The organism is Burkholderia cepacia, from assembly GCF_029962485.1.
GTDB lineage: Bacteria > Pseudomonadota > Gammaproteobacteria > Burkholderiales > Burkholderiaceae > Burkholderia.
Genome location: NZ_CP073638.1, coordinates 1140505 through 1198175 on the forward strand (window position 1 = coordinate 1140505; position 57671 = coordinate 1198175).

At 66.9% G+C, this 57671-nt stretch carries 47 protein-coding genes and 1 pseudogene (1 of these 48 running past the window's edge); 19 read left to right on the plus strand and 29 right to left on the minus strand.

Translation table 11 applies throughout. The annotated features are described in order from the left end of the window. Nucleotides 1–59 precede the first annotated feature (59 nt). Nucleotides 60–623, plus strand: a complete 564-nt coding sequence (ahpC, locus tag KEC55_RS21500) for an alkyl hydroperoxide reductase subunit C (protein ID WP_006488685.1) — start codon at nt 60–62, stop codon at nt 621–623. Between the two features lie 119 nt (nt 624–742). After that, on the plus strand, nt 743–2341 hold the full coding sequence (gene ahpF, locus KEC55_RS21505) for an alkyl hydroperoxide reductase subunit F (protein ID WP_282510541.1): 1599 nt from the start codon (nt 743–745) through the stop codon (nt 2339–2341). 155 nt (nt 2342–2496) lie between these two features. Here the strand turns inward: ahpF and KEC55_RS21510 are convergent, their stop codons facing one another. Then, nucleotides 2497–3411 carry a LysR family transcriptional regulator gene (locus KEC55_RS21510; protein WP_282510544.1) on the minus strand — a complete coding sequence of 305 codons (915 nt, stop codon included), beginning with the start codon at nt 3409–3411 and terminating at the stop codon, nt 2497–2499. A gap of 101 nt (nt 3412–3512) precedes the next feature. Here KEC55_RS21510 and KEC55_RS21515 point away from each other — a divergent pair, with 101 nt between their 5' ends. From KEC55_RS21515 to KEC55_RS21525, 3 genes are all read left to right on the plus strand, one after another. Next, entirely contained in the window at nt 3513–5018 is a 1506-nt protein-coding gene (locus KEC55_RS21515; protein WP_282510546.1) for a YfcC family protein, read from the plus strand. A gap of 25 nt (nt 5019–5043) precedes the next feature. Then, a complete protein-coding gene (locus KEC55_RS21520; RefSeq protein WP_282510548.1) occupies nt 5044–6234 on the plus strand; it encodes a M20 aminoacylase family protein in 1191 nt (396 codons plus the stop codon). 133 nt (nt 6235–6367) lie between these two features. Continuing rightward, complete coding sequence (locus KEC55_RS21525; protein WP_282510550.1) at nt 6368–7591, plus strand: lipase family protein; 1224 nt, start codon at nt 6368–6370, stop codon at nt 7589–7591. Nucleotides 7592–7710: 119 nt separating this feature from the next. On the opposite strand, the gene KEC55_RS21530 is transcribed toward KEC55_RS21525, so the two are convergent. The 5 genes from KEC55_RS21530 to glnQ form a co-directional block, all read right to left on the minus strand. Then, nucleotides 7711–8445: an extensin gene (locus tag KEC55_RS21530; protein WP_282510553.1), complete on the minus strand. Its 735-nt coding sequence runs from the start codon at nt 8443–8445 to the stop codon at nt 7711–7713. Nucleotides 8446–8605: 160 nt separating this feature from the next. Beyond that, nucleotides 8606–9160 carry a carboxymuconolactone decarboxylase family protein gene (locus KEC55_RS21535; RefSeq protein WP_282510557.1) on the minus strand — a complete coding sequence of 185 codons (555 nt, stop codon included), beginning with the start codon at nt 9158–9160 and terminating at the stop codon, nt 8606–8608. Between the two features lie 29 nt (nt 9161–9189). Further along, nucleotides 9190–10524 (minus strand): aspartate aminotransferase family protein, encoded by a 1335-nt coding sequence (locus KEC55_RS21540; RefSeq protein WP_282510559.1) that lies wholly within the window; start codon nt 10522–10524, stop codon nt 9190–9192. Between the two features lie 15 nt (nt 10525–10539). After that, nucleotides 10540–11589, minus strand: a complete 1050-nt coding sequence (locus KEC55_RS21545; RefSeq protein ID WP_282510561.1) for a C45 family autoproteolytic acyltransferase/hydolase — start codon at nt 11587–11589, stop codon at nt 10540–10542. 20 nt (nt 11590–11609) lie between these two features. Continuing rightward, the gene (gene glnQ, locus KEC55_RS21550; RefSeq protein WP_282510563.1) at nt 11610–12338 is read right to left on the minus strand and encodes a glutamine ABC transporter ATP-binding protein GlnQ; all 729 of its coding nucleotides are present in this window, start codon (nt 12336–12338) and stop codon (nt 11610–11612) included. A gap of 56 nt (nt 12339–12394) precedes the next feature. Between glnQ and KEC55_RS21555 the strand changes: the two are divergent. Beyond that, a pseudogene (locus tag KEC55_RS21555) lies at nt 12395–12547 on the plus strand (zinc ribbon domain-containing protein); the annotation flags it as partial. A gap of 20 nt (nt 12548–12567) precedes the next feature. Here KEC55_RS21555 and glnP read toward each other — a convergent pair. The 3 genes from glnP to KEC55_RS21570 all read right to left on the minus strand — a co-directional run bounded on the left by glnP (nt 12568) and on the right by KEC55_RS21570 (nt 17978). After that, nucleotides 12568–13275 carry a glutamine ABC transporter permease GlnP gene (gene glnP, locus KEC55_RS21560; RefSeq protein ID WP_282510565.1) on the minus strand — a complete coding sequence of 236 codons (708 nt, stop codon included), beginning with the start codon at nt 13273–13275 and terminating at the stop codon, nt 12568–12570. Between the two features lie 15 nt (nt 13276–13290). After that, the gene (glnH, locus tag KEC55_RS21565; protein WP_176045086.1) at nt 13291–14043 is read right to left on the minus strand and encodes a glutamine ABC transporter substrate-binding protein GlnH; all 753 of its coding nucleotides are present in this window, start codon (nt 14041–14043) and stop codon (nt 13291–13293) included. 395 nt (nt 14044–14438) lie between these two features. Next, on the minus strand, nt 14439–17978 hold the full coding sequence (locus KEC55_RS21570) for an ABC transporter ATP-binding protein/permease (protein WP_282510569.1): 3540 nt from the start codon (nt 17976–17978) through the stop codon (nt 14439–14441). A 119-nt stretch (nt 17979–18097) separates the two neighbouring features. Here KEC55_RS21570 and KEC55_RS21575 point away from each other — a divergent pair, with 119 nt between their 5' ends. Continuing rightward, complete coding sequence (locus KEC55_RS21575) at nt 18098–19045, plus strand: LysR family transcriptional regulator (RefSeq protein ID WP_282510572.1); 948 nt, start codon at nt 18098–18100, stop codon at nt 19043–19045. A 43-nt stretch (nt 19046–19088) separates the two neighbouring features. On the opposite strand, the gene KEC55_RS21580 is transcribed toward KEC55_RS21575, so the two are convergent. Next, the gene (locus KEC55_RS21580) at nt 19089–19460 is read right to left on the minus strand and encodes an MAPEG family protein (RefSeq protein ID WP_176045083.1); all 372 of its coding nucleotides are present in this window, start codon (nt 19458–19460) and stop codon (nt 19089–19091) included. A gap of 301 nt (nt 19461–19761) precedes the next feature. Between KEC55_RS21580 and alr the strand changes: the two genes are divergently transcribed. Further along, complete coding sequence (alr, locus tag KEC55_RS21585; RefSeq protein WP_282510576.1) at nt 19762–20883, plus strand: alanine racemase; 1122 nt, start codon at nt 19762–19764, stop codon at nt 20881–20883. A gap of 93 nt (nt 20884–20976) precedes the next feature. On the opposite strand, the gene KEC55_RS21590 is transcribed toward alr, so the two are convergent. Continuing rightward, nucleotides 20977–21771, minus strand: a complete 795-nt coding sequence (locus tag KEC55_RS21590; protein ID WP_282510579.1) for an enoyl-CoA hydratase — start codon at nt 21769–21771, stop codon at nt 20977–20979. Nucleotides 21772–21887: 116 nt separating this feature from the next. Continuing rightward, nucleotides 21888–23297 (minus strand): MFS transporter, encoded by a 1410-nt coding sequence (locus KEC55_RS21595; protein ID WP_282510581.1) that lies wholly within the window; start codon nt 23295–23297, stop codon nt 21888–21890. Between the two features lie 135 nt (nt 23298–23432). Between KEC55_RS21595 and KEC55_RS21600 the strand changes: the two genes are divergently transcribed. Next, nucleotides 23433–24314 carry a LysR family transcriptional regulator gene (locus KEC55_RS21600; RefSeq protein WP_282511379.1) on the plus strand — a complete coding sequence of 294 codons (882 nt, stop codon included), beginning with the start codon at nt 23433–23435 and terminating at the stop codon, nt 24312–24314. 12 nt (nt 24315–24326) lie between these two features. Here KEC55_RS21600 and KEC55_RS21605 read toward each other — a convergent pair whose 3' ends face one another. From KEC55_RS21605 to KEC55_RS21615, 3 genes are all read right to left on the minus strand, one after another. Continuing rightward, nucleotides 24327–24785, minus strand: a complete 459-nt coding sequence (locus KEC55_RS21605) for a DUF3592 domain-containing protein (RefSeq protein WP_282510583.1) — start codon at nt 24783–24785, stop codon at nt 24327–24329. 10 nt (nt 24786–24795) lie between these two features. Next, nucleotides 24796–25380, minus strand: coding sequence for a hypothetical protein (locus KEC55_RS21610; protein ID WP_282510585.1), 585 nt, complete (start codon nt 25378–25380; stop codon nt 24796–24798). A gap of 140 nt (nt 25381–25520) precedes the next feature. After that, complete coding sequence (locus KEC55_RS21615; RefSeq protein WP_282510587.1) at nt 25521–26426, minus strand: LysR family transcriptional regulator; 906 nt, start codon at nt 26424–26426, stop codon at nt 25521–25523. 90 nt (nt 26427–26516) lie between these two features. Here KEC55_RS21615 and KEC55_RS21620 point away from each other — a divergent pair, with 90 nt between their 5' ends. Next, entirely contained in the window at nt 26517–27038 is a 522-nt protein-coding gene (locus tag KEC55_RS21620) for a DMT family transporter (RefSeq protein WP_282510590.1), read from the plus strand. Nucleotides 27039–27075: 37 nt separating this feature from the next. Here the strand turns inward: KEC55_RS21620 and KEC55_RS21625 are convergent, their stop codons facing one another. The 7 genes from KEC55_RS21625 to KEC55_RS21655 all read right to left on the minus strand — a co-directional run bounded on the left by KEC55_RS21625 (nt 27076) and on the right by KEC55_RS21655 (nt 34660). Next, complete coding sequence (locus KEC55_RS21625) at nt 27076–27441, minus strand: response regulator (RefSeq protein ID WP_006765703.1); 366 nt, start codon at nt 27439–27441, stop codon at nt 27076–27078. Between the two features lie 35 nt (nt 27442–27476). Beyond that, complete coding sequence (locus tag KEC55_RS21630; protein WP_282510592.1) at nt 27477–28436, minus strand: chemotaxis protein CheX; 960 nt, start codon at nt 28434–28436, stop codon at nt 27477–27479. Between the two features lie 32 nt (nt 28437–28468). After that, nucleotides 28469–29050, minus strand: a complete 582-nt coding sequence (locus KEC55_RS21635; protein ID WP_282510594.1) for a hypothetical protein — start codon at nt 29048–29050, stop codon at nt 28469–28471. Then, nucleotides 29047–29775 (minus strand): methyl-accepting chemotaxis protein, encoded by a 729-nt coding sequence (locus tag KEC55_RS21640; protein WP_282511381.1) that lies wholly within the window; start codon nt 29773–29775, stop codon nt 29047–29049. The genes KEC55_RS21635 and KEC55_RS21640 overlap by 4 nt, the downstream gene beginning before the upstream one ends. A 22-nt stretch (nt 29776–29797) precedes the next feature. Further along, nucleotides 29798–32173, minus strand: a complete 2376-nt coding sequence (locus KEC55_RS21645) for an MCP four helix bundle domain-containing protein (protein ID WP_282510596.1) — start codon at nt 32171–32173, stop codon at nt 29798–29800. A gap of 451 nt (nt 32174–32624) precedes the next feature. Beyond that, nucleotides 32625–34355 carry a cation acetate symporter gene (locus KEC55_RS21650; protein ID WP_282510598.1) on the minus strand — a complete coding sequence of 577 codons (1731 nt, stop codon included), beginning with the start codon at nt 34353–34355 and terminating at the stop codon, nt 32625–32627. Further along, nucleotides 34352–34660, minus strand: a complete 309-nt coding sequence (locus tag KEC55_RS21655; RefSeq protein ID WP_166953354.1) for a DUF485 domain-containing protein — start codon at nt 34658–34660, stop codon at nt 34352–34354. The genes KEC55_RS21650 and KEC55_RS21655 overlap by 4 nt, the downstream gene beginning before the upstream one ends. A gap of 273 nt (nt 34661–34933) precedes the next feature. On the opposite strand from KEC55_RS21655, the gene KEC55_RS21660 reads away from it, so the two are divergent. Further along, nucleotides 34934–35617 (plus strand): alpha/beta hydrolase, encoded by a 684-nt coding sequence (locus tag KEC55_RS21660; RefSeq protein ID WP_282510606.1) that lies wholly within the window; start codon nt 34934–34936, stop codon nt 35615–35617. A gap of 52 nt (nt 35618–35669) precedes the next feature. Here KEC55_RS21660 and KEC55_RS21665 read toward each other — a convergent pair whose 3' ends face one another. Together KEC55_RS21665 and aspA are read right to left on the minus strand one after the other, a co-directional pair. Next, the gene (locus KEC55_RS21665) at nt 35670–37175 is read right to left on the minus strand and encodes an amino acid permease (protein ID WP_282510608.1); all 1506 of its coding nucleotides are present in this window, start codon (nt 37173–37175) and stop codon (nt 35670–35672) included. A gap of 106 nt (nt 37176–37281) precedes the next feature. After that, nucleotides 37282–38688 (minus strand): aspartate ammonia-lyase, encoded by a 1407-nt coding sequence (gene aspA / locus KEC55_RS21670; RefSeq protein WP_282510610.1) that lies wholly within the window; start codon nt 38686–38688, stop codon nt 37282–37284. A gap of 141 nt (nt 38689–38829) precedes the next feature. Here aspA and KEC55_RS21675 point away from each other — a divergent pair, with 141 nt between their 5' ends. Beyond that, a complete protein-coding gene (locus tag KEC55_RS21675) occupies nt 38830–39804 on the plus strand; it encodes a LysR family transcriptional regulator (protein ID WP_282510612.1) in 975 nt (324 codons plus the stop codon). Nucleotides 39805–39850: 46 nt separating this feature from the next. Here KEC55_RS21675 and KEC55_RS21680 read toward each other — a convergent pair whose 3' ends face one another. Beyond that, complete coding sequence (locus tag KEC55_RS21680; RefSeq protein WP_282510614.1) at nt 39851–40915, minus strand: asparaginase; 1065 nt, start codon at nt 40913–40915, stop codon at nt 39851–39853. 323 nt (nt 40916–41238) lie between these two features. Here KEC55_RS21680 and KEC55_RS21685 point away from each other — a divergent pair, with 323 nt between their 5' ends. Next, nucleotides 41239–43479: a TonB-dependent receptor gene (locus tag KEC55_RS21685; RefSeq protein ID WP_282510616.1), complete on the plus strand. Its 2241-nt coding sequence runs from the start codon at nt 41239–41241 to the stop codon at nt 43477–43479. Nucleotides 43480–43524: 45 nt separating this feature from the next. Here KEC55_RS21685 and phnY read toward each other — a convergent pair whose 3' ends face one another. Beyond that, nucleotides 43525–44979, minus strand: a complete 1455-nt coding sequence (gene phnY, locus KEC55_RS21690) for a phosphonoacetaldehyde dehydrogenase (protein ID WP_282510618.1) — start codon at nt 44977–44979, stop codon at nt 43525–43527. Between the two features lie 59 nt (nt 44980–45038). After that, on the minus strand, nt 45039–45380 hold the full coding sequence (locus KEC55_RS21695; protein WP_282510620.1) for a GNAT family N-acetyltransferase: 342 nt from the start codon (nt 45378–45380) through the stop codon (nt 45039–45041). Nucleotides 45381–45650: 270 nt separating this feature from the next. On the opposite strand from KEC55_RS21695, the gene KEC55_RS21700 reads away from it, so the two are divergent. The 6 genes from KEC55_RS21700 (at nt 45651) to KEC55_RS21725 (ending at nt 55298) form a co-directional block, all read left to right on the plus strand. Then, nucleotides 45651–47174 (plus strand): PLP-dependent aminotransferase family protein, encoded by a 1524-nt coding sequence (locus KEC55_RS21700; RefSeq protein ID WP_282510622.1) that lies wholly within the window; start codon nt 45651–45653, stop codon nt 47172–47174. A gap of 528 nt (nt 47175–47702) precedes the next feature. Continuing rightward, nucleotides 47703–50597, plus strand: a complete 2895-nt coding sequence (locus tag KEC55_RS21705) for a GH92 family glycosyl hydrolase (RefSeq protein ID WP_282510624.1) — start codon at nt 47703–47705, stop codon at nt 50595–50597. Nucleotides 50598–50994: 397 nt separating this feature from the next. Next, on the plus strand, nt 50995–51393 hold the full coding sequence (locus KEC55_RS21710) for a nuclear transport factor 2 family protein (RefSeq protein WP_282510626.1): 399 nt from the start codon (nt 50995–50997) through the stop codon (nt 51391–51393). 171 nt (nt 51394–51564) lie between these two features. Further along, the gene (gene xsc, locus KEC55_RS21715; RefSeq protein WP_282510628.1) at nt 51565–53382 is read left to right on the plus strand and encodes a sulfoacetaldehyde acetyltransferase; all 1818 of its coding nucleotides are present in this window, start codon (nt 51565–51567) and stop codon (nt 53380–53382) included. A gap of 117 nt (nt 53383–53499) precedes the next feature. Then, entirely contained in the window at nt 53500–54534 is a 1035-nt protein-coding gene (gene pta, locus KEC55_RS21720) for a phosphate acetyltransferase (RefSeq protein WP_282510630.1), read from the plus strand. Beyond that, the gene (locus KEC55_RS21725) at nt 54531–55298 is read left to right on the plus strand and encodes a sulfite exporter TauE/SafE family protein (protein WP_282510632.1); all 768 of its coding nucleotides are present in this window, start codon (nt 54531–54533) and stop codon (nt 55296–55298) included. The genes pta and KEC55_RS21725 overlap by 4 nt, the downstream gene beginning before the upstream one ends. A gap of 13 nt (nt 55299–55311) precedes the next feature. Here the strand turns inward: KEC55_RS21725 and KEC55_RS21730 are convergent, their stop codons facing one another. Both KEC55_RS21730 and KEC55_RS21735 read right to left on the minus strand, forming a co-directional pair. Then, nucleotides 55312–57033: a cobaltochelatase CobT-related protein gene (locus KEC55_RS21730; RefSeq protein ID WP_282510633.1), complete on the minus strand. Its 1722-nt coding sequence runs from the start codon at nt 57031–57033 to the stop codon at nt 55312–55314. Continuing rightward, nucleotides 57030–57671, minus strand: partial view of an AAA family ATPase gene (locus tag KEC55_RS21735; protein ID WP_282510635.1) — the 3' portion only. Its footprint extends 345 nt past the window's final position; the window shows 642 of its 987 coding nt (coding positions 346–987); its start codon lies beyond the right edge, outside the window; the stop codon is at nt 57030–57032. The genes KEC55_RS21730 and KEC55_RS21735 overlap by 4 nt, the downstream gene beginning before the upstream one ends.

Here is a 57671-nt window from a genome sequence, read left to right on the forward strand (position 1 = left end):
AGGGTGAACCCGGATACTGGCAACACTCCACTCACCACTGAAGACAAGGAATTCTCCAGATGCCGATCATCAACACCCAAATCAAGCCGTTCAAGGCAACCGCTTACCACAACGGCGATTTCGTGCCCGTCTCGGAAGAGAACTTCAAGGGCAAGTGGTCCGTCGTCGTGTTCTACCCGGCCGACTTCACGTTCGTCTGCCCGACCGAGCTGGGCGACCTCGCCGACCGTTACGCGGAATTCCAGAAGCTGGGTGTCGAAATCTACGGCGTGTCGACCGACACGCACTTCACGCACAAGGCATGGCACGACACGTCGGACACGATCGGCAAGATCAAGTACCCGATGATCGGCGACCCGACGCTCACGCTGTCGCGCAACTTCGACGTGCTGATCGAGGAAGAAGGGATGGCCCTGCGCGGCACGTTCGTGATCAACCCGGAAGGCGAGATCAAGCTGTGCGAAATCCACGACAACGGCATCGGCCGCGACGCAGGCGAACTGCTGCGCAAGGTGCAGGCTGCGCAATACATCGCGGCGCACCCGGGTGAAGTGTGCCCGGCCAAGTGGACGCCGGGTGCGGAAACGCTGACCCCGTCGCTCGACCTGATCGGCAAGATCTGACGATCGCTCCGCGCGCCTCGCACGAGGCGCTCGATGGCGGGCCGCCGCAGCATGCGGCCCGCGCCCTCCTCCGGCACGACGTGCCCGACCATAATCATTAATACGGAATCCGAAACGCCATGCTCGACGCCAATCTCAAGAACCAACTCAAAGCGTACCTCGAAAAAATCACGCGCCCGATCGAACTCGTCGCCTCGCTCGACGACAGCGCGAAATCGCAGGAACTGTTGGCGCTGCTGAACGAGATTGCGTCGTTGACGGATCGCGTGACCGTGACCGAACGCCGCGACGACGCCGAGCGCAAGCCGTCGTTCTCGATCGGCGAGCCCGGCAAGCCGGCCGGCATCCGCTTCGCCGGTATCCCGATGGGCCATGAATTCACGTCGCTCGTGCTCGCCTTGCTGCAGACGGGCGGCCACCCGATCAAGCTCGACGACGACGTCATCGAACAAATCCGCGCGCTCGACGGCGACTATGCGTTCGAAACGTTTTTCTCGCTGTCGTGCCAGAACTGCCCGGAAGTCGTGCAGGCGCTGAACGTGATGTCGCTGATCAACCCGCGTATCCGCCACGTCGCGATCGACGGCGCGCTGTTCCAGGATGAAGTCGAGGCGCGCCAGATCATGGCCGTGCCGACGATGTTCCTGAACGGCGCCTCGTTCGGCCAGGGCCGCAGCAGCGTGAAGGAAATCCTCGCGAAGCTCGACACGGGTGCCGGCGAGCGCGCCGCGAAGTCGCTCGAAAACAAGCCGGTGTTCGACACGCTGATCGTCGGCGGCGGCCCGGCAGGCGCGGCAGCCGCCATCTACTCGGCCCGCAAGGGCATCGCGACGGGCGTCGTCGCCGAGCGTTTCGGCGGCCAGGTGCTCGACACGATGGCGATCGAGAACTTCGTGTCGGTGCAGGAAACCGAAGGGCCGAAGTTCGCGACGGCACTCGAGCAGCACGTGAAGCAGTACGACGTCGACATCATGGACGTGCAGCGCGCCGATGCGCTGATTCCGGGCGACGTGCACCAGATCCGCCTCGCGAACGGCACGGTGCTGAAGGCGAAGACGATCATTCTCGCGACCGGCGCGCGCTGGCGCGAAATCAACGTGCCGGGCGAGCGCGAATACCGCAACCGCGGTGTCGCGTACTGCCCGCACTGCGACGGCCCGCTGTTCAAGGGCAAGCGCGTCGCGGTGGTCGGCGGCGGCAACTCGGGCGTCGAGGCCGCGATCGACCTGGCCGGCATCGTGAAGGCCGTCACGCTGATCGAATACGGTGCGCAACTGCGCGCGGACGAAGTCCTGCAGCGCAAGCTGCGCAGCCTGCCGAACGTGACGATCGTCACGCAGGCGCAAACGATCGAGTTGACCGGCGACGGCAGCAAGCTGAACGGGCTCGTCTACAAGGACCTGCGCTCGGGCGACACGCAGCGCATCGATCTCGAAGGCGTGTTCGTGCAGATCGGTCTCGTGCCGAACACCGAATGGCTGAAAGGCACGGTCGAACTGTCGAAGCACGGCGAGATCGTCGTCGATGCCCGCGGCGCGACGTCGGTGCCGGGTGTGTTCGCGGCCGGCGACGTGACGACGGTGCCGTTCAAGCAGATCGTGATCGCGGTGGGTGAAGGCGCGAAGGCATCGCTCGGCGCGTTCGACCACCTGATCCGTCAGGACGTGACGCCGGTGGCCGCTACGCAGCCGCAAGCAGAGGAAGCGGTCGCCGCCTAACGCACCGGCAGCACCGGCAGCACCGGCAGCACCGGCAGCACCGGCAGCACAACGAATTGTCTCTCTTGGCCCCGCATGCCTTGGTCGGCGTGCGGGGTCTTTTTTTGCCTCTGCGCCGAGTGGTGGCGGGACGCGGGCCAACGCCGCCTTCGTCGCTACACGGTCGACATCAACCTGACGATTTCCCGCCGCAGATAGTTCGCGGCCGGACCGAGCCGCCGCCCGGCGCGCGTGACCACATAACGATCGAACGACCGCGCGATCGGATGATCGAGCGGCACCGCGACGACCTGTCCCGCCGCGATCCTTTCCTGCGCCGCCCCGCGCGTCATGAATGCGACGGCGAGATTCTGCGCCGCGATCGCCACTGCCGTCGAAAACCGGTCGCAGCGAAATGCAGGCACGACCACGCGCGCGATATCGGCAAGGATCGCATCGACATGGGCCTGCAGCCCGAACTCGGCGGGCATGAAGACGAGACGCTCGTCGACGAGCGCTTCCATCTTCACGGATTTGCGCGACGCCATCGGGTGGTCGACCGAAAAGATCGCGCAGATGGGCTCGCTCTGGAACAGCCGCGCATTCAGTGTCGGATCCGTCGTCGCGCCGATCGATACGCAGATATCGACCTGATCCTCGCGGGTCATCGCCAGGAGTTGCGGCAGCGAGCCGGTACGCAATTCCACGGTGATGCCCGGATACTTGTCCAGGAAAGGCTTCAGGACCATCGCGACCAGGCTCGCGACCGCCCCTTCGCCCGCCGCGATCGTCACCTGCCCGCGCTTGAGGCCGCGATACTCGTCGAGTTGCGCACGAAACCGGCGGGCATTGCGTTCGCAATCGCGAAAATAATCGACCGCCATCTGCCCCGCTTCCGTCAGCTCCATTTTCCGGCCGCGGCGCGTCACGAGCGACAGCCGAAGTTCCCGCTCCGCAATGGCCACCTGCCGGCTGATCGTCGACACGTTCACATTCAGGCCGAGCGCCGCCTGACGCATTCCGCCGTACGTCGCGATCGCGACCAGGTAGTGCAGCGTGCGCTCCGGAAGACTCCGTTCGACCGTATCCAATGGGTGCTCCAGTGTTGCTCTCAAAGCAACATTCTCGCAGCGTTCGACGCAACTTTCCAGACCGGTTTTCACCGATACTCCGCCCCGGAGCCGAGCCGCGCATGCAACCCGTCCGCGCCGGACCGAAAACAGGGTGGCTTACCACTCGAGGACATCCACGGAGGAGCAACATGAACGACGTCAGCCGGCCGATCGACCGCGCGGAACAGCCGCGCCAGCCCGCCCGCGCACGCGGCGGCAACGAGCCGGTCAACCCCTATGTGCTGCTGTTCGTCATGTTGATGGCGGCTGCGCTTGCGACCTGGATCGTGCCGTCCGGCGAGTTTGCGCGAACGCTCAGCAACGGCATCCGCTTTGTCGTGCCGGGCAGCCTGAAGCCGGTTGCGCAGCACGGCGTGACGCCGGGCGAGATGTTCGTCGCACTGGCCAACGGGATGACCGTGTCCGCGCCGATCATCTTTCTGATCCTGTTTACCGGCGGCGCACTGGCCGTGCTCGAAGCGACCGGCGCGGTGCGCAACGCGCTCGCGCGGGTCGAACGTGGAGATCGCGCCCGGGCACACATCACAGTCGTCGTCATTTGCATCGCCTTCTCGCTGCTCGGCACCCTGGGCATCGTGACAAATTCGGTCGTGGCATTCGTCCCGCTCGGGTTGCTGCTCGCGGAATCGATGCGGCTGCCGAAGGAAATCGGCGCCGGCGTGGTGTATCTGGGCACGTACGCCGGTTTCAACACGGGCATCCTCAATCCGGTGACGACCGGACTGTCGCAGCGCCTGGCCGGCCTGCCGATGTTTTCCGGCATGGCGTTCCGCGTGTGCATCTATGGCGCGTTCGTCATCGCCACCGTCGTCTTTCTCGTCTGGCGCATACGCGCCTGTCGAACGACCGACGCCGCGGTTTCCGACCCGGCACCCTCGGCGGCCCGCCCGCCAGCGCCGACGCCCGCGCGGAGGTTCGACGCCCGGCAACGCGCCGTGGTCGGGATCGTGCTCGCTTGCCTGGCGGTCTTCGTCTACGGTTCGTCGACGCGCCACTGGGCCGAGACCGAGATGATCGCGATGTTTCTCGTCATGGCGATCTCCGCCGGGATCGTGAGCGGCATGCGCCCGGGCGCGATCGCGGACACCTTCCTCCACGGTTGCGGCGGGCTCGTCAAGGGTGCGCTCGTGGTCGGCATGGCGCGGGCCATCTCGATCGTGCTCGCCGACGGCAGAATCATGGACCCGATCGTCAACTCGCTCGCCGGCATGCTTGCACCGCTCGATTCCACGATGGCGGCGATCTGCATGTTCGTGAGCGCCGCGCTGATCCATGTCGGCATCTCGTCCGGTTCCGGCGAATCCGCCGTCCTCGTGCCGATCTTCGCGCCGCTTGGCGACACGCTGCACCTGACCCGGCAGGTCACGGTGCAGGCCGTGCTGCTCGGCGAAGGCTTCATCAACTGCTTCAACCCGACTTCCGGTGTCCTGATGGCTGTCCTCGCAACGTCCGGCATCCCCTACTTCAAGTGGGTCCGTTTCGTCATGCCGCTGCTGATTGCGTGGTTCGTCATCTGCGTCGTCGCGATTGCGACCGGCGTCGCCCTGCACTGGGGCCCCTTCTAGTCAGCCGCTTTTTCCTGGATTGCCCATGCTCCTACCCGACCTGAGTTCCGTCTCCGACCTGCAGCCGCTTGCCGACGACATGCGCAAGCTCCGCTATACGCTGCACTGTTGCCCCGAACTGGCGTTCGAGGAAGTGCAGACCGCCGAGATCGTCGCCGCGCGCCTGAAGGAATATGGCTACACGGTCGCGACGGGCATCGCCGGCACCGGCGTGGTCGGCACGCTGCAACGCGGTTCGAACGAACGCCGCATCGGGATTCGCGCCGACATGGATGCGCTGCCGATCGACGAGCGCAATACGTTCGGTCACAAGAGCCTCCACCCGGGCCGCATGCATGCATGCGGCCACGATGGCCATACCGCGATGCTGCTCGGCGCGGCCCGGCACCTCGCACAACGCGGGCAATTCGACGGCACCGTGCATCTGATCTTCCAGCCGGCCGAGGAACGCGGCTTCGACAGCGGGGCCAAGCGCATGGTCGAGCAAGGATTGTTCACGCGCTTTCCTTGCGACGCGGTGTTCGCGATGCACAACCATCCGGGTGCGCCGGCCGGCACGTTCATGTTCCGCAAGGGGCATTTCATGGCGGCAGGCGACCGCGTGTTCGTGAAGATCGTCGGCAAGGGCGGGCATGCTGCGCGCCCGCACCTGGCCAACGACCCGATCGTCGCCGCAGGCAGTATCGTGATGGCCTTGCAGACCATCGTGTCGCGCAACGTCGATCCGACGCAGTCGGCCGTCGTGACGATCGGCAAGATCGCCGGCGGATCGGCGCCGAACGTGATTCCGGGCGAAGTCGAATTGAGCCTCAGCGTCCGTTCGTTCGACGTGAATGTCCGCCGGATGCTGAAGGAACGCATCACTGCGCTCGTGCACGCACAGGCCGAAAGCTACGGCCTGCGCGCCGTCGTCGACTATGTGGAAGGCTATCCGGTGGTGACGAACACCGACGCAGAAACCGCGCTCGCGATCGAAGTCGCGAAAGAGCTGGTGGGCGAGGCGCATGTAACGGAACAGATGGCGCCGTTGATGGGCAGCGAGGACTTTGCCTACATGCTGCAGGCCTGCCCCGGCGCATTCCTGCGGATCGGCAACGGCCCGACCGACGGCGGGAACACGCTGCATAGCGCGACCTACGACTTCAATGACGAGAACCTGGTCGTCGGCTCCGCATTCTGGGCGAGGCTGGTGGAACGTTATCTACCCGTCGCGTGAGCGATCGATGGCTGCCGTGCTGCATCGCCCGCGCGGCGGCCCTTCGTCGACGCGCCGTTTGCACGGCCACCCCGATCGGGCGTAGGCTTCGTCGAACCGGCCCGGAAACCAGGGAAGACCACACATGCTCGGCATGCCAATCAAATCGTTCGTCATGCTCGCCTTCGGCGCCGCCGTCGGTACGTGGGCACTTGCCGCCGAACCGCTTCCGGTCGGGCGGGACACCGGCGTTCCGGCCTTCTATGCGTGGACCGACACCGTTCCGGCAACGCCCGGACAATTGCTGCGCACCGAACCGCTGACGACCGAGCAGAGCCTCGCCGAAGCCGGCAAGAACATCCGGATCCTCTACACATCGACCGACGGCGTCGACGGCCGCACGCCGATCGTCGTGTCGGGCGCGCTGTTTCTGCCGAAAGGAACACCGCCGCGAGGCGGCTGGCCGACGATGGCGTGGGCACACGGCACCGTCGGTAGCGCCAACGTGTGTGCACCGTCGCTGGCGCGCCGCAGCGAACGCGACACGCGCTATCTGAACGACTGGCTCGCCCGCGGCTACGCGATCGTCGCGACCGACTATCAGGGCCTCGGCGCGTCCGGCGTGCATCCCTACGGACTGACGCGCCCGCTCGCGTACAACGTTCTCGACAGCATCCGCGCGGTGCAGCACGGCGACTTCGACCTGACGTCCCGCGCCGTCGTGTTCGGGCAATCGCAAGGCGCACGCGCCGCCTTTGCAACGGCCGTCTATGCGAAGTCGTATGCGCCCGAACTGGCGATCGCCGGCGTGGTGGCAACCGGCACGCCCTATGCGGCCGTTCACAACCACGCGGCCGATACCGAGCGGGCACGCGCGCACCAGTCGGTCGTCCCGACCTTCGCGTACGACATGCTGCGCATCAGTACCGCGGCGCTGCTCGATCCCGCGTTCGTTCCTGCCGACTACCTGCACGAGAATGCCATGCCGGCGTTCGAACTCAGCCGGCGCGCATGCCTGCATGCACTCGAATCGAGGATCGTCGCGGACGAACTCACGTACGACACCAGCTTCAAGCGTTCGCCAAAGCCGGCGTTCGAGGCGATCCAGCGCGAAGCCGCCTATCCGGCGCTGACGTCGGACATTCCGATCTTCATCGGCACGGGCGGCAAGGATCGCGACGTGTTCGTGCCAGACCAGATCGCACTCGCCACCGACGCCTGCCGCGCCGGCGACCGGATCGAATGGCATTTCTATCCGGCGCTCGACCACTCCGGAACCGTCAACGGCTCGCTTCCCGATTCCGCTCGATTCGTCGCACGAGCGTTTGCTGGCGAACGACTCGATGGAAATTGCGCGTCGTTACCGTCGAAGCCTTGAAGCGGGGCTGAAGCGCATGCGCGGATCCGTTTCGCGAATGGCGCATCGCACGCAGCATTCCCTCTCGACGATACGATCGAGTCTCGCCTGCGTCATGCGACAAACGCTCATCGCGAAAATCACTTCGGCGTCGAAGGCGAGCTGTCGTTCGTCGTCCTGACGTTACTCGATTCCCGGACCAGTTGCTCGGTCATCGCAGCGGCAACCGGGTTCGCACCCGACGACGAACCGCCCTGCCGGTACGAACCGGCGCTTGCCGACATCGACGACATCGGCGGCGGCGGCAACGACGGGTCAAGCTTCGCCGATTCCCTGACGAGTGCAGCCGTTTCCGGTGTTTCGGATTTCGTCGCGGCCGGTGCAGCGGCCTCATGGCGTTCGAGGCCATCGCGCTTGCGCGGCGCGCGTTGCGTAACCTGCGCGGGTGCGGCCGGCTGGGTCGGTTTGGCGGTCGGTGGCGGCGCTGGCGGGGTCGAATCCTGCGCATCGACCGTCACGACATTCACCTTCGGCGGCGGCGCACTCGGCTTCGTCTCCGGCTGGGCTTTATCGCTGACGACCGGTACAGCGGGGGCAGAAGGAGGCGCGGCGCTGACGCGCGCGGGTGCGGATGGAGGTGGCGGAACAGCGGCCTGTTGCGGCGGCGGCGCGGCGGCGGGTGCCGACGGCGCGATGGCGCCCTGCACCGCGTGATCGTTGTTCGCGGGTGCGACGGCCGCCGGCGCGGCCGAATCGCCAATGCCCGAGTCTTCGATCGCACGGTGGTCCGCGCGCAGAAGCATCACGTAGGCAGTGCCGGCCGCGGCTACCAGGAGCCCACCGGCGATCATCAAGGTCTTGCGGGTACTCGTCATGCTTGCTCACCGATCATGTCGACGTGAACAAGCCATCATACGCGGCCATTGGCCGTCGATCCCGCATGAATACATTTGGTTGCATTGTGCCGGGAGCCGGTCGGCGTGACGTTCGTCAGACGTATTGCTGCCCTGCTCCGGCACGATCGAAGCGCCGCCCTTACTCCGGAAACGGCAATTCCGTCTGCCCGTCCGCGCGCATGCCGAACGTATTCAGCGTCATCGCAACGAGCGCGTAGTAGCCGAGCAACGCAACGAGATTCACAACGGTTTCGTGACCGAAACGCGCTTGCGCCCGTGCGAACGTCGCGTCGCTGACGCGCTTCGTATCGTACAGCTCGCTTGCGAATGCATGAATCAGCGCATCGTCGTCCGATTCGAATGCGGGCGCGACGCCGAGCCGGATTGCGTCGGCCGTCGCCGCCGGTACGCCCGCATCGAGCGCGATCGGATGATGGATGTGCCACTCGGCCTGCGAGCGCCAGCGTGCGGCCGTCACGAGAATCGCAAGCTCCGACAGCCGCAGCGGCAGGCCCGTGCGATAGCGGCAGAACGCACCGAGCTTCTGCGCGTGCTGGGCCAGCTCGGGGCTCGCGATCCAGCCGAGGAACGGCCCGTTCAGGTTGCCGCGCGGGCCGCTGAGGATGTCGGCCAGCACGGCCTTCTGCTCATCGGTGGCCGATGCGGGATCGAACGGAGGCAATCTGTCAGTCATGTTGATGTTCCGGTGAGGTTCGGTGGCCGTCACACACCGGCCGACGCGAGCGCCGCGCCGATCGCGCCGGACAGTCGCTCGACGATCGTATCGATCTGCTGCGCGGTGCTGATGAACGGCGGCGCAACCAGGATGTGATCGCCGTGGACGCCGTCGATCGTGCCGCCCATCGGATACACCATCAACCCGCGCTGCATCGCTTCGCGCTTGACCGCCGCATGCAGCTTCAGCGCGGGATCGAACGTCGCCTTGGTGTCGCGATCGCGCACAAGTTCAACGCCGACGAACAGCCCACGGCCGCGCACGTCGCCCACATGCGGATGCGCGCCGTAATGCTCGCGTAACGATGCACGCAGTTGCTCGCCACGCGCCTTCACGTTGTCGAGCAGTTTCTCTTCGGCGATCACGCGCTGTACTTCGAGCGCGGCCGCACAGGCGGTTGCGTGGCCGAGGTACGTGTGGCCGTGCTGGAAGAAGCCCGAGCCGTCGACGATCGTCCGGTAGATGCGGTCGCTCACCAGCGTTGCGCCGATCGGCTGGTAGCCTGCGCCGAGCCCTTTCGCGATCGTCAGCAGGTCGGGCGCGACGCCGTCTTCTTCACATGCGTACAGATAACCGGTACGCCCCATCCCCGACATGATCTCGTCGAGGATCAGCAGCACGCCGTACTTGTCGCACACCGCGCGAATCTTCTTCAGATACGTGCGCACCGGCGGCACCGCGCCAGCCGTCGCGCCGACCACCGTTTCCGCGACGAACGCCGCAACGTTTTCCGCGCCGAGTTCGACGATCTTTCGTTCAAGCTCGTCCGCCAGACGCTGTGCATACGCTTCGTCGGTTTCGCCCGATTGCTGGTCGCGGTACGCATAGCACGGGCTCACGTGGTGCGCTTCGATCAGCAGCGGCAGGAACGGCTCGCGCCGCCAGGCGTTGCCGCCGATCGCGAGTGCGCCGAGCGTGTTGCCGTGATAGCTCTGCCGCCGCGCGATGAAATGCCGGCGCTGCGACTCGCCCTTCTCGACGAAATACTGGCGTGCGAGCTTCAGCGCGGCCTCGATCGCTTCGGAGCCGCCCGATACGAAGTACACGTGTTCGAGGCCGGCCGGCGCGGCAGCGACGAGCCGGTCGGCGAGTTCCTCGGCCACGTCGGTGGTGAAGAACGACGTATGCGCGTACGCGAGTTGCTGCACCTGCCGCTTGATCGCGTCGATCACGCGCTGGTTGCTGTGGCCGAGACACGACACGGCCGCGCCGCCGCAGGCGTCGATATAGCGTTTGCCGGTGGAATCGATGATCTCGATGCCGTCGCCGGCGACGGCAACGGGCAAGGTGGCGCGCGGAGCGCGATGGAAAACGGTCGTCATGCGTTGCCTCATGGATCAGGACGCGTCGTGCGCGCGTCCGGACGGCACGATGCGCGTCGCGAAACGCTGCGTGCCGTGTTGGTGAATGGTGAAGTCGATCGATGTCGCACCGATCGCGAACACGGCCGTGGCCAGCGTGTTCTCGTCGTCGGGGTCGGCCGGATCGTCGCGGTAGATCGGCAGCCCTTCCGGCGCGCGATCGCCGAGCACGTCGAGCAGCGCGGCTTCGTCGATCGCGTCGATGCCGGGTGTCAGCGCGTCGACGCGGCGCTGGCGGTCGGCCGACGATTGCGTGACGATCTGCGCTTCTGTTTCACAGCCCGGATGCACGAGATGATTCGCGTGCCCGGCAAGCCTCGCCACGTCGACGACCGAGCAACGTGCGACGCTCGCCTCGATGCTCAACAGCCGCGTGTCGCCGGTCGCGCCGAGCGTATGATGAAAACCGCTCGCGCGCGCATTCACGCGCAACACGTCGGCGGCCGCGTCGAGCGACGTCGCGTCGAGCACCGCCCGCGCGAGGATCATGCGTGGCACGCCCGGAGCGGGCGTCTTGATCCGCAGATTGTTGATCGCTTGCGCGATACCCGCGCGGTTCGCGGCAAACGTATGGCCCGGCAGCGAACCGGGGTAATAGAAACTGATGAACCCCGGCTTGCCCACCGGCTGCACGTCGACGAGCAGGCACCGCTCGCGCAGGAACGGATCGCCGTCCTCGTTGTGCGCGATCCAGCGTGTACCGGCCACGTCGCGCGCGGCAAGCGTCGTGCAGCCGTCCGGCGCGTTGTGGATCAGCTCGCCGCGGCAGTTCCACAGGAAGATGTCCTCGGCCGGCCAGCCGATGCCCGCCGCGATCCCGTCCAGTTCCGCGACAAGATCGGGGTACGCGGCCAGCGCGGCCTGCCGCAGCGCATCGACGAACGGATGGCCGCGCCAGCGGCGCACGGCCTGCCATGCGCTGCTCTGCTGCATGTACGTGTCGAATACGGGGCGGGCAAGCTCGCCGAGGCGCACGCCGATGTCGAACGGCGCACCGGCGATGACGGGGGAAAGGGAAAGCGGCATGTCGGCTATTTCGGTTTCGTTCAGGACACGTGTTTCAGGAATTCCTTCAGGCGCGGCGTCGGCGGCCGGTCGATCAGGTCGACCGGATGGCCGTCCTCGGCAATGCCGCCCTGATCCATGAACAGCAGCCGCGTGCCGACCCGCTTCGCAAAGCCGATCTCGTGCGTGACGACGATCATCGTCATCCCTTCGTTAGCGAGATCCTGCATCACTTTCAGCACTTCGTGGCGCAATTCCGGATCGAGCGCCGACGTCGGCTCGTCGAACAGCATCAACCGCGGCCGGATCGCGAGCGCACGCGCGATCGCGACGCGCTGCTGCTGGCCACCCGACAGCTCGGACGGGTAATGATTCGCGCGCGATTCGAGGCCGACCTTGTCGAGCAGCGCCATCGCCTGGTCGCGTGCTTCGGCGCGCGATGCGCCGCGTACCTGGATCGGCCCGAACATCACGTTCTCGAGCGCCGTCATTTGCGGAAACAGGTTGAACTGCTGGAATACCATGCCGGCTTCGAGCCGGATGTTGCGGATCGTCGTCGCGTTGCCGCGCACGCTCTGGCCGTCGACGAGCAATTCGCCGCCGGTGATTTTCTCGAGCGCGTTGATACAGCGCAGCATCGTCGACTTGCCCGAACCGGACGGGCCGATCACGACGACCACCTCGCCCGCGTCGATCTTCAGGTCGATGTGCTTCAGCACCGGCACGTGGCCGAAGCTCTTCGACACGTTCTGGAATTCGATCATGCTCATAGGATGCTCCAGGACACGTTCAATTTCTGACAGGGCGGAATGAATCGTTGTTGACAGACAGCACGACGCGACCGAAAGGCATCGCGGGGCTGCGAATAAGAGAGTGGGCCTGCAGTGGCTGTGGTGTCGTGCATGATCGCGATATCAACGCTGCGTTGAACATTCTCCGATGCGGACGTGCATCGCCAGTTGTGGGAATTGCCCCTCTCCATTCAGAGAGGCAAGGACGTCAAAGGATGCGCATCCTCTTTTCGACGACCCGAAGCGTCAACGTCATTGCGCCGGTAAGAATCAAGTAGATCACAGCCACGGCGCTCCAGATCTCGACCGCCTGGAAATTGCCCGCGATGATTTCCTGCCCCTTGCGCGTCAGTTCGCCGACACCGATCACGATGAACAGCGACGTGTCCTTCAGGCTCACGATGCACTGGTTGCCGAGCGGCGGAATCAACCGCCGGAACGCGAGCGGCCCGACCACCTTGAGCAGCACGCGCGGCATCGACAAGCCCATCGCGAGCCCTGCTTCCGTCAGCCCCTTCGGGATCGACAGCAGCGCACCGCGCACCACTTCCGCGAGATACGCGCCGGAATTCACCGTGATCGCGATGATCGCGGCCGTCAGGCCGTCGATGCGGATATGCGCGAGCAGCGGCAGCGCGAAGTACAGGAACATCACCTGCACGACGATCGGCGTGCCGCGAATCAACTCAATATAGACCTGCGCGAGCACGTTCATCGCCTTCGGTCCGTAAGCGCGGAACATGCCCGCGACCATTCCGACGATGAAGCCGCCCACCAGCCCGAAAAATGCGATGAACACCGTCAACCGGACCCCGTCCATCAGGTCCGGCAACGCCGCCCAAATCGCCGACCAATCGAAATTCACTTGTCGCTCTCCGTTCGATTCAAGACCGGCGCGGCCACCCGGCCGCGCCATGGCGCGCCGTCTCGCTTACATCTTCGGCGGTTCGGCGCCGAACCACTTCTTGTAGATCTGCGCGTAGCGGCCGTCGGCCTTGATCTTCACGAGCGACGCATTGACCTTCGGCACGAGCGGGCTGCCCTTCGGGAAACCCATCCCGTACTTGTCGCCGCTGACCGGCTGGCCCGCAACCTTCACCTTGCCCTTGCCTTCGTTGTTCACGAAGAACAACACGTTCGGCGTATCGTGCATCGCCGCGTCGACGCGACCGGCTTCGAGCGCGAGGTAGGCCTGGTCGATGTTCGGGAACTGGCGGATCTCCTTCGGCTTCAGGTGCGCCTTGATCCAGTCGATCGTCGCGGTACCCGTCTTCGCGGCGATCACCTTGCCGTTCAGGTCGTCGATCGACTTGATCGACGTGTTGCCGGTCTGCACCATCGCGGCCAGCCCGCTGTCGTAATACGGCGCGGAGAAGTCGATCGCCTTCTTGCGCTCCTCCTTGATCGTCATCCCCGACAGCGCGACGTCGATGTTCTGCGTCTGCAGCGCCGGGATCAGGCCCGCGAAATCCATCGGCTGGATCGTGTACTTCCAGCCCTGGTCCTTCGCGATCTCGGCCCACAGGTCGAGATCGAAGCCGACGTACTTGTCGCCCTGCTTGAACTCGAACGGCATGAACGACGTATCGGTCCCGACGACGAGCGTCTTGGTATCCGCGTGGGCGATGCTTGCGCCGAGCGCGGCGGCGACCGCGACGGCTTTCAGGAAGGAACGGCGACTCATGGTTTCTCTCCGCATGATTGGGCGATGTAACCGGCCAGCTGGCCGGCGGTAACGACGACATCAGGCCGCACCGCAACATGCGATGTCGAATTAGACCTTAGTGCAACATGTGTTGTCAAACGCGATACTACGACAACAAAAAAATCCGCAACGGATAAATGCATCGAGACAAACCCGGGCCGTGCGGAGCGGATTGATCAGAGGAAACGGGAAGATGGCGGGACAGGACGCCCCGCCGGATCGCGCTACCGCGGATGGCAGCGCGTAGGGAGAAGATGGCGGCGACGGGCCGCGATGGCCTGTGCGCACAGAGCCGGCAATCGCCGGCGCAACTCAACGCGTGTTGCGGGATGACCGTGACCTTGCCGGACCGCGATGCGCCGATGCTGCGTCGCTCACGCAGCCACCCCGCTCGCCTGATGCGACACGAGCCGCGCATACGCGCCCTGCCGTGCCAGCAGGTCCACGTGGCTTCCCGCTTCGATCACGCTGCCCTGCTCGATCACGAGGATCAGGTCGGCATTGCGCACGGTCGACAACCGGTGCGCGATGATGATCGACGTGCGCTGCGTCATCAGGTCTTCCAGCGCCGCGCGGATCTGCTGCTCGCTGATCGTGTCCAGATGGGACGTCGCCTCGTCGAGGATCAGCACGGGCGCATCCTTCAGGAATGCGCGCGCGATTGCGACGCGCTGGCGCTGGCCGCCCGACAGCTGAACGCCGCGCTCGCCGACGCGCGTCGCGAGCCCGTCCGGCAGCCGCGCAACGAAATCGCCGAGCGCCGCATGGTCGATCGCGCGCTGCACGTCCGCGCCGGACGCGTCGTTCGCGGCGAGCCGGATGTTCGCTTCGAGCGTGTCGTTGAACAGGTAGGTATCCTGCGCAACCAGCGCGATGTGCTGCCGCAGGTCGTCGAGCCGCAGGTCGCGCAGGTCGACGCCGCCGAGCGTCACGCGGCCCTGCTGCGGATCCCAGAAGCGCAGCAGCAGGCTCGCGACCGTCGACTTGCCGGCGCCCGACGCACCGACCAGCGCGACCGTACTGCCCGGCGGCACCTCGAAGCTCACGCGATCGATCGCGGGCACGCCGCGGCCCGGATAGGTGAACAACGCCGCCTCGAAACGCACGGCCGGATTACCGGGCATCGCGTGCGTGCCGTCCGTCACGGTCACGGGCTCTTTCTCCAGCGCGCGCAAGCGGCGCGTCGACGCGATCGTGTCCGCCAGCTGGCGCGCAACCTGGCCGATTTCGGCCACCGGCATGAACGCGGCCACGGCGACCAGCACCAGCAGCGGCAACGACGCGTGCGGAAACCAGCCGCGTGCGCACAGCAGCGCACCGAGCGCCGCGACGGCCAGCCCGCCGAGGCCGCTCGCGACTTCCAGCGCGGCGCTCTGCGTCGACAGGTCGTCGAGCAGCTTCGCGCGCTGCCGGCGATACGCATCGACCTCGGCCAGGAACGCTTCCCGCCGGCGCACGATCGCCTGGAACGCGGTCAGTTCCGCGAGCCCCTGGATCGTTTCGGTCAGGTGCGCGCCCAGCTGGCCGAGCGCTTCGCGCGCGCCGGTGCCGAGCCGGTCGACGTCGCGCCGCGCGAGCACGGGCGCCAGCCCAGCCCACAGCAGGAACGGCAGCAGCACGAGCGCGAGCGGCCATGCGATCGACGCGAGCAGCACCAGCACGGCGGCCGGCACCAATACCGCGACGAACGCGGGCGCGAGCGTGTGCGCATAGAAATATTCGACGGTCTCGACATCCTGCGTCGCGAGCGACACGAGATCGCCGGAACGGCGGCGCAGCAGCCCGGCCGGCGCGAGGCGTTCGAGCGTCGCGAACAGCGCGATGCGCATTTCCGCGAGCAGCCGGTACGCCATGTCGTGCGCGAGCCACGATTCGAGCCAGTGCAGCACGGCCGCCACCGGCGCGATCACGAGCAGCGCGACGACGAGCGCGGTGCTCACGTGGCCGGACGACACCGCACCGACCACAAGTGCGCCGATCACGCCGACGCCGATGAACGCGAGCACGCGGCCGATCCCGAACAGCACGGTCAGCGCCACCTTGCCCTTCCACGGCTGCACGAAGCGCAGCAGCGTCTGCAACGTTTCCGGCCAGCCGATCGTCGCCGCGTCGTCGTTCAGCGGCCGCACCTGCGGACCCGACGACGCACGCGCAGTGGTGCCTGCCGTCGCCGCCGCGCCGACGGATTCGGCGACCGCCTCCAGTTGTGGCCCCATCAGCCGGCGATACGGACCGTCACGCGCGATCAGCGCCGCGTGCGTGCCTTCGTCGACCACCTGCCCCTGGTCGAGCACGAGAATGCGGTCTGCGCCGATCACGCTGGACAACCGGTGCGCGAGCACGAGCGTCGTCCGGCCGCGCGTGAGCCGGTCGAGCGCCTGCTGGATCAGCGCTTCATTCTCCGCATCGACCGACGAAAGCGCCTCGTCGAGCAGCAGGATCGGCGCATCGCGCAGCAGCGCGCGGGCAATCGCGATGCGCTGGCGCTGGCCGCCCGACAGCATGAGCCCGCGTTCGCCGATGCGCGTCGCGTAGCCGTCGGGCAGCGCCGAAATGAAATCGTGCGCGTTGGCGGCGCGCGCGGCCGCGATCATGTCGGCATCGCTTGCATCGGGGCGGCCAAGGCGCAGGTTATCGGCCACGCTGCCATCGAACAGTGTCGCGTCCTGCGCGACGACCGCGATCATTTCGCGCACCTGGTCGCCATCGAGCGTACGCACGTCGTGGCCGCCGATCCGTACGGCACCGCCCTGTGCGTCGTGCTGGCGCAGCAACAGGCGCACGATCGTGGACTTGCCCGCACCGCTCGGCCCGACGATGGCGACCGTCTCGCCTTCGCGAACCGTGAAGCTCAGCGCCGCATGCGCATCCGCGCGGCGCCCAGGATATGCGAAGCTGACGTCGTCGAACGCGAGCTCCGGCCGCAAGCCCGTCACGCGCGGCACGTCGGCCGCCGGTGCCTGGCTGCGCGCGTCGAGCAGCGCATGGATCGCGTTCGCGGCCGACTGGCCGATCATCCCCTGGTGCAATACGGAACGCAGGTCGCGCAGCGGCCGAAAGATTTCGCTGCCGGCCATCAGCACGATCAGCAATGCTTCGAGACTCATGTCGCCATGCCGCACGCGCCATGCGCCCACCGCGATCGCCGCGGCCGCGCCCAGGCCCGTGCCGAGATCCGTGAAGAGCCGCGTCAGCAGGCCGAGCGCGAGCACCCAGAACGTGCTGTCGGACAGCGCACGCGCCTTCGCGGCCAGCTTCGCGCCGAACGCGGTGCTCTGCCCGAACGCCTTCAGCGTCGGCAGGCCCTGCACCGCGTCGAGAAACTCCTCGCCGAACGCCTTGAACGCGGCCGAGCGCGCGAGCGCCGCACGCTTGTCGGCACGATGCACGAGCTGCGGCAGCGCGAGCGTCACGAGCGCCGCGACCAGCAGGATCGCGGCCGTCGGTACGTCCCACCATGCGAGCACCGCGAAGATCATGACCGGCGCACACGCGGCGATCACGAGCTGCGGCAGATAGACGCCGAAGAAGGTTTGCAGCTGCTCGACGCCGTCGACGACGGCCAGCATCACGCCGCCCGTGCGCTCGCCGCTGAACCACGCAGGACCGAGCGCGGCGATCCGGTCGAACAGCCGCGCGCGCAGCGTGGCCTGTACGCGTCCGGCCGTGTGCTGCGCGAGCACCGTGCGGCGATGGTCGAGCCACGCGCGCAACAGCACGCAGGCCGCCGTTGCAACGACGGCTTCGCCGATGCTGCGTACCGGCGCGCCGGCAAAAACCAGCGCCAGCACGCGCCCGAGAAAGACGAAACGCAGGATGCCGACACCCATCGCGAGCAGCCCGAGCGCGACGGCCGCGGCCACGCGCCAGCGCAGTCCCGCCATCATTGCCCATAGTCGTCGGTCGAAATACATGTTGCCCTCCGGTCAGTGATTCGTTGCTTTTTTCTTGACCGGATCGAGGCTACCCGCGCCGCCCACGCGCGGCAAAAGATGATTTTTCAACGGGTGTTGAGTCAACTACAATACCCGCCATGTCGCACCTTCCTCCCCTTAGCGCACTGCGTGCTTTCGAAGCGGCCGTCCGCCTCGGCGGGTTCGCGCGTGCAGCGGTCGAGTTGAACGTGTCGACCAGCGCGGTCAGTCACCAGATCCGCTCGCTCGAGGAATCGCTGGGTGCGCGGCTGCTCGAACGCAGCACGGGGTTGGGCGGCATCGGCCTCACGCCGGCCGGCGCACGCCTGCTGCCGGCCGTCAGCGATGCGCTGTCGCGTCTCACCGACGCCTGTGCCGAGATTCGCGGCACCGCGCAACGGCTGACCGTGTCCGCCAACGCGCCGTTTTCGTCGATGTGGCTCGCGCGCCGCCTCGCGGAATTCTCGTCGCTTCATCCCGACACACCGCTGCATGCCGTCGTCCTCGACGAAGAGCCGGATTTCGCGCGCAGCGGCGTCGATCTGGCGATCGTGCACGTGCCTGCGCACCGGCTGCGAGCCGACGACGACGTGCTGCTGCGGGAAACCGTGTTTCCGGTCTGCAGCCCCGAACTGTTTCCGTACGCATCGGGGCACGTGTGCCGCTCGCGGCTGCTGCAGGAAATGCACGAGGACAGCCCCGAGATCGACTGGCGCAACTGGACGTCGGAATTCGGATTGCCGGGCGATTTCGAAACGAAGATCGTCCGTTACAGCAGCTTCAGCCAGGTGATCGGCGCGGCGGTCGGCGGTGCAGGTATTGCACTCGGCCGCGTGCCGCTGATCGAACCCGAGCTGCGCAGCGGACGCCTGGTGCCGCTGGTGCCGGGCCTCGCACGCGATGCATCGTGGTGTTTCGTGCTGCGCCGCCATCCGTCGACGCGGCACCGGCTGCTCGATCCGTTGATCGCGTTCCTGCGCAGCGAGGCGGAAGCGCCGCCGTTCGTCGCGAAGATGGTTGCGCCCGCATCCAACGACAGTCACGCACGGGGCGCGGGCGGCGCCTGACGGGCCGGCACGTGAAGCCGGCCTCGCATGGCGTGCCGGCTGCTTACGGCGTAGCGAAGAACAGCGCGACGACGCACGCCATCCCGCCGAACCACACCAGCGAACGCAGCGACGCCCAGTTCAGCAGGTACATCAGCGCATAGACGATGCGGATCGCGACGAACGCCATCGCGAGCTGGTCGACGCGATGCACGTTCGCGCCGTTGTGCCATGCCACCACCAGCGCGGCCGTGAACAGCGCAAGCGCTTCCCATGAATTCTGATGCACGGCCTGGGCCCGGGCGCGCCAGCCTTCGAGCTTCGCGAGGTAATCGCGCGGCGCGCGGTTGTCGTAGCCCTTGCGGGCCTTGGCCAGGAACGTCATCGGGAACGGCAACACCGCCACGATGAACAGGCACAGCTGGGACGTCGTCATCAAAGTCTCCTCCGTTATGATTACATTGATCAATGACAAGATCGCCGAGAGCTTAGCATTGCGCCGCGCTGTTCGCGCACCGGTTTTCTAGATGGGAGACTCGGCCGCACGGGCCACGGGCGGCCGCGGCCGATCCGCATGACCGCCAAAATTTCCACCAAATCGTCGATAAATACGTTAATTAAAACTGGTCGAACACCAATAAGATAGCGCTCAACACTGGTCTGACGCACTATCGCGCCAGACCGCCGTTTCAATCCGCGCCGCCGCGCGCCGAACGACATCCGACCCGAGCCATCACATGCCCCGTCCCATCGTCGCCCACATCCGCCCTGACGCCATCCGCCACAACCTCGACTTCATCCGCCGCACCGCCGCGCAATCGCGCGTGTGGGCCGTGATCAAGGCCAACGCGTACGGCCACGGCATCGAGCGCATCTACCCGGGCCTCGCGGCCGCCGACGGCATCGCGCTACTCGATCTCGACGAAGCCGTGCGCGTGCGCGAACTCGGCTGGGACAAGCCCGTGCTGTTGCTCGAGGGTATCTTCGAGCCGGCCGACGTCGAACTGGCCGATCGCCACCGGCTGACGGTGAGCGTGCACTGCGACGAGCAGCTCGACCTGCTGATCGCCGCGAAGCCGCAACAGCCGATCGACATCCAGCTCAAGATGAACTCCGGGATGAACCGGCTCGGCTATCGACCCGACGTTTTCCGTGCGGCTTGGGAGCGAGCGGCGAGCGCACCGTCGATCGGCAAGATCACGCTGATGATGCATTTCGCCAATGCCGACGAAGGCGAAGTCGACTGGCAGCTCGACCAGTTCGACGCGACCACGGCCGGGATTCCGGGCGAGCGCTCGGTGTCGAATTCGGCGGCCGTGCTGTGGCATCCGCGCGCGCACCGCGACTGGGTGCGGCCCGGCACGATCCTGTACGGCGCATCGCCGACGGGCGCGTCACGGCATATCGCCGACACGCCGCTGATGGCCGCGATGACGCTGACGAGCAAGCTCATCGGCGTGCAGACGCTGTCGCCGGAAGAAACCGTCGGCTACGGCCGCCGCTTCACGGCCGACCAGCCGATGCGGGTCGGCGTCGTCGCGTGCGGTTACGCGGACGGCTATCCGCGCCACGCGCCGACCGGCACGCCGATCGCGGTGGACGGCGTGATGACGCGCGTCGTCGGCCGCGTGTCGATGGACATGCTGACCGTCGACCTGACGCCGTGCCCGAACGCGGGCATCGGGTCGAGCGTCGAGCTGTGGGGTGACCAGGTGAAGGTGGACGATGTCGCGGAAGCCAGCGGCACGATCGGCTACGAGCTGATGTGCGCGCTCGCGCCCCGCGTGCCGGTCGTGATCGTGCCGCCCGGTGCGTCGACCGTGCAGCCGGCGCTGCGCACGGGGAGCTACGGGCGCTGATCGGCGTCGATGCACCTGCTGCGTTGATTGCGGGCCGCCTCGGGCGGCCCGTTTGCGTTCCGGTGTTCCGGCGCGCGAGTCACCGGGAGCGCGTTACGAACGCCATGTCGGCTTCCGCTTGTCGAGGAACGCGTCGATCCCCTCGCCGGCATCCTCTTCCATCATGTTGCGCGCCATCACATCGCCCGCATACGCATAGGCTTCATCGAGCGGCAACTCGCGCTGGCGATAGAACATCTGCTTGCCATACCGCACCGCGGCCGGGCTCTTCGCGACGATCTCCGCCACCTTGCGCGCGATGGCCGCGTCGAGCGCGTCCTCGGGCACGGCCTCGTTGACGAGCCCCCACGCGGCAGCCGTCGCCGCATCGACGAAGCGACCGGTCACGAGCATGTCGAACGCGCGCTTCGCGGTAACGTTGCGGCTCAGCGCAACGGCCGGCGTCGAGCAGAACAGCCCGACGTTGATGCCCGATACCGCGAAGCGTGCGGTATCGGCGGCGATCGCGAGGTCGCATGCGGCAACGAGCTGGCAGCCGGCCGCCGTCGCGATGCCGTGCACACGCGCGATCACCGGCACCGGCAATGCGCGCATCGCGAGCATCACGCGGCTGCACTGCGCGAACAGCGTGCGGTAGTAGTCGAGTTCCGGCTTGCCGCGCATCTGTCGCAGGTCGTGGCCCGCGCAGAATGCCTTGCCCTCGGCGGCCAGCACAACGCAGCGCACGTGCGGATCGGCCGCCAGCGTATCGAACGCATCATGCAAGCTCGCGAGCATTGCCTCGGATAACGCATTGAATTGCTGCGGGCGATTCAGCCGCAGCGTGACGACGCCGTCATGCGCGTCGCGCAGCAGGATCGGCTCGGCAGTCTCTTGATCGGGTTCCATGGTGGTTCGCTCGTCGAATGCGGCAGGATTCGTTTCGGCACAAACGTGCGGCCAGCGCATACGCGCGTTCGCGGCCGGTCGATGAAATGGTCCTCCACATTCCGCGTCGCGTCCAGTCACGCGCCTTTCGTCATGCCGGCCGTCCGTGCGGCAAAGGCGGCGGTCGCATAGGCGACGCATCCGAGCGCCGCGACCGCCCACAGCGCGTCGGTCAGATCCGGCAACAGTATCGTCGCGGCGCCGGCGATGGCCACGCCGAACAGGCTTCCGGCCTGTCTCGCCGCATTGAGGAAACCGGATGCCACGCCTGCCGCATCCGCGGGCACCTGTTCGAGCACGGTCGAGATCATCGGCGCCACCGACAACGCGGTTCCGGTGCCGAATGCGGCCATGGCCGCCCAGACCACCGGCCACGGCGCACGCAGCGTAAGCGCGACGGCGATCGCCGGAATGGCCAGCGCCGCCATCCCGAGACCGTTTGCCATCAGCGTGACCGGGCGCACCCGGCCGTGCAGCTTTCCCGACAACAGGTTGCCGAGCGACAGGCTCAGCGCGAACGGCAACAGCGTCATCCCCGTCTGCCGCGCACTCATGCCGAAGCGCCCGTGCAGGTACAGGCTCAGCACGAAAAGCAACCCGAAGTAGCCGACATAGACGAGGCTGCCCATCAGGTTCATCGCGACGAAAACACGATTGCGAAACCACGCCAGCGGCACCATCGGATGACGCGCACGCCGCTCGACCACGACCAGCACGGCTGCCGCGCACGCGGCGGCCAGCAGCGCGCAGCGGACTTCCGCCGCACCCGGCCCGCGCGTCGGCAATTCGATCACCGCAAAACACAGCGCGCCAAGCGCCGCCGCACCGACACCCTGGCCGGCCCAGTCGAACGGGTGTGCATGCCGCGCGGTCGACGCCGCGACGAGCATGGCCGCTCCGGCAAAAGCGACCGCGCCGGTCGGCACATTGATCAGGAACGCACTGCGCCAGCCGAAATCGTCGACGAGGATGCCGCCCAGCACCGGCCCGACAGCCACTGCGACCGACGCGATGCCGGCCCAGACCGCGATCGCCCGCGCCCGCTCGGCCGGCACGTCGAAGGTGCTGCGCACGACCGCGAGCGACGCGGGTAAAAAGAGCGCGGCGCCCATGCCCTGCACGAAGCGCGCAGCCACGAGGATCGCCACCGACGGCGCGACGCCGCACGCCGCCGATGCGGCGACGAACAGCGCCAGCCCCGCGAGATACACCTGCTTCGCGCCGAACCGGTCGGACAGCGCGCCGCCCGCGAGGATCAGCGCGGCGAAGCTGAGCGTATAGGCGTCGACGATCCACGCGAGTTCGGCGACCGTCGCGCCCAGGCTCGTGCGCATCGCGGGCAGCGCCACGTTGACGATCGTCGAATCGAGGACCGCCATGAACATGCCGATCGCGACCAGCGCCAGCGTGAAGCGCTGCTCGCGCACCGTCGGACGGCGCGCGGCCGTCAAAGGAACGGAAGCAGAAACGGAATTGCAATCGGACATGACACCTCCAGGCAGATGCCGGGAGTCTAGGAACGGTGCGCGATGCAGAAAAGTGATAATTTCGCATTTGCCTGATGCAGATCTGCATCTCCCTGCCCGTCCGCCGCCGACTGTCTGATGACTCAATCGATCCGCATGAACTGGGACAACGCCCGTTTCTTCCTCGCGCTGGCGCGCACCGGCACGCTGCGCGGCGCCGCGGCGCAGCTGAATGTCGATCAGGCGACGGTGGGACGCCGGATCGCCGCGCTCGAGGACGAACTCTCGGCCCGCCTGTTTCTGCGCACGCCGACCCTCTATGTGCTGACGACCGCTGGCGAAGCGCTGCTCGAGCCGGCCGAAACGATGGAACGGGCGTCGCTCACGATCGAGCGCCGCGTGATGGGGCTCGACGAGCAGTTGGCCGGGTCCGTGCGCATCGCCACGACCGACTCGCTCGGCAAGCGTTTCGTGGTGCCGGCGATCGCCCGCCTGCGGCGCCGGCATGCCGGGATCGACGTCGTGTGCGTGACGTCGGCGGAAATCGCCAACCTCACGCGCCGCGAAGCCGACCTCGCGATCCGCACGTTACGGCCGGAATCGCCGGACCTGATCGTCAGGCGGCTCGGGCATCTCGAAACGGGCATCTACGCATCGCGCCGCTATCTGGCCGAGCGCGGCGAACCGGTCGCGGGTAGCGCGTTCGACGGACACGATCTGGTGATGTACCAGCAGCCGGTGGTGCCGACGATGTGGGACGCGCTGTGCGGCGAACCGACTTCGCGCGGCCGCGTGATGTTCCAGACATCGTCGACGATGATGCTGGTGGAAGCCGCGCTGGCGGGGCTCGGCGTTGCGGAGCTGCCGTGCTTTCGCGCCGATGCCGAGCCGGAACTGGTGCGTCTGATGGCGCGGCGCTGCAATCATTTCGACGTGTGGCTCGTCGCCCACGCCGATCTCTACAAGACCGCGCGCGTACAGGCCGTGATCGAAGCCGTCGTCGACGAATTCGCGACCGCCGGGCCCGCCGCCCGGTAGCGGGCCGCCGCGTCAGCGCGCGGCCGGCTGGCGCCCGCTGCGCCACATGCGCACGCCCGACCACAGGTGCCCGACGCCCGCGCCGAAAAATACGGTGCCCATCACACCGAAGATCAGCACGTCGCCCCAGATCGCACCGAACGTATTCAACCGCGCGGTCATCGCGGGCGCGTCGGGCGCGTAGCGGACCTCGACCGTCGCACCGTCCTGCTCGCTGACCTCACCGCCCTGCGGGTACTCGACGTGCTCGCCCGCGAGCGTCGTGAATGCGATCTCGGGATGATGCGGGCCTGCATTCAGCTTGACGACGCGGCCCGGCACGACGACCGACGTCCGCAGGAATTCGCGCGTCGACTGCGCATACAGCGCGACGCCGATCAGCAAGCCCGCGCCGACCAGGGAAAACAGGACGCCTTTCGCGACCAGCATCTCCATGCGCTGCGCCGCGGTGCGGCCGGACTCGGACACCATCTCGCTCGCCTCAGGGACGCGACTGATAGAACGACACGTCGATCTTCGACTGCGTCTTGCAGCGGTACATCACGCCGCGCCCCGTTTCGTCGGTCACGCCTTCGTACGGGCCGTTGCAGCCCGTGACCTTGTATTGCGCGAACGGAATGCGCTTGCCGTCGGTCGGCCGGACCAGCACCGGGATACGCCCGGTCGGGCCATCGCCGATCATGCGCACGAGTATCATGCGCGACGCATCGATCGGCGCGGCGGAACGCATGTAGACCGTGCGCCCCTGTGCGTCGGTCGTGCCTTCGACTTCGAGTTCCCGGCTGTCCTGGGCCGCGCTCGTGTAAAGCGCAAACGCATAGTGCGTGTTCGGCAGCGCCTGTTTCGTCGCGGGATCGTGCAGCACGAAATAGCATCCGTTGACGCCCTTTCCGGCCGTCGCCTGCCCGTCGACCTGCGTGGGGTTGCACGTATAGGACGAACCGCTGCCGGCGGCAGCCTGCGGTGCATTCTGCTGCCCGGTGCCTGCACATCCGCCCATCAGCGCAGCCACCAGCGTCACGCATGCGCCGCGCGCGAGTGTCGCCCGATCGATCTTGATTTTCATTGGAAGGTATCCCGTTCCTGATTGTTGTGGATGCCGGGCGTGCTGCGTGTGACACGCAAGCACGCCGCCCTCGGCATCCGGCAGGATACGGACATCATGGTGCGCTGTAAATTGCGAGCGCCGCCGGCTATGCGACGTCGCTACCCGCCGCTCGCGACGCGCGCGATCGTCTGGCGCAGCCAGATGTGTGCGGCGTCGCCGTGCCGGCGTTCATGCCAGTGCTGCGCGAACTCGAACGAATCGATCGGGAACGGCGGGTCGAACACGCGCAGGCGCGCGTCGTCGCGCACGCGATCGAGATTGCGGCGCGCGACGGTCAACACGAGATCGGTGCCCGCGATCAGGTCGTTCGCGACACCCCAGAACGGCAGGATCACCGCGATGTGCCGCTCGTGCCGCAGCCGCGCGAGCGCGCGATCGACCTCGTTGTCCATCCCGTCGCGCATCGCGACGAGTGCGTGCGGCCGCGCGAGCCAAGCGTCGAGCGCGAGTTCGCCGCGGCGCGGCAGGCGGCTCGCGTCGGCCACGCACGCGAACGACTCGACGAACAGCGGCTGGGCATGCAGGTCGCGCTGCAATGTTGGCAGCACGCCGAGCGCGAGGTCGACCTCGCCGTCCATCAGTTGCATGCGCATCGCCTCGCGCGTGGCCTGCGACACGATCAGCTCGATGCCCGGCGCGTCGGCGCGCAGCGTCTTCACGAGCGCGGGCAGCACGATCCGCGCACCGTAGTCGGACATCGCGATCCGAAAGACCCGCGTGGCCGCCGACGGATCGAAAGCCGGCGGCTCGATCAGCGCGCCGAGCCGCCCGAGGACGTCGTTCAGCGGCTCGACCAGTTCGTTCGCGCGCGCGGTCAGCTCGAGCCGACCGGCGCGCCGCACGAGCAGCGGATCGCCGAAGATCTCGCGCAGCCGCGCGAGCGCATGGCTCACGGCCGGCTGGCTCCGGTGCAGCCGGAGCGCCGCGCGCGAAATGTGACGTTCGCTCAGCAACACATGCAGCGTGACGAGCAGGTTCAGGTCAATGCGGGCGAGATTATTCATGGCACGAATATGAAGCATCCGAAAGACGAATTTCCATTCGCCATCTTAATGGATGACAATCTTTTCGACACCCTTTCAAGACCGACCAAGATGACGACTCCACTTTCCTTCGCCACCCTTCCGCTCGCCGTCGCGGCGTTCGTCGCCGGCGCGCTCGTGCCGCTGCAAGGCGGCAGCAACGCCGCGCTCGGGCGCGCGCTCGGCCACCCGCTGTGGGCCAGCGTCGCGTCGCTGACAATCAGCCTGCTGGCGGTGCTGCCGGTGCTGCTGGCGACGCGTGCGAACGCACCGCTCATCGGCGACGCACTGCAGCGCCCGCTGTGGATGTGGCTCGGCGGCCTCGCGGGCGTGATCTACATCACGCTCGCGCTGATCCTGACGCCGCGGCTCGGCGCGACGACCTTCATCGTCTGCGTCGTCGCCGGGCAGATGCTCGCGTCGCTGCTGATCGACCACTACGGGTTGATGGGGCTCGCGCAGCGGCTCGCGACGCCCGGCCGCATCGCGGGCGTCGCGCTGATCTTCGCGGGGATGATCGTCGTGCAGTGGCAGACGCCCGCGCCGGTTGCGGCAGGCAACGCGGCAGCCGCGCAACCCGAACCGCAGCCTTGACGGCGCAGGTGGCGGGCCCGCGGCGGCCCGATGCGCGTCAGCCTGCGAGCTTCTTCAGCGCGTCGAGCACCGCGTCGCCCTTGAACGGCTTCACGATCCAGCCCTTCACGCCGGCGGCCTTGCCGCGCTCCTTCATCGCCGGGCTGCTTTCGGTCGTCAGCATCACGACGTTGACCGACGTGTTCGCCAGTTCGCCGCGGATCTTCTCGACCATCGTCAGGCCGTCCATGTTCGGCATGTTCACGTCGCTGATCACGAGGCGCACGCCGGGCGTCGCCTTGAGCTTCGCGAGCCCGTCCTTGCCGTCGACGGCCGTCGCGACGTCGAGCCCGTGATTGCGCAGGAAACCCGCGACTTCGTCGCGCACCGTGCCCGAATCGTCGACCACCAGAATCTTTGCCATGCTGTATTCCCCTTTCCTTGTTGCGACTTCAACATTCAAAACAGTTCGAGTTCACCCGAATCGACCATCGGCCCGACGTCCTGCACCGATTCGCGGAAATCCTCCGGCGACCAGCTGAGGCTGAACACGAAGCGCTGGTCGAGACAGACGGAGCGGCCCGATGCCGGATCGGTCATCCGGTACTTGAAACAGAGCTGCGGACAGTCGCCGCCGAACGAGATGAACTTCTGCTTGTGATTGACGACGAGCGGCACCTGCACCGGATGGCGCGCCAGTGCCTCGGCGTCGCCGAGATAGCGGTTCTTGAACGCGCCCCACACGAGGTTCGTCAGTTCGCCGAGCACGCTGTTCACGTCGCGGAAATCCGGCGCGCGGCCGTCGTCGCGCGTGCCGCCGATCATGTCGAGCAGCGGCTGTTCGCTCGTCTGCAGCAGCATGTAGCCGCGGCACCACGCGCTTTCGAGCGCGATCAGGCTGAACACTTCGCCGAAGATGATCTGGTCGCGCACGATGCACGGTGTCTCGTGCTCGATCGTCATGCCCGGGAACAGGCTGTCGATGCGCGCCTCGGTGATCTCCGAGATGCCGCGCACGAGCGCGTTCGGATAATCGCGGCCGAACAGGTATTCGTCGATCGCGCGCTTGAGCGGCGTCATGTCGTCCGCGACGTAGGCCGCGCATGCCACGCGCGCGAGTGCCTCGGGCAGCCCGTCGCGCGACGCGAGCGATTCGCGGCGCAGGATGATCGGCAACTCGGGGCGCAGCGCATCGATCTGGGTTGCGATGATCGCGCTCTCGGCCGGCGAGCCGCCGTAATCCTCGGCCAGCAGGATCGCGCCGAGGTCGATGTTCGAGCGCAGCACCTTCAGCAGCCGGCTGCGCCGCACGGTCAGGCCGACCAGGTTGTGCTCGTCGCAGAAGCGCTTGATCGCATCGGCGTGTGCGCGGCTGTCGTCGAGGACAAGCACCTTGCTGACGGGTTGGTCTTCGGTCATCTCGCGGATTCCTAATGGTCGGTCAGGGTCGGTCAGAACAGTTCGAGCTCGCCGCCGGTATCCACGGCAGCCGTGTCCGGCAGATGGAAATCGACCGGCGCGTTCGCGCACACGCACAGCGTCGCGCCGACCCGCACGTCGCCGTCGAGCGTCAGGTCGTACGCGGCCACGTGGTCGGGTGCGAGCGCGGGCAGGTAGTCGATGCTCGCGCCGCTCAGCAGGTACGGCGTCGACATCCCGAGATCGGGGAACGGCGCGATCAGCGCCTGGTTGATCGCGCCGCAACACAGGTTCGCGACTTCCATGAACGCTTCGGGCAGCGGCCGCTGGCTGCTCGTGCCCGCGCTCGCGCCGGCGAAATGGCGGCGCGTCGCGTCGTCGTCGCTGAAGCGCAGCGCGAGCAGCAGACGGAAATGCAGCGCCGAGATCGTCAGTACCGCGACATGCTCGGGCACCTTCGGCTTCGACCGCGACCTCGCGCGCGCACGATCGTCCCCGTCGTGTTCGTGGCTGGCGGCCGGCCGGATGTCGCACGCGCCGCCGGACGCGAGCCGCGTGCGCGCCGCATCGAAGAAGATCCGCTCGAAACCGGCCCTGGCCTGCGCGCTGATCACGCCGCCTCTCCTTCGATGCGCGCGTGCAGTTGCCCGGCCAGCGTCTCGACGGTCGCGAGCGCGGCCGTGATCATCTTGCCGCCGGCCTGGATGTCCTGGAACGTCGCGGCCGTCACGAGATCGTTGCGGTTCAGGCTGTCGCGATAGCTGTTCGACAATTGCTGCGAGCGCGCGGCCAGCCCGCGCACCTCGCTCGCGACGATCGAGAAGCCGCGTCCGGCCGACCCTGCGCGCGCGGCCTCGATCGACGCGTTCAGCGACACGATCGACACGTGCGCGACGATCGCCGACAGCTCCTGGTTCTTCGTGCGCATGTCTTGATTCTGCGTGGTCAGCGAGATCATCTGCTCGTGCCAGCGCTCGAACGTCCCGGCGAGCCCGCGCAGGCGCGCAGCTTCGTCGGCAATCTTCTGCGCGTGCTGCGCCAGCGCGACGCGATCGGCCGACAGCGCCTGCAGTGCGTCACGCTGCGTGCCGGTCGCGGACGCCTCGCGCGCCAGCGCATCCTCGAGCTGCGCCTCGCGTTGCGCCCATGCGTCGGCCGCCTCCGCGTGCGCGGACGCCGCCGCTTCCGCGCGTGTGTCGGCCGCGTCGAGCGCGCCGCGCAACGTGTCCATGTCGTGCGACATTGCCGCGACGAGCCGCCCGCGCGTCACGCGAAACACGACCGCCGCCACCACCGCGACGACCGCACCGCCCGCCATCGCAGCGGCCACCTGAATCATCCACGCCTGCACGATCACTTCGTCACTCCGCTGCGTCGATATCCACGATGGGCGCACGCTGTTCGTGCGCGGTGCCGTCCGCCGCGAAGCGCGCCGGCAGCGACACGATCGTCTCGAACGCTCGATACGGTGCGCCGGCGCGATCGTCGGTGAAGCGCAGCGCGATATCGCCGCCGTCGCGTTTCAGGAAGTTGCGCACCGCGTCCATGCCGACGCCGCGCCCCGACACTTCCGTCACCGTTTGCGCGGTCGAGAAGCCCGGCCGGAAGATCAGCTCGGCGACATCCTCGTCGGACAGCGCCGCTTCGTTGCCGGCGTCGATCCAGCCGCGCTCTCGCGCAATGCCGCGAATCCGGTCGAGCGCGAGGCCACGGCCGTCGTCGCCGAGCACGAACCACAGCTCACCGCCGCCCACGCCGACCGCGATGTCGATCGTGCCGGACGCCGCCTTGCCGGCCGCACGCCGCTCTTCGGACGATTCGATGCCGTGGTCGATCGAATTGCGCAGCAGGTGCATGAACACGTTCTTCAGCGTCGCGGCGATCTCACTGCGCACACGATGGCCGTGGCTGTCGATATGCACGACGGGCGCCGGCTTGCCGAGTTCGGCCGCGAGCGACGGCAGCGACTCGATCACGCCGCCGAGCGCATCGCCGATGCCCTGCGTACCGAGCTGGCTCAGCATGCGGCGCACGGCATCGCGTGCCGCGTGCCAGTCGGAACCGTTCGCCGGATCGGCGCCGTCGAGCACGCGCAGGCTCTCGCTGATATGCGCACGCTCGACCATCAGGAAATCGGCGCCGCCCTGCGCCGGATCGCCGTTGCGGCCGAGCGTGACCGCGTTGATCGTCGCGTAGTGTTCGACGGCGTCGCGCACGCGCGCCAGATCGTCCATCAGCGCGTCGCGGTTCCATTCGGGGCCGCCGTCCGCGCGGCGCAGCGAGTCGTACGCCTGTTCGGCCTCGTGGACGATGTTCGTCAGGTGCTGGAGGCTATACGTGCGCGCATTGCCCTTGATCGTGTGCATGTTGCGGAACAGCGCCGCGACGATCGAATGATCGGCGCGCTCGTGCTGGCGGATCATCCGCTCGTTCTCGCTGAGGAAGCCCTTCGCGCTGTGCACGAAGTCGTGGAACTTGTCCTGGCTGATCGACAGGATCTCGCCGATCATCTCGAGGCGGCGCTGCTGCTCGCCGGCCTGCGCGGTCAGCTCGCGGATCTCGGTCACGTCGCGCACGCACAGCATCAGGCGCACGACCGTGTCGGTCTCGTCGGTGATCGCCGACCAGCTCAGGTCGAGCCACTTCTCGCGGCCGTCCGGCATCCGCTTCGCGACTTCATTGACGAGCAGGTGCTCGTTGAATTCGAAGTTCATGCTGTCTTCGCCGAGGCACGCATGCACGGCCGCATCGACCTGCGACCGCGCGTCGGCGCCGATCGCCGAATCATCAAACACGAGCGCCATCAGGTCGCGGCCGGCGATGTCGTTCGTCTCGAAGATGGTCTCGAGGTACGCCGAATACTCCGCATGCACGACGCCGCCCTCGACGACGGTCAGGATCCCCTGCTGCATGTTCTGCAGCATCGCCTGGATGTCGGCCGTCTTCTGCTTCAGTTGCGCGGCGTTCTCCTGGATCTTCTCGATCATCCCGTTGAACGCGACGATCGAATGGCCGATTTCGTCCATCCTGCCCACCGGCACGCGGCGCGTGAAATCCTGGCTCGTCGCGATCTCGCTCATCGCAGTCTGCATCCCGATCAGCGGGCGCGTGATCTGGCGATACAGCACGAAGCCGAGTGCGGTCAGCAGCACGATCACCGTGCCTGCGACCCCCGCGATCGCGGTCGCCGTCGTCGCGAGCATCCCGTTCAGCGCACTGATCGCATCGTCCTTCTGGCGGTTCTTCTCGACGCGCAGCGTGCCGACGATGCTTTCGAGTTCGTCGCGATACTGCGCGACGTTCGCGAACAGGTAGGCCTGCGCCATCTCGGCCTTGCCGTCCGCCTTCATCTTCACGGTGTCGTCGATCGCCGCGAAATAGTTCGCGACGCTGTCCTTCGCCTGCGTGACGAGGCCTTCCTGCGCACGGCCGACCGCCGATTTCGCCTGCACGTCGAGTGCGGCGCGCAGCGCGGCCTGCTTCGCCTTCAGCTCGTCGCGCGCTTGCGCGGCGGTGTTCGCGTCGGGCGCGTAGACGAGCGTCATCGTCGCGATCTGGATGTTCTTCACATCGGCGACGAGATCGGCCGACGCGAGCGCGCTCGGCACGATGCCCTGGGTGACCTGACGCACCTCGGACGCGCTCTTGCGTGTCTGGTACACGGCATAGATGCCGATCGCGGACAGCGCGAAGAACGTCAGGACGACTAGCAGCGTAATGCGATGACGGATGGTCATGAGTACAGCTCCCCGCAGCGATCCGGCTTCGATCGCCCTTTGGTCTATTGAAAGAATGTGAGCGCCGAATTATCGGGGATGGTGTATGACGCTCCGATGACCGGAAATCAATCGTTCATTGATAAAAATGCAATGAATAATTGTGGCGAAAGAACCCTAAAGTATTGCCGGGATCTGCCGTTAACCTTCTGCCTCAAGGCTTCGTGCGGCGCTGCTGCGCGGCCGGAAAATCCGGGATGCGGATAATTTGTTTTTATTTATTTGATCCGCAATTCAACCGCAATCTGGCTTTCGTAAAACGTTTGCGCATTATCGGCGAATCCGGTTGAATTCGCGATTTTTATTGCCGGAAAATTATTCGACGGGCGGATGAAACGATACCGCCCGCCTCGCGGCCGACGATGCGATGCACTGCATCGTCGGCCCCGGGGCGGGCGTGGCCGGCGGCCGGTCAGTGGCTGCTGGCGCGGGTCGCCCCCAGCCCCGTTTCCGAACGTACCTGCTGCGCGGCGAATGCGCCCTTCTCCGCCTTCGCACGCGCGCTCGAGTCGAGCACCGAGAACAGCCACACGCCCACGAAGCCGATGGTCATCGAGAACAGCGCGGGCGACGTGTACGGGAACCAAGCCGAACCCTTCGGATAACCGAGCGTCGCCTCCCACACCGACGGCGACACGATGGTCAGCCCCACCGACGAGACCAGCCCCAGGAACCCACCGATGACCGCGCCGCGCGTGGTGCAGCCCTTCCACATCATCGACAGGAACAGCACCGGGAAATTGGCCGATGCCGCGACGGCAAAGGCCAGCGACACCATGAACGCGACGTTCTGCTTCTCGAACGCGATGCCCAGCAGCACGGCGATCACGCCGAGCACCAGCGTCGTGATGCGCGACACCTTCAGCTCGTCGGCACTGTCGGCCTTGCCGTTCTTGAAGACGGTGGCATAGAGATCGTGCGACACCGCGGACGCGCCGGACAGCGTGAGCCCGGCGACCACCGCCAGGATCGTCGCGAAGGCCACGGCCGAGATGAAGCCGTAGAACACGTCGCCGCCCACCGTCTTGGCCACCAGCACCGCGGCCATGTTGGCCGTGCCCGCACCGCCCTTGATCACGCCCTTGGCCACGTCGGACAGCTCCGGATTCGTCAGCACCAGCGTGATCGCGCCGAAGCCGATGATGAAGATCAGCACGTAGAAATAGCCGATCCAGGTGGTGGCCCAGAACACGGATTTACGCGCTTCCTTCGCATCCGGCACCGTGAAGAAGCGCATCAGGATGTGCGGCAGGCCGGCGGTGCCGAACATCAGCGCCATGCCGAACGAGATGGCCGAGATCGGATCCTTGATGAACCCGCCTGGCGACATGACCGACAACCCGATACGCGTGGCGTCGTCCGACGACTTGCCCGCGTTCGCGGCAATCGCGGTCTTGACCTCCACGGCATGGGAGAACAGCGCCTCCGGGCTGAAGCCATACTGCGCGAGCACCATGATCGCCATGAACGTCACGCCCGCAAGCAACATGCACGCCTTGATGATTTGCACCCAGGTAGTGGCCGTCATGCCGCCGAACAACACGTAGACCATCATCAGCGCACCGACGATGACGACGGCCACCCAGTAGTCGAGTCCGAACAGCAGCTTGATGAGCTGCCCCGCGCCGACCATCTGCGCGATCAGGTAGAACGCCACCACCACCAGCGTGCCGACCGCGGCGAAACTGCGGATCGGGCCCTGCTCGAAGCGGTAGCCCGCGACGTCGGCGAAGGTGAACTTGCCCAGGTTACGCAGCCGCTCGGCCATCAGGAACGTGATGATCGGCCAGCCGACCAGGAAGCCGATCGAGTAGATCAGGCCGTCGTACCCCGAGGTCATCACCGCGGCGGAAATGCCGAGGAAGGATGCCGCCGACATGTAGTCGCCCGAGATCGCCAGGCCGTTCTGAAACCCGGTAATACCGCCGCCGGCCGTATAGAAATCAGCCGCGGAACGCGTGCGGGATGCCGCCCACTTGGTGATCCACAACGTCCCTGCCACGAATAGCGCGAACAGGACGATGGCCGTGGTGTTGGTCGCCTGCTTGGCGGTCTGCCCGACATCGCCGCCGCCCGCGAAGGCCACGCCGCACGCGCTCGCGGCCAGCAGCGCGACCAGCATCGTCGAAAGAGTCTTCTTCATTGGGCGACGTCCTGCAGGATGTCCTGCGTCAGTTGATCGTATTCGTTGTTCGCGCGGCGCACGTAGATGCCGGTGATGACGACGGTGAACACAATCACCGCCATGCCGATCGGCACGCCGACACTCGTCACGCCGGTGCTCACGGGCTTCGCGAGGAACGACTTGTCGAATGCGATCAGTGCGATGTAGCCGTAGTACACGATCAGCATCAGCACGGTCAGGCAGATGCCGAGCGTGTTGCGCCGCCGCTTGAGCAGCGCATACTTCGGATGCGCTTCGATTTTTTTGACCAACCCATCATGCATCGCCTGTCTCCTGGTTTGCTTTTTGAATGAGTTCGGCGATTCTGAAGAGCGAAGCTGACTGCGCGCTTACTCGATCTTTCGCGGGCAGCCTTCCGGGCACTATGGTTTTCCCTAGCAGTGCGGGGCGTGGCGGCAGCATGGCAGGCAGATGCGTGACAGGCGCGACGCGTGGAATTCATGCCGGACAGGAAACAATCAATCGCCTCCCGGCGATTCACCTCCCCGCCCGCGCGCTCTAGACTGTCGCATCGCTTCTCTTTCCGGATTCACGCAATGACCGACGTCCTGCCGCTGACCACCGATCCCGAGTCGGGCCTCCAGTACCGCCTGCGCCCGGCCACCGGCCGCCCCGTTGCCCGCCTGTTGCTGCTGCACGGCGTCGGCGGCAACGAAACCAACCTGCTGAACGTCGCCAACGTGATCGATCCGCGCATCGAGATCGCGTTCCTGCGCGGCCCGCTCACGTTCGGGCCCGGCCAGCACGCGTGGTTTCCGGTGCGCTTCGGCCCGAACGGCCCCGAAATCGACGCGGCCCGCGCGGACGCAAGCCGCATCCAGCTGATCACACTGCTGCGCGCATTCCGTGCGCAGGACGGCGCGGATTCCGCGTTGCCGACCGTGATCGCCGGCTTCAGCCAGGGCGGCATCATGAGCGCGGGCGTCGGCCTCACGTCGCCGGACGACGTCAGCGCATTCGCCGTGCTGTGCGGGCGCATCCTGCCGGAAATCGATCCACTGATCGCGCCGCGCGATGCGCTTCGCCCGCTCCATGCGTTGATCGTGCACGGCAAGTTCGACGACAAGCTGCCCGTCGCATGGGCCGACGCGGCCGATGCGAAACTCACGGCGCTCGGCGTCGCGCACGATACGCGGCTGTATGCGGCCGGGCACGAACTGACTGCGGAGATGGCCGGCGATTTCGGCCGCTGGGTCGGCGAGCGCACGGGGTTGAACTGACCACACCGGGGAAGCCGGCCCGGGAACGGGCCGGCGCCCCTGGCGCATGCCGTCACGCGTTCCGCGCAGGATCGGCAACGGCATGCGCGGATGCAGGTGCGGCAACCGCCTGCTCACGCTCGGCACCCCGCTTCGCCAGCTTCCAGCCGACCACCAGCGCGAGCACCACAACCGGAATCGTCGCGATGGTCCACGTGCCGCCCGGGTAGTCGAACGCCATCAGCACCAGCACGCCGACGAGGAACGCGAGCGTGAGCCACGACGTGAACGGCGCGCCCGGCATCCGGAACGACACGGCCTTCAGCTCGCCGCGATCGACCGCACGGCGGAACAGGATCTGGCACATGACGATGAAGCCCCACGTCGTGATGATCCCGAGCGACGCCATGTTCAGCACGATCTCGAACGCCTGCGCCGGGACGATGTAATTCAGCGGCACGCCGATCGCATTGATCGCGACCGTGATCAGGATCCCGCCGTACGGCACACCGCGCGCATTCATCCGCGACACGAAGCGCGGCGCCGATCCGCCCATCGCGAGCGAACGCAGCACGCGCCCGGTCGAATAGAGGCCGGAATTCAGGCTCGACAGCGCGGCCGTCAGTACCACGACGTTCATCACGGTACCGACGTACGGCACGCCAAGCTTGCTGAAGAACGTGACGAACGGGCTTTCGTGCGAGCTGTACGCCGTCCACGGCAGCAGCATCGTCAACAACACGACCGAGCCGACATAGAACAGCGCAATGCGCCACATCACGCTGTTGATCGCCTTCGGCAGCACCTTGCGCGCATCGGCCGTCTCGCCCGCCGCGACGCCGACGAGCTCGATGCTCGCGTACGCGAACACGACGCCCTGCACGATCAGCACGGCCGGCAGAATGCCGTGCGGAAAGATCCCGCCATGCTCCGCGACCAGATGAAGCCCCGGCATCTGGCCGGCGACCGGATGGCCGCTCGCGAGAAACACCGCGCCGACCGCGAGGAACACCGCGAGCGTGCCGACCTTGACGAGCGAGAACCAGAACTCCATCTCGCCGAATACCTTCACGCCGATCATGTTCATCACCGACACGATCCCGAGCGCGCCAAGCGCGAACACCCATTGCGGCACGTCGGTGAACACGGCCCAGTACTTCATGTAGATCGCGACCGCGGTGATGTCGACGATGCCGGTCGTCGCCCAGTTCAGGTAGTACATCCAGCCCGCGACGAACGACGCGCGCTCGCCCATGAACTCGCGTGCGTACGACACGAAGCTGCCGCTGGTCGGCCGGTGCATCACGAGTTCGCCGAGCGCGCGCATGATCAGGAACGCGAACACGCCGCAGACGAGATACACGAGCGCGAGCGCCGGCCCCGCGCTCTGCAGGCGCCCGCCCGCACCGAGAAAGAGGCCCGTGCCGATCGCACCGCCCATCGCGATCATCTGCACGTGCCGCGGCTTCAACTGCTTCGCATAGCCGGCTTCGTGCGATGCAAACATCGCATCGGGATCGGCATGGCGGGAATCCGCGCCGCCAGCCGGACCGGCCGGGCGCTCGCTGTCGTGTTTCATCTTGAGTCTCCGTTGTTTCTTGATGTGTCGCGCCCCGCGCGGAGGCGCGTATGGAATGACGGCACGCAGGGCGCTCACGGCGCGCGCCGGCGCCCCGCAGCCGGCGTCAAAGCACGCGCGGCCGGATCAGCGCCTCGGGTTGCAGCGCCTCGTCGAGCTGCGCGGCGGTCATCCACTCGCGTTCCAGCACGACTTCGCGGATCGATTTGCCGGTTGCGTGCGCTTCGGCGGCAACGGCGGTCGCGCGCTTGTAGCCGATGTACGGGTTCAGCGCGGTGGCGAGCGCCACCGAGCGCTCCATCGTTTCGCGCAGCCGCTCGGGGTTCGCGGTGATCCCGCTCACGCAGCGCTCCGCGAGTGTCGTGCAGGCGGCCGTCAGATGGCTGAAGCTGCGGAACAGCGCGCTGGCGATCACCGGCTCGAACGCATTGAGCTGAAGCTGCCCGGCCTCGGCCGCGAAGGTCACGGTCAGGTCGTTGCCGAACACCTCGAACGCGACCTGGTTGACGACTTCCGGGATCACCGGATTCACCTTGCCGGGCATGATCGACGAGCCGGCCTGCACGGGCGGCAGGTTGATCTCGCCGAAACCGGCGCGCGGGCCGCTCGACAGCAGCCGCAGGTCGTTGCAGATCTTCGACAGCTTGACGGCGATGCGCTTGAGCACGCCCGACACCTGCACGAACGCGCCGCAATCCTGCGTCGCCTCGATCAGGTTCGGCGCGGTGCTCAGGTCGAGCCCGGTGATGCGCCGCAGCGCGGCCAGCGCCTTCTCCGCGTACTCGGGATGCGCGGTGATCCCCGTGCCGATCGCGGTCGCGCCGAGATTGATCTCGCGAATCAGCCAGCCGGCTTCCTGCAACCGCGCGATGTCTTCCGTCAGCATCACCGCGTAGGTCGAGAATTCCTGGCCAAGCGTCATCGGCACGGCATCCTGCAACTGCGTGCGACCGAGCTTGAGCAAACCGGCAAATGCATCGGCACGCTCGGCGAATGCATCGCGCAACCGCGCCATCGCTTCGAGCAGGTGTTCGACCGCGAAGCACGTCGCGACACGGATCGCGGTCGGATAGACGTCGTTGGTGCTCTGCGCGAGATTGACGTGCTCGTTCGGGTGCAGGTATTCGTACTGCCCTCGCGCGTGCCCCATGATTTCGAGCGCGCGGTTGCAGATCACCTCGTTCGCGTTCATGTTGGTCGACGTGCCGGCGCCGCCCTGGATGACGTCGACGACGAACTGGTCGTGCAGGCGCCCTTCGCGGATCTCGACGCATGCGGCGGCGATCGCATCGCGGTACGGCCGCGGCAGCAGCCCGAGCTCGCAGTTGGCGTCGGCCGCCGCTTCCTTCACGGCCGCGAGCGCCATCACGAGGTACGGCAGCGACGCAACGGTGCGGCCCGTGATGTCGAAATTCTCTTTCGCGCGCAGCGTATGGACGCCGTAATAGGCGTCCGCCGGAATGCTTCGTTTACCTAAAAGATCCGCTTCGACGCGGAAGCCGCTTTCTGTCATCGTGCCCTCCTGAGTGTCTCGTACCGCTCGTCGTCCGCCGCTTCCCGACGCGACGGGTTCGCATTCTATGCCTTTGCAAAAACAAGCTCGCTTCTGTATTATCGAAAGCGGTTTTGCGTGGGACGCAACAGCGAGAATCGAATGAAAAAAGGCGCGAGAGAAACCGGCATCGATCACATGGGCGCGATGCGTGCGTTCGTGAGAGTGGTCGAAACAGGGAGTTTTTCGGCGGTCGCGAAGGAGATGCACGTGTCGACGTCGACCGTCGCACGCAAGGTCACGGCAATCGAGGAGGCCCTCGGCGTCGCGCTGCTGCACCGCTCGACGCACAGCGTGACGCTCACCGAAGCCGGCCACATCTACCTGGAGCGCGCGGTCACGCTGATCGCCGATCTCGACGACACGCTGCGCGTCGTCGCCGAGTTGAATGCGCGGCCGAGCGGCCCGCTGAAGCTCACCGCGCCGGTCGCGTTCGGCCGCCGTCATCTCGCGCCGCTGGTCGCGCCGTTTCTCGCGCGCTATCCGACGATCCAGCTCGACGTGCGGCTCACCGACAACCACAACGATCTCGTGGCCGGCGGCTTCGATCTCGACATTCACGAAGGCGAGAATTACCTGGACAACCTGGTCGTGCACCGGCTGTCGCGCAACGACAGCATCCTTTGCGCGACGCCCGGTTATCTCGACCGCTGCGGGCGCCCGGCGTCACCGGACGACCTGAAGCACCACAACTGCCTGCGCTACGTGCATCCGGAAGGCGATCCGCGCTGGGATCTCGTGAACGGCGACGCGCAGCACAGCGTGCTGCCTGCCGGCAATCTCGTCACCGATCATTCGGAGCTGCTGCTCGAAGCGACCTGTGCGGGCCTCGGCATCGCGGAGTTCGAGATCTGGCTGGTGCGCGACCTGCTCGCGAGCGGCCAGCTCGAAGCCGTGTTGCCGCGCTACCGGCTGCAGAACCGGCTGACGGGCGAATACATCTACATCGCGTATCTGGCGAACCGGCGCAGCTCGGCGAAGCTGCGCGTGCTGAAGGAATTCCTCGCGGAACATCTCGCGCAGATCGGCGAGTTGTCGGAACTGGAACTCGCGAAAATTCGCGGCGAACGCGCGTAGCGCGCGGCCCGGATCGCAAGCCGCGCGCGTCGGCGGGCGACCGCGGTCAGGCCGCCTGCAATTCGAACGGGAACGTGGCGTGTCCGAACTCGATGCCCTGCGTGTTGAGCATCCGTGGCCGGTGGAAGCCGGCCAGTTGCGCGCGCTGCGCGGCCGTGCCAATCTGCAGCCGCTCGAGGATTTCGCTGACGACCATGTAGAGCACGTCGAGATTGCCGTCCTCGATCTTCACCGAGATGCCGAGCGCGCCATCCGCGCCGAGCTGACGCGTGCGTTCCGATGCGCGCACGCCGATCCCGTAGCACGCATCGGCGCCGAGCTTGCCAACCACTTGCCCGTCGAACGCGTTCATCAGCACCGTGCAATAGCGCCCATCGCCCGCGACGAGTTCCGGATGGGCCGTCATCGCATGATGAATGCGCGCGAGCGCGCGGACGCGATCGGTAATCGCGCTGCCGCCCGCTTCCACCGCGTCGGCACCGTCGGCCAGCGACGCATAAAGACGCGCGAGGCGATCCAGCGAGAACGCCGGCGTCGGCAGGTTGCAGCCGTCGATGCCCCAGTCGACCTCGTCGTCGCGCAACCCGCACGCGTCGGCCACCACATGCTTCACACGCACCTGCATCGGATGGTCGGGCAGATGGTAGTCGGCGATTGCCGCGCCGATCGCCTGCGCGCCGGCCAGCATCCCGACATGCTTGCCCGAACAGTTGCTGCACACGCCGGTCGGCATGTAGTCGCGCTTGATCCACGACCGGTACACCGCATCCGACAGCGGCGGATGGCCGCCGCATCGCAGGTCCGATTCGTGCGCGGCGACCTTCGCGAGCATCGCCCGCGTGCGCTCGATGTGACGGTCCTCGCTGCTGTGCGACGCGCACATCAGCGCAATGTCCGCATCGTCGAAGCCGAAACGCTCGGGCGCGCCCGTCTCGATCACCGACAGCGCCTGCGCCGGCTTGGCGGCCGACCGCGCCAGCGTCATCCGGAACGGATCGCCGAACCGGGCCAGCAACCTGCCGCGTGCATCGACCACCGCCACATGAGCGACGTGCGTGTTCTCGATCGCGTTACCACGGTAAGTGACGACCGCTGCGCGTTGGGTGTCCATCGTGTGTTGTCTCCTTGCTCGGGGCCTGGCTGCCGGGGCCCGTCCAACCGGTACCGCAGTGTAGCGAGTCGCCGCCGCCGCGCGCCGGCCAGGCGATGGAAAGCGGTGTTGCACCCGATGCAAAGGCAATCGCGCCCCCACTAAAGCCTGACTGGATTAGTACAAAAACCATTCAATCGTTTACATATTTGGTACTAATCCGTACAATTGCGATCGCAAACGCGAATCATACGCATTTACATTGACGTTTTCCGATGTTTCGGGCTGTGCTGTCCGCATCGAGAAAACGCGCCCGATCACCGAACCTTCCGCTGCTTCCCGATATGCCTGCCCAGTTCAAGACGAGGCCTCGCGCCCTCGTGTCGGCGCTGACCTGCTCCGTGTTCCTGACGCCGCTGCTCGCTTCCGCCGCAACCGCTCCCGCTTCCGCCCCTGCCGCCGACCAGCCCGCGCCGGCCGCCGACGTACCGGCAACGCTGCCGACGATCGCGGTCCAGTCGTCCGCGCTGTCGGACATGCAGGTGAAACGCTCGCCGTCGTACAAGTTCACCGCGCCGCTGCTCGATACGCCGCGCTCGGTCACGGTGATCCCCGAGCAGTTGATCAAGGAAAAGAACGTCACGTCGTTCGCGGACGCGCTGCGCTCGGTGCCGGGCATCACGTTCCTCGGCGGCGATGCGGCCGCGAACCCGTCGGCCGACCGTCCGGTGATCCGCGGCTTCGAATCGCGCAACTCGATCTTCGTCGACGGGATGCGCGACTCGGGGCTGCAGAACCGCGAGACGTTCGCGGTCGAGCAGATCAGCGTGATCAAGGGCCCCGATTCGGTCTACGCGGGCCGCGGCTCGGTGGGCGGCAGCATCGACATCGTCACGAAGACGCCGAAGAACGACAACTTCATCAACAGCAGCATCGGTTTCGGCACCGACGGCTACAAGCGCGCGACGGTCGACGCGAACCGCAAGATCAACGACACGACGGCCGTACGCCTGAACGTGATGGGTCACGACGCGAACCAGGCCGGCCGCAACGACGTGTACAACAAGCGCTGGGGCGTCGCGCCGTCGATCGTATTCGGGCTGAACACGCCGACCACGGTCACGGTCAGCTACTACCACATGAACTCGTACGACATGCCGGATTTCAGCGTGCCGTTCCGCGCGTCGGGCGGCACGCCGGTGCCGACCGATCGCGGGCAGTTCTTCGGGCTGAACACGCGCGACTACCGCTATGGGCAGACGGACACCGGCGAAATCCGCGTCGAGCACAAGATCAACGACGACTGGAAGTTGAAGAACACGACGATGTTCGGCCGCTCGACGCTCGATTACGTGGCAACGAATCCGCAGATCCTCGCGTCGAACCCGAACATGCTGAGCCTGCAGGCGAAGAGCGGCAAGTACGCGCTCAACGGCTTCTCGAACCAGACCGAAGTCACCGGCAGCGCGAGCCTGTTCGGCATGAAGCACACGATGACGGCCGGCGTCGAGTTCAGCCATGAACAGGCGCGCTACGAGGGCTATCTCGTGTCGGATTCGGCCGGCAACAACATCCGCTCGGGCGGCCCGTGCTCGGTGGCCGGCAACTGCACGCCGCTCGCGGGCGGCTGGAACCCGAACATGCCGTGGACCGGCAGCATCGTGCTGAACGGCGACAAGGGCTTCCCCGGCGCGACGACGAACACGCGCACCGACACGGTTTCCGCGTACATCTTCGACACGGTCAAGCTGTCCGAGCGCTGGCAGTTCAACACGGGCCTGCGTTTCGACCGCTACGACACGACCGGCAAGCAGGCCGGCGTCGCCGACCTGTCGAACACGTCGAACCTGTTCAGCTACCAGTTCGGCCTCGTGTTCAAGCCGGTGACCAACGTGAGCCTGTACGCGTCGTACGGCACGTCGTCGAACCCGCCGGGGTCGAACGGCGGCCTCGGCGGCGGCACCGACCAGATCACCGCGACCAACCAGGATCTCGCGCCCGAGCGCTCGCGCAACATCGAGATCGGCGCGAAGTGGGACGTGCTGCAGGACCAGCTGTCGCTGACGTCGGCGCTGTTCCAGACCGAAAAGACCAACGCGCGCGTCAGCGACGGCCTCGGTCACACGGTCAACGCGGGCAAGCAGCGCGTGCGCGGCTTCGAATTCGGCTTCGCGGGCAACATGACGCCGAAGTGGCACGTGTTCGGCGGCTATTCGTACCTGAATGCGATCACGACCGACGCGGGCCCCGGCAGCCCGGGCGCGTCGGGCCTGCCGATGGTGATGGTGCCGAAGCACAACTTCACGCTGTGGACGAGCTACGACGTGATGCCGAAGCTCACGCTCGGCGCCGGTGCGACGGTGATGAGCCAGACCTACGCGTCGGTATCCGCGACGACGAAGAAATGGACGCCCGGTTATGCACGCTTCGACGCGGCCGCGACGTGGCGCGTGAACAAGACGATGGACGTTCAGCTCAACGTGCAGAACCTGTTCGACAAGAAGTATTACGCGAGCGCGTACCCGATCTACGCGACGTGGGCGCCGGGCCGCTCGGCGATGGTCACGCTCAACTTCTATCAGTAACGCGGTTGGCGGCGGGAGGGCGTGGCACGCCCTGCCCCGCCGCGTTCACCACGGCAGCGAATACGTCTTCACGTTCGTGAAGCTCTTCATCGCTTCCTGCACGCCTTCCTTGTAGCCGAGCCCCGAATCCTTCACGCCGCCGAACGGCGTGACTTCGAGCCGATAGCCCGGCACTTCGCGCACGTTCACGCTGCCGACTTCCAGCTCGGTGATGAAGCGCGTGATGTGGTCGAAGCGGTTTGTGCACACCGACGACGACAGCGCATAGTCGGTGCTGTTCGACATCCGGATCGCTTCGTCGATGTCGCGAAAGCGCATGATCGGCGACACGGGGCCGAACGTCTCGTACTTCACGAGCGGCATATCGGGCGTCACGCGATCGATCACCGTCGGCGAATACAGCGCGCCGTCGCGCACGTTGCCGACCAGCAGCCGCGCGCCGCGCGAAATTGCATCGTTCACCTGCTGCTCGCAGAACTTCGCGGCCGCTTCGTCGATCACGGTGCCCATGTCGACCGACGGATCGGACGGATTGCCGTACGACCATGCGCGCGTTTTTTCGACGACCAGCTCGGTGAAGCGATCGGCCACCGACGCGTGCACGAGCATCCGCTTGATCGCCGTGCAGCGCTGCCCCGAGTTCTTGTACGAGCCCGACACCGCGAGCGTGCTCGCTTCGTCGAGATCGGCATCTTCCATCACGATGATCGGATCGTTACCGCCGAGTTCGAGCACCGCGCGCCGGTAGCCCATCCGCGACGCGATCGACTTGCCGATCGACACTCCGCCCGTGAACGTGATGAGGTCGATCGCCGGGTTCGTGATCAGCTCGTCGGCGATTTCCCTCGGGTTTCCGGTAATCACCTGCAGCATCTGCGGCGGCAGGCCGGCTTCGTACAGGATGTCCGCGAACAGGTAGCACGACAGCGGCACCTTCTCGGAAGGCTTCACGACGATCCGGTTGTTGGTCGCGACCGACGGCACGATCTTGTGCGCGACCTGGTTCATCGGATGGTTGAACGGCGTGATCGCCGAAATCACGCCGAGCAGCGGATCGCGCTGCGTGTACACGCGGCGCTTCTTGCCGTGCGGCGTCAGATCGCACGAGAAGATCTGCCCGTCGTCCTTCAGCACTTCACCGGCGCCGAACGTCAGCACGTCGGCCACGCGGCCCGCCTCGTACGTCGAATCCTTGATGCACAACCCGGCCTCGGCCGTGATCAGCGCCGCGATCTCCGCCGTGCGCGAGCGCACGATGTCGGCCGCACGGCGCAGGATCGCCGCGCGATCGTGACGCGTGAGCGTCGGCCGGTAGGCACGCGCGACCGCGAACGCGCGGCGCACATCGTCGAGCGTCGCTTTCGGTACGGTGCCGACCAGCGAGCCGTCGTACGGGTTGCGCACGTCGATGACGGCGTCGCGCCACACGCGCTGCCCGTCGATGCGCAACGCTTCGTGCCGCACGCCGGACGCGGGAACCGGCTTCAGGACCGTACTCATGTCGTCTCCGTCTTGGTGTTGAGTGATCGTGGCCACGCAATCGGGTGTCGCGGCGCGCACTAGCGCATCACGACCAGCCCTTCGTATTCAAGGCAGCGGCACAGCGTTGCCCATGCCGGCGAGTCGGGCCACGCTCGCGCGCCGGTGTCGATGCGGATCGGCCGCCCGAATTCGCGCGATGCACACGCCAGCAGCGTGTGCGCGATACCGCAGCGCCGGTAGGCGGGTTCGACGAACAGCCGCGTGAGCGACGGCGATCGTGCGGCACCTCCGCCGTCGTCGTCGATGCCGAGTTCGCCGATCGCCTCGTCGTCGCGATACGCGACCGCCGTCGCGCGAGCGTCGTCGAACACGATGCGGATCACGCGCGCGCAGCGATCCCTGAACACGACGACGTGCATGGCACCCCTCCTTCGCATCACGATGCAGGCGCACGCGATGCGCGCACGCCTCCCTGCGCCCGCGTACCGGGGAGTTATCCGGATCGTCCAGGGGCGACGAGTTGAGTATCGTCTTGCCACGTCGGCACGCAGTAGTGCCAGTCGACACCTTTCATTGAGTCCACATCCGCGGCGCGACGCGCGTATTCTCGCGACACCGCGCCTCTCGCGGGCCTGCGCCCCCACTGCGCGCACCGCCTCGCGTTTCCCGTACCGATCACAGGAGGAAGCATGCCGAGTCGTACCCCGACCGCCTTATGGGCCCAGCAGTTCCGGCGGTCGTCGGCGTCGAGCCTGCAGGACCAGATCCGGCGCATGCTGGTCGCCGCGATCCTCGACGGCCAGCTCGCGCCCGATGCCGCCCTGCCGTCGAGCCGCGAGCTCGCCGATCAGCTCGGCGTCGCGCGCAACACCGTCGTGCTCGCGTACCAGATGCTCGTCGAAGAGGGCTACCTGATCTCGCGCGAACGCAGCGGGCACTTCGTGAACCCGAAGATGCTCGAAGGCGTGCCGGGCTTCGCAACCGCCAAGCCGGGCGAGAAGCCGGACGGCAACGACACGCCGGGCCGCCCCGCGTGGGAGAAGCGCATCGCGCATCCGCCGTCGAGGCAGCGCAACATCGTGAAGCCCGCGAACTGGCAGCACTACGAATTCCCGTTCATCTACGGGCAGTTCGACCAGTCGCTGTTCCCGACCAACGACTGGCGCGAATGCTGCCTGAAGGCGCTGTCGGTGATGGAGATCCGCAACTGGGCGCCCGACCTGATCGAGCGCGACGACGAATCGCTGATCCAGCAGATTCGCACGCGCGTGCTGCCGCGACGCGGCGTGTTCGCGATGCCCGACGAGATCGTCGTCACGAACGGCTGCCAGCAGGCGCTGTACCTGATCGCGGACCTGCTGTGCGGCAAGCACACGACGGTCGGCTTCGAGAACCCCGGCTATCCCGACGCGCGCAACATCTTCGAGAACCGCAACGCGCGGCTGCTGCCGCTGCCCGTCGACGGCCACGGGATCGCGCCCGATGCGCTCGGCGACACGCTGTCACGCTGCGACTACGTGTACGTGACGCCGAGCCATCAGTGCCCGACCACCGCGACGATGCCGGTCGAGCGCCGCCGCGCGCTGCTCGATTGCGCGCAGCAGCACGACTTTGTGATCATCGAGGACGACTACGAGAGCGAGAACACGTTCTCCGGCACGCCGCATCCGGCGCTGAAGAGCCTCGACACGGCAGACCGCGTGATCTACGTCGGCAGCCTGTCGAAGACGTTCGCGCCGGGCCTGCGGCTCGGCTACGTGGTCGGGCCGCGCGAGCTGATCCGCGAGTTGCGCGCGCTGCGGCGACTGATGGTGCGCCATCCGGTCGCGTACATTCAGCGCGCATTCGCGACCTTTCTCGCGCTCGGCCATCACGACGCGCTGCTGCGCCGGCTTGCCCATGCATACAGCGAGCGCTCGCAGGCGCTGATGGCGGCGCTCGATGCGCATTTGCCGGAAGCGCGCTACGTGCCCGTGACGGGTGGCGCGTCGTGCTGGGTCGAGGGACCGGCGTGGCTCGATGCGGCGCGGCTCGCGGCAGATGCGCAGGAGGCCGGGATTCTGATCGAACCGGGCGGCGTGTTCTTCACGAACGACGACAGCAATGCGCGCCGCTGCTTCCGGATGGGTTTCTCCGCGATTCCGCTCGAGCGGATCGAGCCCGGCGTGCGGGCGCTGGCGGAATGCATGCGCTCGCAAAAGCCGGGCGCCTGACCGGATGCGAACAGGTGTCGCGCAGCGGATCGCGCGACGTCACGCTTTCATCGACCACAATCACGCATCCGGCAACGATCTCGGCTTTCGTTGAGCCGGAAGGATGACATCGGTGCCGCAAGCGTCGCTCCCGTGCGACGCTTGCGGATGCCCGTCGTAACGATCGATCGCGTTGCCCCTGAAGGGCACGCCTGCGGGCCTCCGTTCGAGTACCGGTCGCCTTCACGCACGCAACACGCATCGACTCGATCGGCACGTTGTTGCCCGCTTTGTCGCAAGGCACGGCTTTCGCCACTCGCACTCCGAATCCGTTTCACCCGCCGATACCACGCCACTGCCCGCCATCGTTTCCATTCGTTTAGTAAATCTAATAAAAACATTACAAATCCGTTATTCGGATTGACAGCGAATTCATACGAATCCTAGTGTTACGACGCAACAAGACGGCAACAAACCACAGCGATTCCGCGATTCGATCGTCGGGATCGTCAAGGCAAAAAAATGCATCTCCAACTGGAGGGGGCGATCATGAATCGATTCACGACGCTTGCGGCGTTGCTCGCCGCGGCGTGCGCGTTGAGCGGGTGCGGTGGCGGTGACGGCAGCGACGGAACAGCGGCGTCGATACTGGCCGCGCATCCGGCGGAATCCTCGGCCGAGGCGGCCGACACGACGAATCTCGACGACAACCGCGGCCTGTCGCTGACGCAGTATGTCGACCCGCTGATCGGCACACTCGCGAGCAATTCGCCGAACCCGGTGCCGGCGGGACAGGCCGGCAGCGTCGTGCCGGCCGCCGGGCTGCCGTCGGGCATGGTGCAATGGGCGCCCGACACCAACACCACGCCGGCGCCGAACGACAGCAAGGAGCCGAACTCGCCCGCCGGTTACTACTACGACATTCATTCGATCCAGGGTTTCAGCGTCACGCACATGCCAGGCGCCGGCTGCAGCGGCAACAACGGCGAATTCCCCGTCATGCCGACCACCGACGCAACGCAACTCGTTCCGACCTTCAGTCATGCGAACGAAACGGCTCGACCCGGCTACTATTCTGTCCTGCTCGATTCGCAGATCAAGGTGGAACTGACCGCCACCCTGCGCACCGGCTTCGGCCGGTTCACCTACCCGGCCGGCAAACCCGCGCTGCTGGTGCTCGACGCGACGCGCACCAATACCAAGACCTCGACCACCGGCGCGATCACGCAGGTTTCCGGCAGCGCGATCTCAGGCAGCACGATCGGTGGCGGCTTCTGCGGCAACTCGGTGCCGGTACCCGTCTACTTCTATGCCGCGTTCGACCAGGCCTTCACGTCGGCGTCGATTTCGCACGGCGTGGCGCAACTCGGCTTCCGCCCCGGCCAGGCGGTCGGGATGAAGATCGGCATTTCGTACGTCAGCGTCGCCAATGCAAAGGCCAACCTCGACGCGGAAAATCGCGGCTGGGACTTCGAGGGCGTACGCACGCAGGCGGACCACAGCTGGAACGACCGCCTCAATGCGATCCGCGTGGCGGGCGGCACGCTCGACGCGAAGAAGAAGTTCTACACGGCGCTCTATCACGCGCTGTGGGCGCCCAGTACCTTCAGCGACGTGAACGGCCAGTACATCGGCTTCGACAACACCGTGCACCAGCTCGCCAAAGGCCAGAAGGCGCAGTATTCGTCGTTCTCGGGCTGGGACATCTACCGTTCGCTGATCCAGCTCAAGGCGATCCTCAACCCGTCCGAGACCAGCGACATGATCCAGTCGCTCGTCAACGACGCCGATCAGTGCGGCGCGATTCCGCACTGGGTCAACGACAACGTCGAGGACGGCGTGATGCCGGGCGATGCCGGCTCGCTGATCGTCGCGAGCGCCCATGCATTCGGCGCACGGCGCTTCGATACCCGGTCCGCGCTGCAGCACATGGTGAAGATGGCGAACATCCCCGGCACCGCCTGCAACAACGTGACCACCAACGGTGGCCGCGCGAGCTACCTGCAGGGCGGCTACATCACCGGCGGAGAGTGGGGACAGGCTTCGTCGACGCTCGAATACACGAGCAGCGACTTCGCGATCTCGCGCTTTGCCGGCGCACTCGGCGATACCGCCACGCAGCGCATGCTGCTGAGCCGCTCGGCCTACTGGCAGAACCTGCTCAATACCGCGCTGACGCCGCCGCTGATCGCGGCGCGGCAATCGAACGGCGCGTGGATACCCGAAACGCCGAGCAGCGGCGACAACTATGTGGAGGGCAACGCCGAACAGTACACGTGGATGGTGCCGTACAACGCGGCTGGCCTGTTCGCGCAACTGGGCGGCAATACGGCCGTGACGTCGCGGCTCGACCAGTTCTTCACGGTGCTCAATGCCGGCCTGAGCCTGCCGAACTTCTACATGGGCAACGAGCCGACCTTCGAGGTGCCGTGGCTCTACAACTGGGCCGCGCAACCGTCGGGCACGCAGCGCGTGGTGCAGCAGATCATGGGCAGCGCGTTCGGCACCGGCCCCGACGGCCTGCCGGGCAACGACGACCTCGGCGCCGTGTCGGGCTGGTACGTGTGGGGCGCGCTGGGCCTGTACCCGCAGATCCCCGGCGTGGCGGGCCTGGCGATCGGCAGCCCGCAGTTCCCGCAGATCGACGTGCGGCTCGGCAACGGCCACACCTGGCGGATCCGCGCCGCAGGCGCGCCGGCCTCGAGCTATGTGCAGTCGCTGTCGATCAACGGCCGCGCGCACCCTGCCGCATGGGTCGCCTATGACGACATCGCCAACGGCGCGACGCTGCACTTCGCGATGGGCAGCGCACCGTCGCAATGGGGCGTGCAGACGCAGCCGCCGTCGTTCGGCGTGCCGGTGGCGGTCAACTCGGCCGACAGCTACAACAACCGCGGCTTCAGCGTGGATGGCGCGACCAATACCGACGGCCAGGGCGCGGACTTCGACGGCAGCCTGTTCAGCTACTCGATCAATGCGCTGGGCGCGGCGGGCGTGCAGCCGGGCAAGCCGTTCGCGGTGGCCGGCGCCAGCGTGACGGTGGCGGGCGGGCCGCTCTCGCTCGACAACACCGTGACCGTCGGCCAGACCGTGATGCTGCCGCCGGGATCGTCCGGCACCGGCGTCGTGGTGCTCGGTTCGGCCAACAACGGCCCGAGCAGCGGCACCGCGCAGCTGAACTTCGCGGACGGGTCGAGTCAGGCCGTCACGCTGGCCTTCGACGACTGGACGCTGAACGGCGGCAGTGCGAGCCCAAGCTCGACGGTGGCCGTCACGATGGCCTACCGCAATGCCGGCAACGGTCAGCAGGACAACGTCAAGACCTACATCTTCGCGCAGAAGATTCCCGTGCCGCCCGGCAAGGCAGTGACGAGCATCGTGCTGCCGCGGCAGGTCAGCGCCGGCAAGATGCACGTGTTCGGCATCGGCATGACGGCTTCGTGATGCCCGCATGACCCACGGGGGCACATCGCACGCGACGATGTGCCCCCGGCTCCTCCTGCTTGCCTGCGTCGCGCGACGTGAAAACCTGCTCGGTCGAAGCCAGTTCACTCCCGACGCCAATCTCCCCCCCTTCCGCCACTGTCCGCGCACGCCACGCTCATCGACCTGATTCAACGTCGCGTCATGCGAGACGGCACGCATTCGGATCAAGCCGCGCGTCCCACCACGTCGGCAACGCCATGAACAGGCGAACGCGCCCTGCGTCCGCCGCTGGCCCAACCGAAACCCCCGAACTGGCGCTACCGCCAAAAACGAGCGCTCACTAACGTGTCGATACCGCGTGCCGCATGCGCGCCAGCGCCTTGCACACCGCCCACCATTCGACAGGAGACACGTTATGTCCGACACGCTCACCGCCCCCGCCACGGCCGCCACGCTCGCGGCGTTTTCCGACGCCTTCAACCGGCACGACGCCAATGCACTGATGGGCTTCATGACCGAAGACTGCGTGTTCGACGCGGCCGGCGGCCCCGACATCCACGGTACGCGCTTCGTCGGCCGCGACGCCGTGCGCGCCGCGTTCGAGGCCGTGTTCAAGACCTTCCCCGACGCACATTGGGGCAATGGCCGTCACTACGTCGCCAGCGAGCGCGGCGTATCCGAGTGGGTGTTCACGGGCACACACGCCGAAGGCTGGCGCATCGAGGCCGAAGGCTGCGACCTGTTCGAGTTCCGTGACGGGCTGATCGCCGTCAAGCGCGCATTCCGCAAGGAACGGCCGAAGCAGCCGGCCTGAACGCGCCCCTCGCGCGCAAGCCGGGCTACCCAGCCTCGCGCGCGTTTTGAAACGAATCATTTCATTTCATTCCACATTCCCCGGCAGCAGCTGGAATGACTTGACCGGCTTTTCCCGGCAAATAGCATCTGGAACAAGACGTTCCATTAATTGAACAATCGGAGACAACCCATGAGCGAACAATCCACTTCCCTGCGTGCATCGACCAGCGGCCCGCAGGACATGACGCCGTCCGAAGCCTTCGTCGAAACCCTCGCGGCCAACGGCGTGACCGACATGTTCGGCATCATGGGCTCCGCGTTCATGGATGCGATGGATATCTTCGCGCCGGCCGGCATCCGCCTGATCCCGGTCGTGCACGAACAGGGCGCGGGCCACATGGCCGACGGCTATGCCCGCGTGTCGGGCCGTCACGGCGTCGTAATCGGCCAGAACGGCCCCGGCATCAGCAACTGCGTGACGGCCATCGCGGCCGCTTACTGGGCGCACAGCCCGGTCGTGATCGTCACACCCGAAGCCGGCACGATGGGCATCGGCCTCGGCGGCTTCCAGGAAGCGAACCAGTTGCCGATGTTCCAGGAATTCACGAAGTACCAGGGCCACGTCACGCACCCGGCGCGGATGGCCGAATTCACCGCGCGCTGCTTCGACCGCGCACAGGCCGAGATGGGCCCGACGCAACTGAACATTCCGCGCGACTACTTCTACGGCAAGGTCAAGGTCGAGATCCCGCAACCGCGCCGGCTCGATCGCGGCGCCGGCGGCGAGCAGAGCCTCGACGATGCGGCCGAACTGATCGCGCAGGCGAAGTTCCCGGTGATCATCTCGGGCGGCGGCGTCGTGATGGCCGACGCGATCGAGGAATGCAAGGCGCTCGCCGAGCGGCTCGGCGCGCCGGTCGTCAACAGCTACCTGCACAACGATTCGTTCCCGGCGAACCACCCGCTGTGGTGCGGCCCGCTCGGCTACCAGGGCTCGAAGGCCGCGATGAAGCTGCTGTCTCGCGCGGACGTCGTGATCGCGCTCGGCTCGCGCCTCGGGCCGTTCGGCACGCTGCCGCAGCACGGGATGGACTACTGGCCGAAGGACGCGAAGATCATCCAGATCGACGCCGACCACAAGATGCTCGGCCTCGTGAAGAAGATCTCGGTCGGCATCTGCGGCGACGCGAAGGCCGCGGCCGTCGCACTCACGCAGCGCCTTGAAGGCCGCACGCTCGCGAGCGACGGCTCGCGCGGCGAGCGCGCCGACCAGATCGCGACCGAAAAGGCCGCGTGGGAAAAGGAACTCGACGACTGGACGCACGAGCGCGACGCGTACAGCCTCGACATGATCGACGAGCAGAAGAACGAAAAGACCTTCAACGGCGGCCGCTACCTGCATCCGCGCCAGGTGCTGCGCGAACTCGAGAAGGCGATGCCCGAGGACGTGATGGTGTCGACCGACATCGGCAACATCAACTCGGTCGCGAACAGCTACTTGCGCTTCAACAAGCCGCGCAGCTTCTTCGCGGCGATGAGCTGGGGCAACTGCGGCTACGCGTTCCCGACGATCATCGGCGCGAAGGTTGCCGCCCCGCACCGCCCGGCCGTGTCGTATGCGGGCGACGGCGCGTGGGGCATGAGCCTGATGGAGACGATGACCTGCGTGCGCCACAACATCCCGGTCACGGCCGTCGTGTTCCACAACCGTCAATGGGGTGCGGAGAAGAAGAACCAGGTCGACTTCTACAACCGCCGCTTCGTCGCCGGTGAACTCGACAACCAGAGCTTCGCGGAGATCGCGCGGGCGATGGGCGCCGAAGGCATCACGGTCGACCGTCTCGAGGATGTCGGCCCCGCACTCAAGCGCGCGATCGACATGCAGATGAACGAAGGCAAGACGACGATCATCGAGATCATGTGCACGCGCGAGCTCGGCGATCCGTTCCGCCGCGATGCGCTGTCGAAGCCGGTGCGCATGCTCGACAAGTACAAGGACTACGTATGATGCCGCGTCGCTGACGCAAGCGCTTCCGGCCGTGCCCTTCCCGCACGGCCGGCACCCGGCCGGACGCCGTGCCCCGTGCGGGCCGCCGCATCCGGCCTTTTTTACTTCGAATTCCCGATGAAAGCCCTCGACCGCATTCTCGAATCCGCGCGCCGCCAGCCGATGCGCATCGCGCTGTGCGAAGCCGACGATCCGCGCGTGCTGCAAGCCGCCGCACGCGCGACGCGCGACGGCATCGCCCGCATCGTGCTCGTCGGCGACCGTGCGGCCATCCACGCGGCGGCCGCGCGCGACGCGATCGACCTCGACGGCATGACGCTCGTCGATCCGGCTACCGCGCCGCAACGCGATGCGTATGCCGACGCGCTGCATGCGCTGCGCGCCAAAAAAGGCATGACCGCCGACGCGGCACGCGACGCAGTGCGCGACCCGTTGACCTGGGCGAACCTGATGGTGCGGCTCGGCGACGCGGACGGTTCGGTCGCGGGCGCCGTGCATGCGACCGCCGACGTCGTGCGCGCCGCAATCCAGCTGATCGGCGTCGATCCGGCCTTCCGGATCGTGTCGAGCTTCTTCCTGATGATGCTGTGCGAGCCGTTCCACACGATCAAGGGCGGGCTGATCTTCTCCGACTGCGCGCTCGTCGTCGATCCGGACGCCAACCAGCTCGCCGAGATCGCGATGGCCGCCGCCGACAGCGCGCTTGCGTTGCTCGGCGAGGCGCCGCGCGTCGCGATGCTGTCGTTCTCGACGAGCGGCAGCGCGCATCATGCGGCCGTCGACAAGGTGACGGCCGCGACCGCGCGCGTGCGCGCACTGCGCCCCGCCCTCGCGATCGACGGCGACGTGCAGCTCGACGCGGCGATCGTCACCGAGATCGCCGAGCGCAAGATCGCGCATTCGCAGGTGGGCGGCCACGCGAACGTGCTCGTGTTCCCGAGCCTCGAAGCCGGCAACATCGGCTACAAGCTCGCCGAGCGGATCGGCCGCGCGAAGGCCGTCGGCCCGCTGCTGCAGGGGTTGCGCCGGCCCGCGAACGACCTGTCGCGCGGCTGCGGCGCGGACGACGTGTATCACGTGATCGCGGCAACCACCGTGCAGGCGCAGGCGGCCGCGCAACGCGCCGCGACCGGCGAGGCCGCGCACGCATGACGGCCGACAAACTGGCGATCCTGATCGCGGTGATCGGCGCTGGCAGCTATTTCCAGACCGTCACGGGCTTCGGCCTCGGGATGATCGTGATGGGCGTGACGAGCGGGTTCGGGCTCGCGCCGCTCGCCACCGTCGCCACGCTGATGAGTGTCGTGTCGCTCGCGAACGGTGCGACCGCGCTGCCGGGCCGGCTGCATCACATCGACTGGCGCGCGGTCGGCGCGGCGACACTCGGCATCCTGCCGTCGGTCGTCGCCGGCGTGTTGCTGCTCGAATGCCTGAGCCGCTCGGCGGCCGACCTGTTGCAACTGATCCTCGGCGCGGTCGTGCTGTACGGCGGCCTGAGTGCGGCGCTGCGCCCGACGCCGCTGGCCGAGCGCTCGGACAATCGCAGCTTCTTCGTCAGCGGCCTGTTCGGCGGCTTGCTGAGCGGGATGTTCGGCGTGTCGGGGCCGCCGCTGATCTTCCAGTTCTACCGGCAGCCCCTGACGCTCGTGCAGATCCGCTGCGCGCTGATCGTGCTGTTCACGACGACCTCGGCCACACGCGTGCTGTACAGCGCATGCGAAGGCCAGCTCGATCGCGACATCTGGCTGCTGGCCGCATTCGCGACGCCGGTCGTGATGCTGATGACGGTCGCCGGCCGCCACTACCCGCCGCCGCTGTCGCCCGTCGCGCTGCGGCGGCTCGCGTTCGGCGTGCTGATGGCGATCGGCGTCGGGCTGATCGCGACGTCGCTGCCTGCGCTGTTGCATCGCGGCTGATCTTCATTCGATTTCACCGCCGCGCGCCGATCCAGCCCGCGATTTCGACGAGCCGTTTCATGTCCGGCGCCGACGCGAGGTCGATCGCGAGCCGGTGCCGGTAGTACGGGCCGAGATCGAGCCCGACGCCGAGCCCGAGGACTTCGACGCGGCCGGCCGCTTCCTGGCGTGCGACCACCTGTTTCAGATGGTTGTCGAGATAGAACGGATCGTTCGCGAGCGCCGTCGCGCCGTCCATCGGGCTGCCGTCCGAGATCACGACGAGAATCCTTCTCGCCTCCGGCCGCGCCGCGAGCCGCGCGCATGCCCATTCGACCGCTTCGCCGTCGATGCCTTCGCGGAACAGGTCGGCCTTGAACAGCGCGGCGATGCCGGTGCGCGCATGCCGCCAGCGCGTGTCGGCGTCCTTGAACACCAGGTGGCCGGTTTCGTTGAGCCTGCCCGGGTGGCGCGGCTTGCCGCGTGCGAGCCAGTCCTGCCGCGCGCGGCCGCCGTTCCACGCGAGCGTCGTGAAGCCGAGCACTTCGGTCGCGAGACCCGCGGCGTCGCCCGCGCGCGCCAGTGTGTCGACCATCAGCGCGACGTCGTCGATCCATGCCTTCATCGAACCCGAGCAGTCGATCAGGAACGTGAGCGCGCAATCGGCATGCGGGCGCACGCGTTCGAGCCGGAACAGCCGCCGTTCGGCCGGCGAGCTGACGAGCTGCGCGAGCCGGCGGCCATCGAGGCGGCCCTGCTCCTCGCCGAACGACCAGCCGTCGGCCTGCGGCACGACAAGCGCCGCGCGCAGCACGCGAGCGAGCCGCGTGACGTTGATCCGCTGCGCGGCGACCTGCGCATCGAGCCGCTCGCGGTACTCGCGCAGCAATGCCGGACGGATCTGCGTGGCCGGCCGCCACTCGCGGTCATAGCGCGTCGTGTACGCACGATAGACCGCGCCGCCGCCGTGCAGCACGACGCTGTCGCCCGTTTCCACGAGCGCCGGCAGGTCGATGCCCGTATCGTCGAAATCGACCCATAGCGAGAAATTCGTCAGCGCATCGTCCTGCTCGCGTGCGTCCTCCGTCTCCGTGTCGACGACGGCCGCGCGCGCGTCGCGGATCATCGACGCAATGCGTCGCGCGAGCGCCAGCGCGTGTTCCGCGAATGCGCGCTGATCGTGCCGGCACCGCTTGAGCCCCGCGAGCGGCACGCCGATCTCGGGCACGATCGCCGCGCGCGATGCTTCGATCAGGTCTTCCGTTTCCTCGAGTACGGGCCAGCCCGTCAGCCGCGACCAGGCGATCTGCGCGACCGTGTAGACGAGGATCCCGACATGCGTATCGGCCTGCCCCGACCGATGAAACGCGCGCGACCAGGTTTCGAAGCGATGGCGCAGGTTCTGCACGATGCCGCGCATCGCAGGCGGTGCGAGCGATTCGCAGCGCAGTTGCTCGAGCATTTCGAACAGCACGCGCTCGATCGGATCGTCGCCCGACAGCGCGCGATGCAGGCCGGCATCGGAATGCAGGATGCGCAGCGCCGCACCGTCGGCCGCGCCGCGCCACGACGCGAGATCGTCCTCGGCGGCCTGCGCGCGCACGTGCGGCGCATGGATCGGCAGCGGACGCAGGTCGCGGCACACGCGGCCCGCGCGGTAATGCAGCGCCGCGTCGCGCGTCAGCGCGCGCACGGTCGACGCGCCGAGCGCCTCGCGCGCCGACGCGCGGCGCGCCGCATCCCGATCGGCGCTCACCGCGCGGCTCCCGGCTCGCCGCCGGCGCGCGACGCAACCGCCAGCTCCTCGCCGAAACAGCGCTGGTAATACTCGGCGACAACCGGCCGCTCGGCGTCGTCGCACTTGTTCAGGAACGTGAGCCGGAATGCGAGCGCCGGATCGCGGAAAATCTGGCAGTTCTCGGCCCAGTTGATCACGGTGCGCGGCGACATCAGCGTGGACAGATCGCCGGTCGCGAAACCGTTGCGCGTCAGCTCCGCGAGGCTCACCATCGATTCGAGCAGCGGGCGGCCGGCTTCGTCCGCGAGTTCCGGCACGCGCGCACGCACGATGCCGATCTCCTCGTCGCGCGGCAGGTAGTCGAGCGTCGCGACCACGTTCCAGCGGTCCATCTGCGCATGGTTGAGCATCTGCGTGCCGTGATAAAGCCCGTTTAGGTTGCCGAGCCCGACCGTGTTCGCGGTCGCGAACAGCCGGAACGACGGATGTGGATGGATCACGCGGTTCTGGTCGAGCAGCGTGAACTTGCCGTCGCGCTCCAGGATCCGCTGGATCACGAACATCACGTCGGGCCGCCCCGCGTCGTATTCATCGAAGATCAGCGCGACGGGCCGCTGCAGCGCCCACGGCACGATTCCTTCCTGGAATTCGGTCAC

Bases quoted from the DNA above. Each gene is read 5' to 3' on its own strand.
- KEC55_RS21625 (WP_006765703.1), bottom strand. From the start codon at position 27,441: ATGGCAAAGATTCTGGTGGTCGACGATTCGGGCACGGTGCGCGACGAA.
- KEC55_RS21695 (WP_282510620.1), bottom strand. From the start codon at position 45,380: ATGCACGTCGTCGTGTTCAGGGATCGCTGCGCGCGCGTGATCCGCATC.
- KEC55_RS21680 (WP_282510614.1), bottom strand. From the start codon at position 40,915: ATGGACACCCAACGCGCAGCGGTCGTCACTTACCGTGGTAACGCGATC.
- KEC55_RS21725 (WP_282510632.1), top strand. From the start codon at position 54,531: ATGACGGCCGACAAACTGGCGATCCTGATCGCGGTGATCGGCGCTGGC.
- KEC55_RS21660 (WP_282510606.1), top strand. From the start codon at position 34,934: ATGACCGACGTCCTGCCGCTGACCACCGATCCCGAGTCGGGCCTCCAG.
- pta (WP_282510630.1), top strand. From the start codon at position 53,500: ATGAAAGCCCTCGACCGCATTCTCGAATCCGCGCGCCGCCAGCCGATG.
- ahpF (WP_282510541.1), top strand. From the start codon at position 743: ATGCTCGACGCCAATCTCAAGAACCAACTCAAAGCGTACCTCGAAAAA.
- KEC55_RS21605 (WP_282510583.1), bottom strand. From the start codon at position 24,785: ATGGTGTCCGAGTCCGGCCGCACCGCGGCGCAGCGCATGGAGATGCTG.
- KEC55_RS21610 (WP_282510585.1), bottom strand. From the start codon at position 25,380: ATGAAAATCAAGATCGATCGGGCGACACTCGCGCGCGGCGCATGCGTG.
- KEC55_RS21675 (WP_282510612.1), top strand. From the start codon at position 38,830: ATGAAAAAAGGCGCGAGAGAAACCGGCATCGATCACATGGGCGCGATG.
- KEC55_RS21710 (WP_282510626.1), top strand. From the start codon at position 50,995: ATGTCCGACACGCTCACCGCCCCCGCCACGGCCGCCACGCTCGCGGCG.
- KEC55_RS21580 (WP_176045083.1), bottom strand. From the start codon at position 19,460: ATGACGACGTCCCAGCTGTGCCTGTTCATCGTGGCGGTGTTGCCGTTC.
- ahpC (WP_006488685.1), top strand. From the start codon at position 60: ATGCCGATCATCAACACCCAAATCAAGCCGTTCAAGGCAACCGCTTAC.
- KEC55_RS21545 (WP_282510561.1), bottom strand. From the start codon at position 11,589: ATGCCGCTTTCCCTTTCCCCCGTCATCGCCGGTGCGCCGTTCGACATC.
- KEC55_RS21535 (WP_282510557.1), bottom strand. From the start codon at position 9,160: ATGACTGACAGATTGCCTCCGTTCGATCCCGCATCGGCCACCGATGAG.
- KEC55_RS21645 (WP_282510596.1), bottom strand. From the start codon at position 32,173: ATGACCATCCGTCATCGCATTACGCTGCTAGTCGTCCTGACGTTCTTC.
- KEC55_RS21630 (WP_282510592.1), bottom strand. From the start codon at position 28,436: ATGACCGAAGACCAACCCGTCAGCAAGGTGCTTGTCCTCGACGACAGC.
- xsc (WP_282510628.1), top strand. From the start codon at position 51,565: ATGAGCGAACAATCCACTTCCCTGCGTGCATCGACCAGCGGCCCGCAG.
- KEC55_RS21540 (WP_282510559.1), bottom strand. From the start codon at position 10,524: ATGACGACCGTTTTCCATCGCGCTCCGCGCGCCACCTTGCCCGTTGCC.
- KEC55_RS21590 (WP_282510579.1), bottom strand. From the start codon at position 21,771: ATGGAACCCGATCAAGAGACTGCCGAGCCGATCCTGCTGCGCGACGCG.
- KEC55_RS21570 (WP_282510569.1), bottom strand. From the start codon at position 17,978: ATGTATTTCGACCGACGACTATGGGCAATGATGGCGGGACTGCGCTGG.
- KEC55_RS21655 (WP_166953354.1), bottom strand. From the start codon at position 34,660: ATGCATGATGGGTTGGTCAAAAAAATCGAAGCGCATCCGAAGTATGCG.
- KEC55_RS21520 (WP_282510548.1), top strand. From the start codon at position 5,044: ATGCTCCTACCCGACCTGAGTTCCGTCTCCGACCTGCAGCCGCTTGCC.
- KEC55_RS21705 (WP_282510624.1), top strand. From the start codon at position 47,703: ATGAATCGATTCACGACGCTTGCGGCGTTGCTCGCCGCGGCGTGCGCG.
- aspA (WP_282510610.1), bottom strand. From the start codon at position 38,688: ATGACAGAAAGCGGCTTCCGCGTCGAAGCGGATCTTTTAGGTAAACGA.
- glnH (WP_176045086.1), bottom strand. From the start codon at position 14,043: ATGAGTCGCCGTTCCTTCCTGAAAGCCGTCGCGGTCGCCGCCGCGCTC.
- KEC55_RS21615 (WP_282510587.1), bottom strand. From the start codon at position 26,426: ATGAATAATCTCGCCCGCATTGACCTGAACCTGCTCGTCACGCTGCAT.
- glnQ (WP_282510563.1), bottom strand. From the start codon at position 12,338: ATGAGCATGATCGAATTCCAGAACGTGTCGAAGAGCTTCGGCCACGTG.
- KEC55_RS21595 (WP_282510581.1), bottom strand. From the start codon at position 23,297: ATGTCCGATTGCAATTCCGTTTCTGCTTCCGTTCCTTTGACGGCCGCG.
- KEC55_RS21650 (WP_282510598.1), bottom strand. From the start codon at position 34,355: ATGAAGAAGACTCTTTCGACGATGCTGGTCGCGCTGCTGGCCGCGAGC.
- KEC55_RS21700 (WP_282510622.1), top strand. From the start codon at position 45,651: ATGCCGAGTCGTACCCCGACCGCCTTATGGGCCCAGCAGTTCCGGCGG.
- KEC55_RS21515 (WP_282510546.1), top strand. From the start codon at position 3,513: ATGCAACCCGTCCGCGCCGGACCGAAAACAGGGTGGCTTACCACTCGA.
- KEC55_RS21665 (WP_282510608.1), bottom strand. From the start codon at position 37,175: ATGAAACACGACAGCGAGCGCCCGGCCGGTCCGGCTGGCGGCGCGGAT.
- KEC55_RS21640 (WP_282511381.1), bottom strand. From the start codon at position 29,775: ATGATTCAGGTGGCCGCTGCGATGGCGGGCGGTGCGGTCGTCGCGGTG.
- KEC55_RS21525 (WP_282510550.1), top strand. From the start codon at position 6,368: ATGCCAATCAAATCGTTCGTCATGCTCGCCTTCGGCGCCGCCGTCGGT.
- phnY (WP_282510618.1), bottom strand. From the start codon at position 44,979: ATGAGTACGGTCCTGAAGCCGGTTCCCGCGTCCGGCGTGCGGCACGAA.
- glnP (WP_282510565.1), bottom strand. From the start codon at position 13,275: ATGGCGCGGCCGGGTGGCCGCGCCGGTCTTGAATCGAACGGAGAGCGA.
- KEC55_RS21600 (WP_282511379.1), top strand. From the start codon at position 23,433: ATGAACTGGGACAACGCCCGTTTCTTCCTCGCGCTGGCGCGCACCGGC.
- alr (WP_282510576.1), top strand. From the start codon at position 19,762: ATGCCCCGTCCCATCGTCGCCCACATCCGCCCTGACGCCATCCGCCAC.
- KEC55_RS21620 (WP_282510590.1), top strand. From the start codon at position 26,517: ATGACGACTCCACTTTCCTTCGCCACCCTTCCGCTCGCCGTCGCGGCG.
- KEC55_RS21530 (WP_282510553.1), bottom strand. From the start codon at position 8,445: ATGACGAGTACCCGCAAGACCTTGATGATCGCCGGTGGGCTCCTGGTA.
- KEC55_RS21575 (WP_282510572.1), top strand. From the start codon at position 18,098: ATGTCGCACCTTCCTCCCCTTAGCGCACTGCGTGCTTTCGAAGCGGCC.
- KEC55_RS21685 (WP_282510616.1), top strand. From the start codon at position 41,239: ATGCCTGCCCAGTTCAAGACGAGGCCTCGCGCCCTCGTGTCGGCGCTG.